Genomic DNA, 56135 nt, shown 5'->3' with positions numbered 1-56135 from the left:
GCTCGGTGTGCATCATCGCTTCAAACGCATTGTGTTGAATCGTCACGCGTGTATCGAGAGGGAGTGGTTCGATGGAGAGGATATAATGATTCTCCCAAGGGATGGCATGTACGCGCATCGTCGGCAGTTCATACATCCATGGAAGTCCCTGCTCCATTCGGCGAGATAATTCCATCGTAAGCGGAGACTGGTTGACCATGTGAAAGAGGTTCGTACGAGTCTGTAGATTCTCTGGAAACTTTTCTAGGAACGGCCGGTTTGCTTGAACGATTGTTCCATCTTTTTCTATTAAAGCAACCCCGTAAGGTAATGCATGTAATAACTCACTTTGGAGATTGGTGCGATTCTCCATGAACGATCATCCCTCCTTCGTGGTGTCAGACGAGCATATCTTCTATAACATTCGACAGATCCCCCTTTCATTTCCTGCCCTCGAAACGGTAAAGTGGGAGAGAGGACGTGGAAAGGAAAGATGGGGATGATTGGATTACTTATTAGTATGGTCGGTGCCGTTAGTCTATGGTGGTTCGGAGCACCGCTTTGGAGCAGTATCTTACTACTCCTGTTTGGGATCGTGTGGTTCATCTGGAGAGCCCGGCTGTCGACAATCGACCGAATCGATCGAATGGATGGCCGAGAATTCGAACTGTTCTTAGAGGATGTGTTTACGGCGCTCGGATACACGGTCACCGTGACACCAGCCTCGCGTGACTTCGGGGCAGACTTGTTACTTGAGACACCCGATGGATGGTCGATTGCGGTACAAGCAAAACGGTATGAAAAGGTAGTCGGTCTTGAAGCGGTTCAACAAATCGCGGCTGCTGTTCCGTATTATCAGGCACATGAAGGATGGGTCGTGACGAACTCGACATTTACGGACAGTGCGTATGAATTGGCAGCGCCAAATCAAGTTCGTCTGATTGCAAGAATAGAGCTTGAAGAACTCTTAAAAGAAGCGGGATATAAGCGATAAGAATAGGCATGTTCACAAGTTCGACAGAATCCAAAATGATGTCGAAAAAAAGGGCTTGTCTTTTTCTTTAATCGATGCAATAATCATCTTCGTCATATGAAATATGTAGTAGTTGAAACGAGATAAAAACTACACAGAGAAACGATTGGGGTTTCAAGAAATGCCCGACCGTACACATACAAACAATCACGGTTGGAACGTGCTAGGAGGAAAAAGCGGTGCGCAAATTAATTTATGTAAAAGGTTGCGTCTTTACGCAAGGCGAGGCGACCATTTATGATGAGACAAATGATGCGATCGGATCTGTTCACCGCGACGCGGAAGGCAGTGTCCAAGTGCACAATTTGTCTGGACGACAGATCGCTCACGGGAAGTATATCCCGAACTGCCAAAAATGGGTCGTGATGAACCATGACGGACAGGCGATTGGTCAATTGAAAGACAAGTTCTCGTTATTCGGGAAAAAGTGTGAGTACAACGTCTATGAACGCGGACTCTTCACGATTCAATACGATGTGGAACGTCATAAGTTCAGCGTCCGTGATAAAGCAGGAAAACTTGTCGCGGAGCTACGGAAACAAGAGGACGACACGTTCTGCTTAACGAAGGAAGCAGATCAGCTATCGATGTTCGAACTCCTTTCTGTCTTAAAAACGTTAACGGTTAAATCGCGGATGCCGCTCGCTGCATCTGTCTCATAACGATGACGAGCACCGGTCCTTGACCGGTGTTTTTTGATGCAAAAAAAACCGTTCCATCAAATGAAACGGTTCAAATAGTGTTTGGCCTCGAGCTCGAGTGTCGTCACACGGTGTGCGTACAAACAGAGCTTTAAGACATGAATGATATTCGGATGTGTGTATTTCGTTTTTTCGAGAGAACGCTTGGCACGAGTATCGAGTAAATCAATCGGACTCGTCGACTTGGCGTACTCCGCATACAGGCGATAAAAATCAATCGGAGTGATGAAGTCGTCTTCGTCCCGGTCAGGGTTGTTGAAGATAAGTGCCAATAAGGAACTTGTCTCTTCAAGTGAGAAAAGGTGTTTCAAGTCATCAAGAAGGTAGATGATGGCTGCTTGATGCAAGGAATACTTTTTACCGATTCGTGGGACTCCGATGATTTTACGGACTTCACGCTTCGTCCAGTTTTGAATCGTCGTCGCCGAGAGATGTTCTCCGGTCAATGCGTTCGCAAGGGCAACGATTTGATTGATGGACAAGCCGTTCTTTTCAATATGAAACAAGTGGATTTTTCGAAGCTCTTTTGGAAAATGTTCACGCACGTCTTCAGGGAAGAGGGCGATGGCTCGCTCGATTTCTCCGACCTGCATGAAGTGAAGGCAATCTGCCAAAGTTTGAATTGAAGTTGCGTCGCGCATACGGCCACCCTTTCTATCACCAACATCGTACGTTGGCTATACAGTCATTTGACCTCATTCTACCAAATGTTTGAAAAGTAAGCTAGGATGGGCACTGATTAAGGTATAATGACGGTATTATACACATCCTATACATAGAGGTGGTCAAGCAATGAATGAATGGATTAGTTCGATTCTTTCCATCGTGATTGTCCTTGTATTTCTCGTCGGTCTCGAACAAGTTGGAAAGCGTCTTGGGTGGACAGACGAAACGATTCGAAAAAGTGTACATATCGCAGTCGGACATTGGGCGCTACTAGCGGTCTGGTTAATGGATTCCTGGTACGTCGCGGCAGTTCCGCTCATCTTCTTCACGTTTGCGAACGCGGTCTTATTATATAAAAGTCCATCACCGGTACATCAGACGGAACGAAAGTCTTTCGGAACGGTCTATTATCCAATCGCTTTACTCATCATTTTATACTTCTTCTTTGAGTCAGAACCGATTGCATTTTTAGCGGGATCACTCGTCCTCGCCTGGGGGGATGGAATGGCTGCATTGATTGGACGGAAGTATGGGACAATCATCTATGATTTGTACGGTCAAAAGCGTTCCTTCCAAGGAAGCGTCGCCATGTTCTTAAGCTCGTATGCGGTCTTATTTTTATTGTTTTTGTGGAATGATGTCGTCATGTGGCAAGTGGTAACATATGGATTTATCATTTCCATCATCGCCACACTAACTGAAGCGATTTCATACCGAGATTGGGATAACTTTACAATTCCGATTGTAGTGGCTGTAGCGACATCGCTATTGTTATAAACTAATCATGACATTGTAAGAAAAACGTTGCTTGTCACGTCCGGCAATCATTTGTATACTGTGTTTCGTACTGAAACGATTCAGTGACGTGCTCGGTACGAAGAAGATGTGACCGAGACACTTAAATAGAACGTAAAGGATTGAGTGAACGCATGAGCTTTTTACAGCAACTCCAGAGTATTATTCCGGCCGAGCGCGTCCTTCAAGACGAGCCGCTGTCGGCACACACGTATACAAAACTAGGCGGGAAAGCAGATTACTTCGTAGCCCCACACACGTACGAAGAAGTCCAAGCCGTCTTAGAACTAGCCCATCAGGAAGCAATGCCGTTCATGATCCTTGGGTTCGGTTCAAACTTGATTGTTCGCGACGGGGGAATTCGCGGAGTCGTTTTAAACTTGAATGAACTGAATACGATTCGTCGTGAAGAGAACCAACTCGTAGCGCAGGCTGGGGCAGCGATTATCGATGTCTCACGTCAAGCACTTGCGGAAGGCTTATCCGGTCTTGAGTTCGCTTGTGGTATCCCTGGAACGGTCGGTGGCGCCGTCTATATGAACGCGGGTGCATATGGGGGAGAAACGAAAGACGTTATCACGTCTGCGACAGTATTGACGTCGGACGGACAAGTACTTCATTTGTCAAAAGACGAATTAGAACTCGACTATCGCACGAGCCGTGTATCAAAAGAAGGGTTCATCGTGTTAGAAGCGACGTTCGAGCTCGAACCGAAAAACTACGAATTGATCAAAGAAGTCATGGACGATTTGACGTATAAACGTGAGTCGAAGCAACCGCTCGAATATCCTTCGTGCGGAAGTGTCTTCAAACGTCCTCCAGGCTACTTTGCCGGCAAGTTGATTCAAGACTCTGGTCTTCAGGGCAAACGAATCGGAGGAGCTGAAGTATCGCTCAAGCATGCCGGATTCATCGTCAACATCGCGGAGGCGACAGCGACAGAATACATTTCGCTGATCCGTCACGTGCAAGCGACCGTTAAAGAGAAGTTCGAAGTGGAATTAGAACCAGAAGTGAAAATCATCGGGGAAGATATCGCTGTCGAAAACGCATAATGAGAAGAAGGGACTGAGCGATTATGTTCAGTCCCTTCTTTTTTGTACGAAAAAGACGACGAGAACGGGCATCTCGTCGTCTTTCACTCACGCTTGTGTTTGTTTTGAAACTGCCTCATAGGCAGGGACGAACGGATACTCTAAATCACGAGCGACCGCTTCGTATGTGACCGTCCCGTTGACGACGTTTAAGCCTTTAAGAAGGGCATCATTTCCGAGGAGTGCCGGGAATACACCTTTTTGTGCACATTCGATAATGTATGGCATCGTTGCGTTCGTAAGCCCCATTGTCGACGTGCGTGGCACGGCACCTGGCATGTTGGCGACGGCGTAATGTTGCACACCGTAACGTTCATACGTTGGTGCATCATGCGTTGTGATATGATCGATTGTCTCACAAATTCCACCTTGGTCAATGGCGACGTCAACGATGACCGATCCTGGGGACATGCGTTGTACCATTTCTTCAGTGACAAGTTTCGGTGCTTTTGCCCCAGGAATCAAAACGGCACCGATGACGAGATCACTCTCAGCTACTTGTTTGGCGATGTTGTATTTGTTCGAGATTAACGTGTTGATTGTGTTTCCGAACAAGTCGTCGATTTGACGAAGACGAGCCGGGCTAATGTCCATCAAGGTAACACTCGCACCGAGACCAATGGCGATACGCGCTGCATTCGTTCCGACGACACCGCCTCCGATGACCGTGACGTTCGCACGAGGTACGCCTGGGAGACCTGACATGAGGATTCCTTTTCCACCGTGCGGTTTTTCGAGAATCTGTGCCCCGATTTGAGCAGCCATCCGACCTGCGACTTCACTCATCGGTGTGAGAAGCGGTAACGTCCGGTCGACTTCTACCGTCTCATACGCGATGGCAGTGATACCTGAATCGACGAGTGCTTTCGTTAATTCTGGTTCTGCCGCTAAGTGTAAATATGTGAAGAGCGTCAAATCAGGACGGAAGTATTGATATTCAGACGGTTGAGGCTCTTTTACTTTGAGCGCAAGCTCGACGCCTTCCCATACTTCTTTCGCCGTTTCAACGATTGTTGCACCGGCATCGATATATTCCATATTCGTGAAACCACTGCCGAGACCGGCATTCGTTTCGACGAAGACGTCATGTCCGAGTTCCGTTAACATAAATGCACCCATTGGTGTCAAAGCCACCCGATTTTCATTGTTTTTAATCTCTTTTAATACCCCGATTTTCATGGAACATTCCCCTTTCATTCCGTTGACACAAATTGTTCACACCCCTAGTATAGACCCATTCGAAAACGCTGTCTTTATCATGGATTCTAAAAACGAAGACGCTCACTTTGTGAAAAAACACAAAGCGAACGTCTAGTCTTCTAATCGATATTGACCGGCTTTAATCGCCAAATAAATCATGGACCGTTCTGGTAAGGAAACTTGCGTGATATTCGTCAACTCTTCGATGCGTCGAATCCGATACAAGACGGTATTTGGATGGATATGAAGGTGGGCGGCGACCCGCTTTACGTTCCCATCGAAATAAAAATACCATTCGAGCGTCTTCACGAGTTCGGTCTGATGGGATGAGTCATAGTGTTGCAACCGTTCGACGGTCGGATGGGTTTCCAGTCGAAGTCCGATGCGACGTGCCAGTTCAGGGACGAGTTGATAAATCCCGATCTGTTCGAAGGCGCGAGAAGTCGCGAGCTCAAGAGGGAACTTACGACGAAGTGTTGTGACACGTCGTGCCTCTTCCGCTGCGGCGTACAGCATGTCACTTTCGAAAAAACGCCGACTGATTCCGAGTCGTGGCTCAGATTCAGTGAACTTGTCTTGAAGCAACTGTTCGAATCGTTCCGCCCAAGCGAGCAATTCCACTTCTTCATCGGAAAGTTCGGATTTCATGTAATGCCAGACGAGTAATTGCTGTCCATCGATGGCATGTAAGACCACTTCGATCGCTTCTTGGGTCGCGAGCACATAATGCAGACGTTCAGCGAGTTGTGGGGTGATCGGTTGAGCGCATTCAATAATCGTCAATCGACTGGCGACGGCGATAGGCGCGAGTTCGTTCAATCGTTCGCGATTGGCATCAGAGAGCGTAGAGGAAGCGAGGACATCTAACAAGAAACGTTCAAGTTCCGCGCTAATGCGTCGTTCGTGCATCGCGATGGTCATGAGCAACTTCTTGGCAATGGTCGCTCCTTCTTGCAAGATGGTTAATTCTTGATTGGTAAACGGATTCGTTCGAGCCAAGCTCCAAATATAACCGAGTACTTCGTCATGTTGTTTAATCACGATGGCCGCACGTTCACCAAGCCCGACAGCGAGCCGTGCCGGAATGACGACAGGCTCATCTTGGTCGATGACTTCTCGTAAAATCCCACTTTCCCATAAATCTTCAATAACGGCTTCTGGAACACGACGACCGATGATTGTAGCGATCCTGGCCGGGTCGGTCGAATCGGGATGGGTGCTATACGCCAGTAACTGGTGGTGGCGATTTTCAATCGTAATGGGTGCTCGAATCGCTTGACCGATTGCTTCGGCGAGTGTATCGAGAGACTCATAAGATTTCTGCAAAAAAGGCATGTCGATTCCTCCTCTCTCTGAGTATAACTTCTTCTTTGTGAAACTTCACAAAAAGAATCGAGAGTGTGAGAAATGACATACCTTTAGTGGATTACATCGGGAAAAACAATCCGACAACGAGACCGAGAAGCGCCCCGACGATGACTTGGAACGGCGTGTGCCCGACAAGTTCATTCAAAAGTGGAGTCTCGTGTTTGATCCCTTTGAAATAATCGTTCAATAGTCGGGCCTGAAAACCGACTGCTTGACGGACGCCGGTCGCATCGTACATGACAATCGTGGCGAAGACGACAGCGAGGGCAAACATACTCGAGTCGATGCCTTCCATCCGTCCGATTGCCGTAGCGAGTGCGACGACCGTGGACGAGTGTGAACTCGGCATACCGCCTGAAGCGAACATGATTTCAATTTCAAAATCCCTTGTTTTAATAAGTTCGGTAACGAGCTTGGCTGCTTGGGCGATAAACCAAGCAAGAATCGCAGCGAGTAAAGGTTCGTTAAACATGCATCTATTCACTTCCTGTCTGACATAGTAACTTCACTATACCCGAAAGAGACGCTGGCTAGACGTTAAGATTTCGTCAAAAAAAGGTGTCACGGACGGCTTGTCCATGACACCTTTTGGTCGATTTTTGTTACCCGACTACTCCTTCAGTTTCCTGAAGTTTCTCTGCAATGTTGTCGATGATATAACGGTTGCGTGGGTGTTCTTGACACTCTTTCGAGCATGAACGCATTTGTTTCGGTTCACACTCTTCACAACAGAAATGTTGCACATTGCACTCCGGGTTTGCACAATTAACGTAACGAACCGTCTCGGTTCCACAGTGCATGCAGTGTGAAACAACAGTCGGGTTCACAGAGTTAACAGGGACGTTGATGCGCTCGTCAAAGACGTAAAGCTCACCATCCCAGTTTTCACCTTTCGTCGCTTCGTCTTTTCCATACATTGCGACGCCACCTTTTAAGTGGAAGATGTTGTCGTGACCTTGGTCACGCATATATGCTGTAAATTTCTCGCAACGGACGCCACCAGTACAGTACGTGAGAAGTGTTTTCCCTTCGTAGAGGTCTTTGTTCTCTTCGAGCCATTCTGGCATGTAACGTGAAGCCTCTACATCGATTTTGATCGCGTTTTTAAAGTGACCAAGTTCGTACTCGTAGTTGTTACGAACATCGAGGATGACGACATCATCACGATTCATCATCTCTTTCCATTCTGCTGGTTCGAGATAAGCACCGTGTTGTTTCGGTACATCAAACTCACCATCAAAGCGCCACGTCACGAGCTCTTTCTTGTGACGGACAAAAATTTTCTTGAACGCATGCTCTTCGACTTCATCGATTTTGAACTCGATATCGCTGAAGAGTGGGTTTGCCTTCAAGTCGTTCATGTATTGCTCAGTTTGTTCCCAAGTACCAGAGCACGTCCCGTTGATTCCTTCGGAGGAAATCAAGATGCGTCCTTTGATGCCGAGGTCTTTACAATACTTCAAATGTTCTTGCGTGAGTGTTTCTGGGTCTTCGATGTTGACGTACTTATAGTACAGCAAGACCCGCATTGGTTTTGTTTCCATGTTGTGTTGCTCCCCTGTGTTCAGTTTTTTGCAGGAAAACGAACGTTGGGTTGTGTCGTTCGACGAATAGACTTGCCTGCAACCACAAGTCCATTATTATATGATAAATATCACGACGAATTTTCGCAAATGGTTTTTAATTTTTTTTGACGAATGCAGGGAGATGCGTCTTGCAAATCGAATTCGGGTAATAGAGTAGTAGTAACGAAAGTTGAAGGTGGAACGACTATGCTCACTTCTCTCCAACAGTACATCATCCAATTAATCGAATGGCTTCAAAGTTTGCCTGGCGATCCTTGGGCCGGACTCGGCGCTCCATTTTTAGAAGCGATCTTTCCGTTTTTGCCACTCGTTTTAATCATTTCAGCGAATGCGGCAACATATGGTTTTTTGTTAGGGGTCCTTTTATCATGGATCGGGAACTTACTCGGAACGATTGTCGTCTTCGCGGCGGTCCGATATGTGTTTCGTAAACCGATGACGCGTTGGCTCGAAAAACATAAAGCGGCTGTCTATTGGTTAGAACGAATCAACCATATGAGTCCGATCTCACTCGGGTTCTTGTATTCACTCCCGTTCATCCCGGTCAGTTTGATCACTTATTTGCTGGCGCTCATTCAGATGCCGCTCCGTACGTTCATTTTGGCGGCGGGATTCGGGAAACTACTCGTCGTCGTCATTTTCTCGGTCATCGGGGATCAATGGGAAGAATTTATCCAAAGCCCGTTTCGTTTATCGATGCTCGGTCTGCTTTTGGTCGCGTTGTGGGCCATCAGTCGAGGACTAGAAGAAGTGCTCAAACGACGTGCTTTCAAAAAACGCAACGAGCAATTGAAACAAGAGATGGTCACTAAACGACAAACACCCCTTTGAATAAAGGGGTGTTTTCGCTTAAGACTGCTTTTTAAAACGCGGGAAATTGAATGCGATGGCAATCCCTCCACAAATAAAGAGGAGGAACGGATAAAACATGAACGGGACGAGGTCCGGCGAAGCGGTCTTCGTCAACTCTGCGGCGATGAGAAGTTGCGCTCCGTATGGGAGAATCCCTTGTACACCACATGAGAAGATATCGAGCACACTCGCTGATTTTTTTCGTTCGATGTCATATTCATCCGCAATGTTCGCGGCGAGTGGTCCGGCTACGAGAATGGAAATCGTATTGTTCGCCGTCGCCACGTTCGTCGCACTGACGAGACCAGCGATACTCCACTCGGCACCGGCACGTTTTTGAATCCGTGACGTCAGCGCATCACGCAAATACGTGAGTCCACCGTTGTGCGAAATGAGTCCGACGAGGCCGCCCATGAGTAACGTCAAGAACGAGATTTCGGCCATACCGACCATGCCATCGGCGATAGCGGTCACAAATGCTGTGACGGATAAGCTTCCGTCGAGAAGACCGATGATTCCGGTTAGCGTGATTCCGCCCAACAGGACGAGAATGACGTTCAGTCCCGTTAACGCCAGTCCGATGACCGCGAGATAAGGAATCAGTTTATACCATTCGAATGCGGCGACATCGACCGTCGATTCACCGTTCGACAAGACCGCGAGTAAAATCGTCGTGATGATGGCAGCTGGTAGCACGATCCAGAAGTTCGTTCGGAACTTATCGCGCATGTTCGTCCGTTGTGTCCTGACGGCAGCAATGGTCGTGTCCGAGATGAATGAGAGATTGTCTCCGAACATGGCTCCGCCGACAACTGCCGCGGCAGCGATCGCGACGTTCACACCACTCTCTTCATGGATACCGAGGGCAATCGGCGCAAGTGCCGCAATCGTTCCGGTCGATGTACCCATTGCCATTGAAATAAAAGCAGCGATGACGAATAGTCCACTTAAGAGAAGCGATGGGGGTAAGAGCGTCAACGCGGCGTTAACCGTCGCGTCGATGGCACCGATTGATTCAGCTACCGTTGAAAAGGCACCAGCCAGTAAGAAAATAAAAATCATAATGATGATTCCCGGATTTCCGGCACCTTGTGCGATGCGTTCCACGGTTTGTGTGGCGCTTCCTTTTGTCATGAACGCTGCAACCATCAATGCGATCATGGCTGCGACGAGGACTGGAAACTTATAAAAGTCCCCATAGTAGACACCCGCCCCGATGAAAAAGAGCAAGAAGACGAGTAACGGCAGAAGTGCCCACTTGTTTGCTGTTGGTTGTTCCAAAATAATCACCTCACTAAAAAATAAAAAGGACCTTTTTCTTGAGAAAAAGGTCCTTCGTGTGAAATACCCTTTTCATCTTTCGGACGTATGTCCGCTGGATTTGGCACAGGTTCCCCGCTGCCGAGACTTCATAGGGCCAGTCCCTCCGTCTCTCTCGATAAAAAGTTAAGTTATCCTATTATCAAACACGTTCCCTAACGTACCTGTTTCAAATCTAGTTGTCAACTTAAAAACTCCCCAATTCGATGTGAGAAAGGGGAGTTTACGTCGTTAAATTGTTGAAGTGCGCCACGCGGTTACGTCCTGCATATTTTCCACCAACATACAGGGCACGGTCCGCATTTCGAATCGTATCATCGAGACGCTTGTTCCCGAACGCTTCGATTGTGTCGACCCCGATGGACGCGGTGACAGAAATCTCATGGTGGTCGACATGAAACGGTTTCGCTTCGATTTGATGGCGAATCCGCTCCGTGATTTCGATCGCTTGGTTCATGTCACAATGATTGAGCAACAAAATAAATTCTTCGCCGCCATAACGTGCAGCAAAGTCATCGGGACGAAGTACCTGACGGATTCGTCGTCCGAACTCTTGTAACACATGGTCTCCGACCTGATGACCGTACGTATCGTTGATCTTTTTGAAAAAATCAATATCGAGCATAGCGACCGATATCGGATATACCGACATATCGGATATTTGTTGAATGCCATATTCATAAAATGCACGCGCATTGGCGAGAAGCGTTAAACTGTCCGTCCGACTCTCGGTATAGAGGCGGTCCCGTTCGTGACAACGGCTAATGGTCCGGTTGAACGATTTTAACAATTTGATGATCTCGTGCTGAATAATCTTCGGATAACCGTATACAGGTTCTCCTGTCATGACAATCCAGGTACGAATCTCTTCGATTTCCTCCGAACGAACAGAAACGAAGCTGTGGTAATCGTCATGGAAAGCATCGGAAAGAGAAGTATCCCATTCAAAGCGCATTTCATAGTCGAGGACTTGCTCGATTGGCTGACTCATGTCAAGCAAGGTGAAGACGATGGGGCGATCGATGGGTTGTCGCGTCTTCAAATCAAAGTAGAGGGTGCGTTCAAACAATTTAAACTCGACATACCCTTCATCATAATGATTCAGCTGTTCGCATTGACTTAAAAACACTTCGATGGCCTGCGCCTCGCTCTGTGACAAGGACACGGCCTCTTTCGCTTCATCGTATTGCTCAATCAAGGATTTAAATGCATCTTGTCGCTCTTTTTGAATAAGAAGCCGCTTGATGAAGAATGTTAACGCAGCGGCGATGCTACTGACGACGAGTAAGTTGGTCTCTCGGAAAAACGCTGCCGCTAATATGAAAATCAAACTGACGACGTACGTGTAGAAGGCGATTTTCATAAAATCGCTCAATGCGATGTCGACGCGGAACCACCATCTCACCTGATATTTTTGGAACACCGTGTTTAAGAAGATGGCAAGGAATAATCCAGCAAGCGGCACGAACGAATCTTGCGAATAAAAGTCGAGACCGGTCTCCCCACCTAGGGCGAGATAGACAGCTGCCGGTATGACGATTTCTAAGTACGCCGTAATAGCATTCCACGGATACGTGAAGCGAAAGCGACGGATGGCGACTTTCGGTTTCAAGTTGGCGAATTGAAAGACGAACAACCCGATTTGGTTGACGATGAGTGCTGTTTCAAATCCAAAGAATAAAAATAAGATTAAAACGATACTTTCAGAAAATGTGAAGTACACACCTTTGACTTCGATCGAGTCGAGTTGAAAAATGATGACAAGCAACGAAATTAAAATAAACGACAACGAATCGATTGTTGGGGCGTGTAGGATATCCAATGCAAATAATGCGATGGTGAAGATGAACAGGGCACTCCATATACTCCAACCGAGCACGGACATCTTACGAAAGTGGTTCATGTGTTCCCTCCTAGCATGGGACATTTCAAGATCTAATAGTAAAGATTCGTCACGATTTCGTGTGAGTCCTGCTTCTGTTCCATGATGCTTGAATTCTAGCATTGAGTATACACGGAATATCCTCTATAATGAAATTGCTTTTCAACCGCATAGACGAATGTCGATGAAAAAGAGAGTAACGATGGTTTAGTCAACAAAGCGACCTGGGGATTGGTGAGAGCCCAGGCTGACAAACGTCGCGAAACGCACTTTTGAGATGCTATCCGAAACGAGAGTAGGCATAGCCGGAGGGAACCGTTATCACCATAAAGCGGTCTGCGTCATGCAGGCAAGAAGAGTGGTACCGCGGGAATTCCCGTCTCTTTGCATCTATGCAAAGGGCGTTTTTTTTATGAGTTGTGATACGAAGAAGGAGGACATACAAATGAGTTATGAACGCAAGTACGCAGAAGCGTTGTCACGTGTCATCGGAGACGAGCTCACGATTGACCAGATTGAAGCATTGATTGAGAAGCCAAAACACGAGGCACATGGTGACCTCGCGTTCCCATGTTTCCAATTGGCGAAAGCTTACCGTAAAGCACCTGTCATGATCGCGACAGATATCGCGAATGACTTGAATGATGAATTGTTCACAAAAGTCGAGGCAGCGGGACCTTACGTCAACGTCTTCTTGAGCCGTGGCGTCGTGTCAAAAGAAATCATCAACACGGTGCTCGAGGAGAAGTCAGAGTACGCGACACATGCAACACGCAATGAAACGATTGTGACGGACTTCTCGTCACCAAACATTGCGAAGCCGTTCTCGATGGGTCACTTACGTTCGACGGTGATTGGGAATGCGATCAACCAAATCGCACGTAAAAACGGATATGACGTCGTTGGCGTCAACCACCTCGGTGACTGGGGCACTCAGTTTGGGAAATTGATGGTCGCCTACAAGAAGTGGGGCGATGAGGAAGCGGTACGCGCCAATCCAATCGCAGAACTTTTAAAATTATACGTCCATTTCCACGAAGAAGCGAAGACACAACCAGAACTCGAAGACGAAGGTCGTGCTTGGTTCAAAAAGCTTGAAGATGGTGATGCGGAAGCGACAGAGCTTTGGCAATGGTTCCGTGACGAGTCACTCAAGGAGTTCCAAAAAGTATACGACCTCCTCGGTGTGAAATTCGAGAGCTTCAACGGTGAGGCGTTCTACAATGATAAGATGGGACGCGTCGTCGAGATGCTCGAAGAAAAAAATCTCTTAGTCGAAAGTGAAGGCGCGATGGTCGTCTCGCTCGAAGAAGAGAATCTGCCACCATGCTTAATCAAGAAGAAAGATGGCGCGACATTGTACGCGACACGCGACTTGGCAGCAGCGATCTATCGCTACGAGACATACAACTTCGTGCAAGCGAACTATGTCGTCGGTGGTGAACAGGCGCTTCACTTCAAACAACTCTTCTCGGTTCTTCGTAAGCTCGGCTACGACTTCGTCGATGGCATGCATCACGTACCGTTCGGCTTGATCTTGCAAGAAGGGAAGAAGATGTCGACACGTAAAGGGCGCATCGTTCTTCTTGAGGAAGTGTTGAAAGAAGCAATCGAAAAAGCACAAGCAAACATCGAACAGAAGAATCCGGACCTTGCGAACGCAAAAGACGTTGCACGCATGGTTGGTGTCGGAGCGGTCGTCTTCCACGACTTGAAGAACGAACGCATCAACAACATCGAATTCGATCTCGACAGCATGCTCAAGTTTGAAGGGGAGACAGGACCTTACGTTCAATACACGAATGCCCGTGCGAACTCACTCCTCCGTAAAGGAAACTATGATGGCTCACCGTTCACTGGTGCAGATGATGACTACTCATGGGGTGTCGTCACGATGCTCAACGCGTTCCCACACGTCATCACGCGTGCACATGAACGTCGCGAACCATCAATCATCAGCCGCTACGTACTTGACCTCGCGCAAGCGTTCAACAAGTATTACGGTCATGTCCGCGTTTTAGAAGAAGATGCAGGCAAACAATCGCGTCTCGCGCTCGTGAAGGCAGTGACGCTCGTATTGACGGAAGGACTACGCTTACTCGGTGTCGAAGCTCCGGAAGAAATGTAAGACAGACGAAAGGACCTCAACGATGTTGAGGTCCTTTTCTTATGCTCACACTTTCATCCGCGTCACCGTTCGGGCTTCCGTGTCATAGAGACACCATTCCCGGTCGAAGATGACGGCACCGACGTTGATGACATATCGTTTCTTCTTCAAATGGAACGGTATCCCGATTTCCCACGGCAAGGATTTTCCTTTCCGGTAAATCCCGGGAATGTGACTATGTCCGATGAAGACGAGCGGATATTTCCCTTTTTCGACAACCGGTTCCCAATCTTCGTTCCACTTGACTTGATGTCCATGTAAAAAGCGTGCTTCGCCAAGAGTCGTCTGTTCGGGCAATAAGGAAATCCGTGTTTTCACGGGATGGTCGATGACGAGCACCTCGTCGATTCGCTCCTCCTGATTACCACGTAGACTCGGGAACGTCAGTAGCGCTTCATAGTTCGGGTCATATGTCACGACGTCTTCCACATGATGAAAGCGCTCGTGACGTCGTTTTTTCCCGATATGGCATTCATATAGGTCGCCGAGGCAGAGAATATGCTCTGTTTCCCGCCGGACATCATCGAGAACCGCCTTCAAATCATCAAACGAACCGTGTGGGTCACTGATGATCGCGAGTTTCATCGGAAGTTCGTGAATTGGGCGTCGACGGACAACTCGAGCTCACGAACGAGCTGCATGACAGCTTGAAGATCGTCACGTGATTTCCCCGTCACTCGGATTTGATCGTCTTGAATTTGCGATTTGACTTTAAGTTTTGATTCCTTGATGGCGTTGTTGATTTTCTTCGCGTCATCTTTGTCGATCCCGCTCTTCAATTTCACACGTTGGCGAACCGTGCCGCCGAGTGCGTTCTCTACTTTTTGATAGTCGAGGTTTTTTGTCGGGACGCCGCGCTTGATCAACTTCGTGATTAAGACGCCTTTCAATTGCTCGAGTTTGTAGTCGTCATCCGAGATGAGGACGAGGTCGCCGTTGTCGAGCGACATCTCACTTTTTGATCCTTTAAAGTCGTAACGGTTCAAAATTTCCTTCTCCGCGATTTGAATCGCGTTCTTCACTTCTTCAAGATTCATTTCGGACACGATATCGAAAGAATTGTCTTTTGCCATGTTTCATCCATCCTTTGTGTGGTTTTGTTATAATGATAGCAGATTTGAAGCAGTGAAGGAGTGAAGAGATGGAACGTACAATGGATCAATACACACAAGCAGACTTAGATCACGTTGCCTATCACGGGAAAGACCTTGGGGTGACGTTTAAAGGGGAACAGATTCGACTACGTGTCTGGTCTCCGGTAGCGGAACAGATGTCGGTCAAGTTATATCGCACAGCCCGTGCCCGCAAGTTTGATCGACTCGAACTCGAATCGGCTGAGAAGGGGACGTGGGTCATTGAACTCGACCGCGCTTTGTTCGAAGGTCAATTTTATGTATTTGAAGCAATGATTGATGGGAAGAAAGTGGAATCACTCGATCCTTATGCAAAAGTCGTCGGAGTGAATGGGAAGCGTGGATGTCTGCTTGACCCGGCATCCTTGAACCCGGACCATTGGATTAAAGAACGTCCGCTATTCAATTCTTCACAAGAAGCGGTCATTTACGAAGCGCACGTACGTGATTTGACGAGTCATCCGGAGAGCGGGGCCACACATCGTGGGAAGTTCTTGGGGATGACCGAGACGGGAACGACGACCACGAGCGGTTACCCGACTGGACTCGATTACATCACATCGCTCGGTATCACACATCTTCAATTGATGCCATTCTTTGACTACGGGTCGGTGAATGAGTCACGTGAAGGGGAAGATAACTATAACTGGGGATATGACCCGGTGCATTACTTTGCGGTCGAAGGGTCATACGCCTCGTCAGCAGACGATCCGGCGACACGAATCATTGAACTAAAAGCGATGATTCAAGCCCTCCACGATCGGGGCATCCGTGTCATCATGGACGTCGTCTTCAACCATACGTACGATGCGTTGACGACACCGCTCGGTCAATTCGTCCCGGATTATTACTATCGACTAAATGAGGACGGAACACTCGCAGACGGTTCGGCATGTGGGAATGACACGGCATCTGAACGCGCGATGATGCGTAAGCTCATGGTCGAGTGTGTCACATATTGGGCGAAGGAATTCATGATTGACGGATTCCGTTTCGACTTGATGGGATTACATGATGTGAAGACGATGAATCAAATTCGGAAGGCGCTTGATCGCGTCGACCCGTCCATTCTGGTCATCGGAGAAGGTTGGGATTTAGATACGCCACTCCCGGTCCGTAAAAAAGCGAATCAACACAATGCGCATAAGATGCCACGAATCGCGCAATTTAATGATGGGATTCGAGATGGTGTTCGTGGAGACGTGTTCATCGAGGACTTACCAGGTTGGGTGAGCGGCAACACAGACATGACGGCTGACGTGAAACGAGGAATCGCTGGCGGGATTACGAGCCAAAGTTTTGCCGATGAACCGAACCAGGTCGTCAACTATGTCGAATGTCACGATAACTTGACGCTTTGGGACAAGTTGTCCGTGACGAATCCGGAAGATGATGAGACGACACGCCGTCGCCGTCATCGTTTGGCGACATCCATCGTACTTCTCGGACAAGGGATTCCGTTCCTCCATAGTGGGCAAGAGTTCTTCCGGACAAAGGATGGAGACGAGAACAGCTTTAACTCAGGTGAGGTCGTCAACCGTGTCGACTGGACACGTGCAGAACAAGAAGCGCCGAGTGTGGAGTATGTGAAAGGTCTCTTGCGCCTGCGGAAACAGTATCCGCTCTTCCGACTCGAGAACACGGAACAGATTCGAAAACACTTACGCTTCTTCGATGAAGAAGAAGGCGTGATCGCATTCGAGTTGAGCCGCCACGTCGAAGGGTATGTAGAACGACATGTCGTGTATCATAACGCGTTAGAGGAAGCGGTCGAGATTAAACTTCCGTCCGGTAAGTTTGAAGTAAACGTGGAAGACCATACCGTCAATCTGACGGCGCCGCGTCAAATCGAGGACCGTCATCTGACAGTCGCGCCACTATCGACACTCGTGGTGACGGAGCGTCGTCCGGACTACAGCAAATACGCTGTTGCCGGAGGTGCCGCACTCGCTGTGCTCGGTGGTCTCTGGTACGTATCGAAAAAACGAAAACGTAAAGAACAGTAATCAAAAAAGGAGACGTTAATCCGTCTCCTTTGGTGTGTCTTCCTCTGTTTGAGATGCCTCGAGTTGCATCATTTTTTGAACGAGAATATGCTTCGGCATATGCATCAATTCTTCGAGCGGGACGTTCAACTTTTTCGCAAGCTCAACCGCGGTCTCTGGTGATAATTGTAATGGGCGCATCGGTATACTCCTTTCTGAACCATTCATCTATACCGACAGTATACAGGAAAATCGAAAATGTGTTGAACGAACACATTCAAAATCGAATTTCGCTTCGGTCGTTGCTAAGCTGAAATTAGGAAGTGATCAAATGTACAAACAAACAGCAGACTTTCAATTTCATCAAACGATCGAATGGTTAGAACGTGTCGGTGAAGGTTGGATGTTGTACTTGGCGCAAACCGGATTTTTGTTCTTTGACGAGTCGTCCCAAATTCGCTGGGAGATTGACTGGGCTTGGACACCGTGCGCCCTATATGTGGAACCGAATGCGACGCGTGCCGTGGCATGGTTCCGAGAAAAAGGACTTTACGGAGTCATTGATTTACAAAAAGGACAGATGGAGACGCATGCGATTCCACAACGTTTTAACGGTGACTGGTTTAGCAATTTGCACTATTGGCAAGGCGATGACATCTTCTTATATTCAGCCGAATCGGATGTCGTGGCTTTGAATCTCCACGATCATACGTTTCGATATAGTCGCTACGAAGAAGTTCCGCTCTTTGGGAACATCATTGAGCTGGCATATCAAGGGACGTATGATTTTGAACGATTCACACCTGAAACATGTGTGACCTTATTTGATGAAAACACGCATCACTTTTTAGTGGAGAATGTGAAAACGAATGAGAACTGGCGTATTCCGTATAAAGGGGACCGTGATACGGTCATCCTCGATCAAGTCGGCGAAACGACGGCAATCACTTCGACCGAAGCGTTCCAACTGTTTCGTCGAGAAGAAGAACTGTTTTGTTCGACTGTGTGTGCGGACAATCAATTGCTGAAGGTCATGCTGTTAGATGACCGAGGAGACCGACTCGTCGTCTTATCCGCACCACCACGATTTTGCCATAGTTGGCTTCAAGTCTTTGAACGACAAGAATCCTGAACCGAAACAGGTTCAGGAATTTTTTGTGAAGTGATGATGAATGAAGAGAGAAACGGGAAGTAGATGGTTAGACAGGGAGGAGTGACAAAGATGGAATGGTTAGGTAGACAGTTGGTTCGCTTTCGATATGGAGTACTACTCATTTGGACGATTTTACTCGCAGGGTCGGTCTATTTTGGGCTGCAGCTCCCGGGTGAGTTGAGAGGAAACGGCTTCGCGATTCAAGACGGGCGATTCCAACAAGTAGAAGATACGTTGAATGAACGGTTCGACCGTGCCGGTGCCTCGATGATCGTCTTGTTTGAAGGCGGAGAAATAGATACGGTCATGGACGAACAACAGCAACGGTTCGAGGCAATTCGGTCGATTGATGGTGTCATTACGCCGTCAGAGAATCCAGATGCTCGTTCAGGCGACGTCTCGTACTTTGTGCTTGAATTTGAAGACTATGAAGCAGCCGAATCTTCGATTGAGGCGGTTCGTGACGCCCTGATCACAGACACAGATACAGAAGTGCGGTTGACTGGGGAACCGGTATTTGCAGACGACTTGAACGAGGCATCGAAAAATGACTTGATTCGAGCAGAGTTGATCGGGATTCCGGTTGCTCTCGTCGTATTGTTACTTGTTTTCGGAACGCCGCTCGCGGCACTCATGCCGTTGCTCGTCGGACTCATCACGTTCATCGTAGCGGCAGGGTCTCTATTCTTTTTTGCGCAAAACATGGAATTATCCATATTCGTCTTGAACGCCGTGGCGATGGTTGCCATTGCGCTCGGGATTGATTTCTCATTGCTCCTCGTCAATCGGTATCGTGAAGAGTTGACGCGTGGACAATCGAGAGAAGAAGCCATCGTCCGGACGGTGGCGACGGCAGGACGCTCGATTCTCTTTTCTGGACTATGTGTCTTTGTCGGATTGGCCGGTCTACTCTTTATCCAGGTCGATGTCTTCCAGGCAGTCGCGCTCGGTGCGCTCATTGCCGTCGCGGGGGCTGTTTTGTCCGCACTGACACTCTTGCCGTCATCTCTTTACTTAGTAGGGGACGCTTTGAATAAAGGGCGGATCATCAAGTCTGACGAAACGAAGTCAGAAAAACGCTGGCAAAAGCTTGCCCGCTTCGTCATGAAGCGGCCTGTAACGATGACGCTCGTTGCGTTATTGTTACTGTTACCGAGTCTTTGGTTCGTTCGTGACTTAGAGCTGAATATTCCGGACGCAGATGCGCTCCCGACTTCGTATGAATCACGAGCGGCACTTGAACGATTTGACGATGTGTTCGGGGAAAACTCAACCGATGCGGTCATTTTGTTCGAAGCGAATGATTTGACGGACCCGATGATTTTAGAAGAACTGACAACGCTCACAGACGAGTTAAACGAAGTAGGGATTGTCGATAATGTCTCGACCTTTTTGACGACGTCCGGTTTGACGCCTGAAGCGTTCACGCAACTCGTGGAAGCGGCCCCGGAACAACTCGCTCCGCTTGAACGGCTCGTCACGCTTGATGGAAATACGGATCTTGCCCTCGTCAACGTGAGTTTCGATGTACCACCGAGTGACAAGGAAGCACAGGCATTTGTCCGCGATTGGCGAGATCAAGGATTTGAGGTCGGTGGACCGGCTGCTTTTAACGAAGAGATTTATGATGAGATTTACGACAGCATCCCATATGCAGTGATCACCGTCATTTTGGCGACGTTCTTCATCCTCATGTGGGCATTCCGATCCATCTTGATTCCAATCAAAGCCATTCTCATGAATGTACTCGGTCTCGGAGCAACGTTCGGCTTGCTCGTCATCATCTTCGAATCCGGTTATGTATATGACGCGGAGACCATCAGTATTTTGACACCGGTCTTCATCTTCTCACTCGTCTTCGGATTGTCGATGGACTATGAGGTGTTTCTCGTTTCACGAATCGAGGAATACTATCGGGAGACAGGTGACAACGACTATGCGACAGAGATGGGACTGGCGAAAACGAGTAAAATCATTACCTCGGCTGCCATCATCATGATTGTCGTGACCGGTGCGTTTGCCTTCACGGGTGTCAGCCCGATTAAACAGCTCGGTGTCGGGATCGCCCTCGCCATCTTTATTGATGCGACGATCATCCGAATCCTGCTCGTTCCATCTCTTATGAAACTGTTTGGGGATTGGAACTGGTGGTGGTTTGGTAAGAAAGATTTACCGAAACGTAACATGCACTAAAGGTAAAATTCATGAACTGAATCAAAATGTATGGTAAACTACGTACAAGATTACGCGCAATTTGAGAAAGGAAGGTCTTTATGGATACCGAGAGGACGTGGCCTCTGTTCCAACTTCCGGACTTCTAGCGTTGAATGATCACCATGACGTGTATCAATCAACAAACGGAAGATCGGAGATGGAACAGATGGAACCGCAGCTACGACTGAGGATCCTCCTCTCCGTCAAGAACGGGGAGGACAATCGGAATGAAACGAGTTGCTACCATAGTGCTCGGAACGCTGATCATGGCGTTCGGTTATTATTATTTGAATGAACAGTTTGGTTTGGCGGAAGGTGGATTCGTCGGGTTATCGCTACTCGGTCGCTATTTATTTGATATCGACCCGGCGATCTCGATGATCGTGCTCGACATCCCATTTTTTATCATTGCATTGTGGTGGAAAGGATGGCGTTTTGTCGGGCAGGCGGTACTAGCCGCTTCGTCCCTTTCGCTCAGTTATGCGATGTGGGACCGTCTCGATTTGCTCACGTTTGATATTCAAGTATGGCCAGCGACGCTATTCGCTGCCATCGCAAGTGGGATTGTGACCGGATATGGTCTCGGTCTCGTCTTGAAGTCAGGCGGAGCGACCGGTGGCGACGACTTATTCGCCCTCGGATTATCGAAATGGACAGGCGTGTCGGTCGGTACGATTTTAATTATCTTTGATGTGATCGTCCTTGGGATTTCACTCATTTATTTACCATTATCGAACGCATTGTATACGCTCGTCGCGGTGTCAATCGCCGGACGGGTCGTCACCAAGATGCTTGTCGTCGATGAGCCGAAAGCGACACCTGTCGTACCAAATTGGACACCAAAAAACGATCTCGCGTGAGATCGTTTTTTTTAGTTCATCGAAGCCGCGACGTCAAACAAATCCTGCTTCGAAAGTTGATGTCCGCGGTAGTCGATTGCGTATTCGACGCCATCTCGTTGCCAGCTGAGAATAGTGAGTTCATCGGACTCATTGAGGTAGACAGGCGAACCTTGAACGGTTTGTGCGTACCGTTCCCACTCTTCGACATGGTGCCATCCGAGTTCCGTAGTCGACCATATGCTCATAGACTCCTCTTCATTTTCATAGACGAGTTCGACCCGCCCTAGGCTGACCAGATGTGCATATTCGGTCTCAGCGACAAAAGGGAGGTGCGTAGGAGTGTGAATCTCGAATGGAACAAAAGAAGTTGTTGCGTGAATCGGTAGAGGGACTTCGCTTCGACCGATGAAGAGCAGAATGAAACTCATGCCAAGGATGCCTTTAAAAATGAATCGGCCTTTTCGGTCTTGTGGTAGTAAAGACATGATCAACGTTCACCTCACTGAACAATTTGTAAACTTAGTATAAATGATAGATTTGGTTAAAACATACAAAAAATAACTTTTTGTTCACTGGAGATGATATCATAAAGGATGATTAGAAATGAGAGGTGCATCTTATGAAAAATCGAAATCTCGTAAACTTTAGTATTCTCGTGTTGCTGATGGCAGTGATGGTGATAAATAACATTGAAGGATTGTATACGTTCAAGACGTTAATGAATAGTTTTGCAATCTTAACGTTATCTGTCATTGGCGTTGTGTACGCGACAAACTATGTGAAACGTAAGAAACAGGCAATGTGATGAAATAGGTGGCTGAGGCTACCTATTTTTCTTTTTTATTATCTGTGGCAAATCTCACAGCGTATGCTATCACCATCCATTACACTGATGAATGAAGGAGTGAAGTGTGATGAAATGGATGATTCCAACACAACATGGAGCATGGTCGATGCTCATTTTACCGTTCGTTCTTGGAGGAACGGCTGGAGGATGGAGGTGGACACATATACCTTTTGCAATCGCGTGGCTATTTGTCTATATGGGTACTTTTTTTTATTCCAATACATCAAACAGCGAAAGAAATCGCGTGAGCTTTTACGCACAGTGATGATTTATCTGATGATTGCTACCTTAGCTATCATTCCTGTTTTATGGGTGCAAACGCGTCTCATCTGGTTCGCTTTCGCGATGATTCCATTCGGTCTCGTGAACGCCTACTTTGCCAAAATCAAAGATGAGCGGAACGTGTGGAACGACGTCAGTGCCGTCACGTCATTCTGTATCGGAGGAATGGCGAGTTATTACCACGGGGCACACATCTTTGATGAAACGATTGTATGGGTATTCGTTTTACCATACCTCTATTTCCTTGGAAGCATCTTTTTCGTCAAGACGATGATTCGGGAAAAGAAGAGCATCATGTACCGAAATCTTTCTTGGGGATATCATATGTTACTAATCATCGTGTTTATTGCACTCGGATATCCTCTCCTCGCATTGGCTTATGCACCGAGCCTGATACGCGCTGTTTGGTTTTACGGCAAAAAGATCCCAATCATGAAGATTGGAATCTTGGAAATTGCGAACTCTATATTCGTACTGACGTGTCTTACGACCTATCTTCTGATTTAGTTCGTAGACGAAGAAGTACTGGCAATGACGGCGGCAGTTGTAGCAGCGGTCATTGCTTGTTGCATCGCTAGCAAATGAGCGAAGGTCCCGTGTAGCAACAAATCATTCGCTTCTCCCGTGATGTGGTCGGCAGCTACGAGTTGAAGCGCGACAAGCACGCTATGCGTGTTGAACCAGCGCTGTTTGTCTTTTTCGGCATTCACGATCTCTTGAATGGCGTGTACGCCATCCGTATTCGGTTCCGCGACAATGCTCAGCAAAGCGAGCGCCGGTAACTGCTCACGGCGAATGGATATTTGTACGTCGTCTAACTGCGATTTCCATGCCAGCAGTCGAGAGACCGCTTCTTCTGGTGCAGACTCGCGGAATGTCAAAAGATGTGAGACGAGTTGCAGTTCGTTTGACTTCGATAGCCGATCTTTCAATAAGGTATAATGCTGCTCAATCCGTTCGTTTAAATCGATGACGTCGTCAAACGCTTGAACGAGCACGAGTGCCGACAATAAGTCTTCCTCGCTCGTCAACCAGGGATGGTGTTGTTTGAACGTTTGATATAAGTCAGTCGCCTCATCGAGTCGTTTCTCAGGTTCATCTACATTGATCAGTTGATTCGCTAAAAAAGGTCGTAATGAACTGAAGCGGAAATGCTTTCGATCGAGTAACGTATCGAGTCGAAGGGCCTCGTCGATTGCGGTCCCGATGTCCTCATATTTAGCATCGAGAAATGAGAGCCAGACGAGGTTTTGACTGCCCCTAAACTTTGAAAACATCTTCGTTTTTTGTTTCAATGTATCGCGTGCGTTCGAAAATCGAGATGCCTCGAATGGGGTGTCGTGAATCGCATAATGAATGGCCATCAAGCGTCGGAAGTCATCCGTCAGTTCCCACTTCGTCGCTTCCTTGATGGAGTCTAACGCCTCTACATATCGTTCATAACGTGTCATATCGAATCGCCTCCTTGGTCAACATTACGAGCTGGAGTAAAAGATGTTTCAAAAAAGCCGCCAGGAAATGTTCCGGGCGGCTTTTCATTATTGTACTTGTGTGTACAGCTTTTGCATGTACTCGTTCACTTCGTCTGCCGCTTGGAACATCATGAATGAATGTTGCAAGATGATTTCTGGTGAGAAACCGAGATCGAGGTCGAGTGTTGATGCGAGCGTGACATCACGATCGCTGTCGAGTACGCAACGGAAGTATTTGAACTCCTGGTTGAACTCATTCAAGGCATTTAGAATCGGTAAATCTTCTACGTAGTCTGGAACGTGCGTGACGGTCGCAGCGTATAACTCAGCGTCTGTCGTCTTTTTGTTAAAAGCGATAATCATAACGGGCTGAGCCCCGGATTTTGTTGTTTCACGCGTCAAAAACGTGACGTGCGTTTCAGTGTCGCTCTCTTTGAACGTCATGTTGCGTTCAGCGGCGAGCGCTCTAAATGATTCTACTTTTTCTTCGAAGTTCACAAGGAAATCCCCCTTAGTAAGTCGTTACTCTAACTTTCCCCCATTTGGACGGGGAAAGCAAGGGGAACTAGCGTTTCATCAACATTTTAATGGCTTCTTCGACCGTTTCTGACGTATCTTCGCCATCCGCTTGCGCTGTGATGATGCACTGTTCTAAGTTCTTGGCCACGATAATCGTCGAGGCGCGGTCGAGTGCAGAACGTGCGGCACTTAATTGCGTCACCACATCACGACACTCTTTACCTTCTTCCATCATGCGGATGATGGCGCGAATTTGTCCTTCTACCCGTTTCATACGATTCAATACTTTCGGGTCGTATTGATACTGTTCCATGTCCTTCACCTCTATAGTAAAAATTGTTCAGTTACCCAACTATTTCTTGTGTAGGCTCATCTTAATACATGGGGGAGTATGTGTCGAGCATCAACTACTTTATGAAGGGGTGATGAAAAATTCTACATTTCGTCAAACTTATTTCTTGCATTTGAATACCTAAGGGGGTATATTAGTGACGTGGAAGCGAAATGTTCAATAAATCACAAACTTTATTGAGCGCCAGCTACCAAGCCGAATGGTATAGATGGAATCGAAAATAGAAAGGTAGATTAATGATGAAAGCATCTGCTTTAAAACGTCAAATGGACTTTGAAGTGCCAGTAAACATTGTCGACGTTCGTGAACGCGACGAGTTTCAAGAAGCGCATATCGAAGGTGCCAAAAACTATCCGTTATCAGAAATGACAACATGGATCGACACACTCGACCCTGCTGAAGAATATGTCGTCCTTTGCCGCTCTGGTGCACGTAGCACGCAAGCAACTTGGCAAATGGAGGCAAAAGGCTATAAAGTGGTCAATATAGAAGATGGCTTGATGAGTTGGCCAGGAGAAGTCGTCAGAGGAGGAAATGGACAATGAGTAAAAAAATCGTAATCGTCGGTGGAGTAGCGGGTGGTGCGTCTGCAGCAGCGCGTCTTCGTCGCTTAAATGAGGAAAATCAAATCGTCATGTTCGACCGTGGGGAATACATCTCATTCGCTAACTGTGGTCTTCCATATTACATCGGGGACGTCATTCAAGATCGTCAAAAATTGCTCGTCCAGACGGTTGAAGGGATGAACAAACGTTTCCAACTCGATATCCGTAACTTGACGGAAGTGGTTCAAATTAACCGTGACGAGAAAACAGTGACGGTGAAGCATGTTCAAACAGGCGAAACGTACGATGAGTCATACGATGTCCTCATCCTTTCACCGGGAGCGAAGCCGATTCGTCCGAACATCCCTGGAATCGACGAGGCGGAAGACATCTTCACGCTTCGCAACATTCCAGACACAGATAAAATCCGTGGCTATGTCGATGACAAAGCACCAAAACACGCGACTGTAATTGGTGGGGGCTTCATCGGGATTGAGATGGCAGAGAACTTACGTGAGCGTGGGGTTGATGTGACGCTCGTCGAGATGGCGGACCAAGTCATGACGCCACTCGACCGTGAGATGGTCGCGCCGATTCATGAACATTTACGTCTTCATGGTGTCGAGCTTCAATTGTCTGATGGCGTTTCTTCATTCTCTGAAAAAGGGAAGAAAGTTCATTTGTCGAGCGGTCGCGTCATCGATACAGACATGGTGATCATGTCGATCGGGGTCACACCGGAGTCAACGATTGCCCGTGAAGCGGGACTTGAAACAGGTACGCGCGGTGCGATTCGTGTTAATGAAAAAATGATGACATCTGATCCATCGATTTACGCGATTGGGGATGCAGTCGAAGTGCTCGACTATGTCTTCCAAGAGCCAACTGTCGTCCCACTCGCATGGCCAGCGAACCGTCAAGGTCGTCTCGTTGCCGACATCATTAACGGTCGTGACGTGAAATATAACGGAACAATGGGAACAGGAATTGCGAAAGTGTTTGATATGACGGTCGCATCGACTGGTTGGAACGAGAAACGTTTGAAAGCAGCCGGTAAGACGTATGAAGCTGTTCACGTACACCCGGGTTCGCACGCCGGATACTATCCAGGATCGACACCGGTGTCACTCAAACTCTTATTCCACCCAACAACGGGTGAGATTTACGGTGCACAAGGTGTCGGGATCAACGGAGTCGACAAGCGAATCGACGTCATTGCGACAGCGATGAAAGGCGGTTTGACGGTCCTCGACCTGCCTGACCTCGAACTTAGTTACGCACCACCGTTCAGCTCGGCGAAAGATCCCGTCAACATGATTGGGTATGTCGCTTCTAACGTCGTACTCGGTGATAACGAAGTCGTGCATTGGGATGAAATCGATGAGCTCGTGAAGAACGGAGCGACGTTACTTGACGTCCGTGACGAATCAGAACATGAACTTGGGAAGATTCCAGGATCGATCAACGTTCCACTTAACTCATTACGTGAAAACTTAGACAACTATGACCGAAGCGAAACGATTTATGTGACGTGCCAAGTCGGTCTTCGTGGATATCTCGCATCACGCATCTTGCGTCAAAACGGCTTCAAGGTGAAAAACTTGAGCGGTGGCTATAAAACATGGTCACAAATCAATCGTGATTTCGAGGCGCTTGAAGAAGCGAACACATCAAATGAAACAGCGGCTACCGTTGTAGAAGAGGAGCCAACACAAATGACGAACGCACCAATCGGTGAAGCGGTCATCTTAGACACATGTGGTCTACAATGCCCGGGACCAATTTTAGAAGTAAATAAGAAAGTTGCAGAACTCGGAGAAGGCGAAACACTGCGTGTCCTCGCAAGTGACCCAGGGTTCTTCGCAGATATCGAAGCATGGGCGAAGAAGACAGGTAACAAACTTGTCTCGAAACAATTCGTCAACGGACGCGTCGAAGCCATCCTTCAAAAAGGACAAGGTCCGGTTGCGCCGCAAGCGGGCGCTCCAGCAGGAGACGGCGCGTCAATGGTCGTCTTCAGCGGTGACCTCGACCGTGCGCTCGCATCTCTCATCATTGCGCAAGGTGCTGCAGCGATGGGGAAAGAAGTAACAATGTTCTTCACATTCTGGGGACTCAATGTCATCCGCAAACCGGACGCGCCGGAAGTGAAGAAACAAGGTCTTGAGAAAATGTTCGGCATGATGATGCCAGGACATGCCGGTGAACTTCCACTCTCGAACATGAACTTCGGTGGTGTCGGTCAAAAAATGATGAAGAAAGTCATGAGCGACAAGAACGTCCCTTCTGTCGAAGAGATGATCAAGTCAGCTCAAGAGGCAGGCGTGAAGATGGTAGCCTGCACGATGTCAATGGACGTCATGGGGATCAAAGAAGAAGAGTTGATTGATGGGGTCGACCTCGGTGGTGTTGCGGCGTATCTCGGTGCAGCAGAGGGCGGAAACTTAAACCTCTTCATCTAAATGAACTGTATAACGAATCGGGTTGCGATGGGCAATCCGATTCGTTTTTTGTTGGTGAGATACGATTTGAAGGAAGTTCATATATACGAGAAAACGAATTAATATTGCAATTTTCGTATAATTTACCTATAATTCTAGTCATGTTAAAAAAGTTAACATGACTTTTTCTGTTGAGATTTTTAGAATGATGGAGGATTAGTATGGAGAAATTTGTAGAGAATCTCGTTTCACAGGCGAACGATTTGTTATGGTCGCAAGTGCTCATCGTTGTTCTTGTCGCATTGGGTATTTATTTCACGATTCGTATGGGCTTTGTTCAGTTCCGCATGATTCCTGAGATGTTCCGCCTTTTGTTCAAAGAAGGGACAGCTCGTGAGAAAGGCCAAGTGTCTTCGTTCCAAGCGTTCGCGATCGGGACGGCAGCACGTGTCGGCACAGGGAACATTGCCGGTGTGGCGACAGCGATTGCGCTAGGTGGCCCAGGGGCAGTCTTTTGGATGTGGCTCATCGCTTTGATTGGAGCAGCTTCTGCATTTGTCGAAAGTACATTGGCACAAGTGTATAAGATTCGTGACGGGCGCACATGGCGCGGAGGTCCGGCTTACTATATGGAGCGTGCGCTCGGTCAACGTTGGCTCGGTGTCTTGTTCGCGATTTTAATCACGTTCTCATTCGGATTCGCGTTCAACTCTGTTCAGTCGAACACGATTTCACTTTCTGTGAGTAATCAATTCGGCATCAGCACGACAGTCGTCGGGGTTGTCCTCGCGATCATTACGGCAGTTGTCGTATTCGGTGGGATTCAATCGATTGCGCTCTTGTCGAGTATTATCGTTCCAGTCATGGCGGGTGGCTATATTTTACTCGCGATTTGGATCATGGTGACAAACGTATCCCTCTTACCAGACGTCTTCAGCCTCATCTTCTCAGAAGGAGTTCTTGGAATCGAGCAACTCTTCGGTGGTGCAATCGGTGCGATGGTACTCCAAGGGATTCGTCGTGGTCTCTTCTCGAACGAAGCAGGTATGGGTTCTGCGCCGAACGCCGCTGCGACAGCGGAAGTATCACACCCTGTTAAACAAGGGTTGATTCAATCGTTCAGCGTATTCGTGGATACATTGCTCGTTTGTACGTCGACAGCGATGATCATCTTGATTTCAGGAGTTGCCGGTTCAGAATCGTTTGCAGGTGTCGAATTGACGCAAGCGGCATTGACAGCAGAAGTCGGTTCGGTCGCGACATCGTTCTTGACGATTGCGATCTTCTTGTTCGCTTTCAGCTCGATTCTTGGTAACTACTACTATGGCGAGACGAACATTCAGTTCATCTCGGACAAAAAAATCTATGTCACGCTCTATCGCATCGGTGTTGTCGGAATGGTCTTGTTTGGTGCGGTCCGCTCTGCAGGGCTCGTCTGGTCGATCGCCGATGTGTTCATGGGCCTCATGGCACTCGTCAACTTGTACGCAATCTTCCGCTTGGCGAAAGTGGCTCGAGCCGTTCTTGACGACTACTTGTCACAGCGTCGAGCAGGACAAGATCCGGTCTTCTATGTCGACTCGGTAGAAAACCTTCCAGGTCGTGAGTATGTAGAAGCTTGGGAAAGCGAAACAGAAGAACAAAAAACAGGAACAAGTCGTTCTTGATGAATGGAACCGTCTACGAATTCACGTAGGCGGTTTTTTTACGTATACAAGACGGGTAATGTCATAAAAAGGGGGCGTTCATGTATGGAGACGACGCATTATGTACGTGTTTCCCCAGAAGTTTGGGTGTCATTTAATCAAGATCCGGAGATGATTTTAGACTGGTTGATTCATATGCATGAGCAATACCGTAATCGGGACGACACGTTAACGCTCCCAAATGTCGAATCGTTTCAACGCGTGCTCAGTCAAATCGAGGTGTATATCGATGGGGCTGACACATACAATATGGAAATGGCGCTCGTTGGCGAGGAGTTGATTGTGAATGAAGCACAGGCGGTCGTGGTCGGAATCTTGACCCCACAGCTACTTCACATCGTCAAAGACACGTTGCATGCGTTCGGACGGGATGATGTGAAAGACATGGCACTCGTACCGAAAGAGGAGTTCGAGACGATTTGGGAAGATTGGACAAAGTTGCAACAGTTTTGTGAGACGGCCGCGTCCCAAGAAGAACTCGTCCTCATTTATTATGAGTAAAGATGAATCCACCATGGTATAATGTAAAAAAATGGATAAAGGGGATTCGATCATGGACGTGTTCGGCACACTCATCTGGCTTGGCATTTTAATCAATCCATTTCTCGCCTATCAAACGAAACGCGTGTCGCTTTATCGCATCACACTCATCTTATTCATCGTATTCTTGGTGACGTGGGGGTATGCTGTAGCGGGCGGATCAGTACCGACCCTATTTGACACAGCGTGGAGTTTGCTGTTCATCGCTTATGTTAGTCTTTTGGTGTTGAATAGTTACTTCGTCAGCAAACGGTTCGTTCCAAATATGACATGGTTTCGTTTTAGTGTGATGGGCCTAAGCGGAGTCGTCATCAGTCAAGTGTGGTTCGGACTGAGCACGGACAACTGGGAGTGGTCATCCTTCATGAATGGGGACGTATGGATGATGAGTGTGACCGTATCACTCCTGCTCCTTCTTTTCGTCACGATGAAAACGCTGGACCGCCGGATCGAAGTATAAAAAATCCCGAAACGAATCCATTCGTTTCGGGATTTTGATTATTTCAAGGCTGTCTCGAGTGCCTTGACGTTTTCACGCATCAAGTCAAAATAGCTCTTGTCCATCTGTTCTTTTGTGACAGATTCCAAGTTATAGATCGTTACGCTTTCTGCGCCGATTTCTTGCTTCACGACCTCAGCCACTTTTGGTGTGACCGTATCTTCGAAAGCAATATAGTTCAAATCGTGGAGACGCGCCTCTTCGATGATTCGTTTGAGGGCTTGTTGTGAAGGTTCTTCAGAAGGTGTGAGTCCGGCGATTGGCAACTGATCGAAACCATATCGTTCAGCCAAATAGCCGTATGCTGCGTGTGTGACGAGTAACTCCGACTTCGAACCATTCTCAACTGCTGCTTTCAATTCTGCATCGAGGGTATTCGCTTCGTCTTTAAATGCACTCAACCGTTCTGAGAACTCGTCTTTATAGTCTGGTGCCTCTTCGCTGAAAGCAGCTTCAACAGCTTCTGCCATTGAAACGGCATTCATCGGGTCGAGCCAGACGTGTGGATCGTATTGTCCATGATCATGCTCATCTTCGTTATGCGCTTCTTCTTCATTGGCATGCTCGTCTTCAGAATGTCCTTCTTCTTCGTGAGCATGTTCATCTTCGGAATGACCGTCTTCTTCATGAACATGAACGGTATCGGCTGCATCAAGCAACGTCACGTCCTCTGCCGTTTTGACGAAAGCGACGTTTTGTCCTTCCAAGCTCTTCTCCATGGACTCGACGTAAGGTTCGAGGTCATGGCCGATTGTCAAAAAGAGGTCCGCATCTGCAATTTGAGTCATCTGCTTTGAAGTGGGCTCATATGTGTGTGGGTCTGCTCCAGGTGGAATGACCATTTCCACGTTGACACGGTCACCACCGATTTCCTCTGCCATTGACTTCAAAGCAAAAGTCGAAGCGTAAACCGTTAGTTTCTGATCTGTCGATTCGGATACGTTGTCTCCTTCGGTATTCCCACACGCGCCAAGCAAAAGCGTGCCGGCCGCGACAGCGCCTAGCCAAGTCTTCTTCATCTTTCGTCGTCCACCTTTCAAATTATCTGAATATTAAATCGTAACTGTTACGTTTTATGACTGCGAGTAATATTATAGTGTGACCTTCGGAGCACGTCAAGTCCGACTTCTGATGGATAGATTTTTGAAAAAAGCGGGAATATGATTAAAAAAAGGAACGAGGAGTGGATTGTATGAGAAAGGAGACCGCCTGGTTTGTCGGGGGCGCGGCACTGGCCGCGGCGACGGCAGCCGGGGCCAGTGTGTGGAGTCAGTATGGGTCACTTGTCAGATGGCAAGAGCCCGAATTGCCGATTCGACCGACAACACGCCGGCGCCACACGTATACGTATAAGATTGTCAATGATCGTCCGCTCCAATTTGATTTGTATCTCCCACCAGGGGAGGGACCGTTCCCGGTAGCGGTCTATGCACATGGGGGAGCATTTGTGAGAGGGAGCCGTAGCATGGTCACGCTGTTCCATCCGTTACTCGATCACTTTTTGGGGAAAGGGATCGCCGTCGTCAGTATCGATTACCGTCTATTTGAAGACGGAGTATATTTCCCTGACAATATCATCGATGTTTCGGACGCGCTTAGCTATTTAAAGCAGCATGAATCATTGCTCACCCTCGATACAAGTCAGTTACTCGTGTGGGGCGACTCTGCTGGAGCAGCTTTAATGCTCGCTACTGCGCTTGATCGTCACAAACAATTTGTAGGGGAACTCGGGGATGACCTTCCGACAATCAAAGGAGTTATCGCCTTATATCCGCCGACAAACTTCTTGTTGTTCAAATTCATTCAAACATGGCTAGCTCATTTGAAGTTTTACGAGGGAAGCCGTGAAGAATGGCGTGAACTGATGGTGAAATGCTCACCAGTCTCCCATTTATATGCCGATGCCCCACCTATTTTACTGTTACACGGAAAGAAAGACCCAATTGTGCCGTTCGGTCAAGCGCTTCACTTCGTCGAACATGCGAGTGATGTCGGCGCGAACGTTCAGCTTATCTCGTTTCCGAATGGGACACATTCGCTGGCGAGTTTCCTACAATCGGACAACCCGATCAAAGAAGAGCAGTTGATGGCACGGATCAATCGTTTCATTGACGAATGCCTTGTCTGAAGTTGCGATTTTTAGGGAAGATGGTACGATGGGGGATGATTGAAAGAGTAAGGAGTGGAAGCAGTGACAGAGTTATGTTTAGTGAGACACGGTCAGACCGATTGGAATCGTTTAGAAATTATTCAAGGTCGTGAAGACAATCCGTTGAATGCACTCGGACGCCAACAGGCAGAAGAGAGTGCAGCTTTTTTGGGTCAAGAAACATGGGATCTCATCGTTTCTAGTCCATTAACGCGGGCGGTCCATACGGCACAAGCGATTGCGACAGCCTGTGGGATTGAGCATGATGCGATTCGATTGGACGAGCGATTTATTGAACGCGAGTTTGGTGCAGCGTCCGGACAACCCGTGAAGGGCATTTATGAAGCGGTGCAGGCCGATGACGAGCGTCGCGTTCCGGGTCTCGAATCAGAGGATGAGATGCGTGCTCGCGTCCTAGAAGGAATGGAACATTTGGTAGAGATGTATCCCGGGAAACGGATCATTGTCGTCTGCCATTCGCATGCGATTAAAGCGGCGCTCTCGGCGATCGATGACACGTATACGTTCCGTCATGCGATGCGAAACGCCTGCTCGAACTATATCATCCATCAACATGGCCAGTTTGAGGTGAAGGCGATTAATGTTGCTGATCATATCACCGATCCGGCCATCATGAAATGAGGAGAATATCATGACGACCTTACTATGGGTATTCATCATCGCATCATTTGTGGTTGCTTTTGCAGGACTCATTTACCCGGTCATTCCAAGCGTTCTGTTCTTATTTATCGGATACATGATTTACGGATTTGGTTTTTCATTTGAACCGTTGACCTGGACATTCTGGGTGTGGCAATCGGTCTTCCTCATCTTCTTGTTTGTGGTAGACTATGTTGTCACCAGAGCAACAGTGGATAAACGTGGGGGGTCAGAACGGGCGAAATGGGGCGCAACCATTGGCTTGATTGCTGGACCGTTCATCTTCCCTCTCGTCGGGGTCCTCATCTTCCCATTTGTCTTCGCATTTTTAGCGGAGTTGACACTCGGAAAGACGACACGTGAAGCATGGAGTATCGGTGTCGGAACGGTTCTCGCGTTTCTCGGCAGCACGCTTTTAAAAGTGATTGGAATGACGATGATGGTCATCTTGTTCTTTATCTATGTGTGAGGCGGGGGTCCTTTCTCCGTCTTTTTTGTTTGAGAGGGGAATCATTTTGGGGAAAGAAAAAACAAGGCCATTCGATTACTCGAATGACCCGGTTTTGACCAATTGATTGAAGGCAGAGCGACTGAACGATTGTTGGATCTCCACTTTCTTCTCGAAGAAGGCGGGTTTCAAATTCGACGTGGCGACCCCTTCTTGAATGAGAGAGTCGAGCACTTGTTTCGTCGCATCTTGTTTTGGATTCAACATGAGTCCTTCGGCGACGAACGTATGATGATCGTTCAAGGCTCGTTCGCTCGTGAACGTCAAAGCGAGTGCAGCAGGTGCATTCGTCGGTGATGTAATGACAGCTTCAGCGAGAATGAGGATTCGCTTGTTTAAGTAATGGTGGAGCGTGACGGCCGATTCAGTCGGAACGAGCATCTCGAGCAACCATTCTGAATCATGTTCTTTCGAGATGATCAACCCGTCGAGCAAATCGATTGGTAAATTGAGTTCATTGCCGTACTCGTCTTGAACGAGACGGACTTGGACGAGGCGAAACGTTTTCATAGGATCGTTCCTTTCCGCGTTTTCTTTAGACCATCTTAACATAGTCTGACGAATAGAATGTGTTAAGATAACGGGGAAGAAACAGAAAATAGAGAGTGAGGGAGGCATCAAGATGAGTTGGGTTGTTGGCGTAATCGGGTATGTGACGATTCTCGCGATCGTCTACTATGGTGTCCTTTTCTTCAAAGTGAAACGGGAGCGGAGTCGGGCCGGCTATCGAATCTTTCTTTTGCTTGCCGGACTATTTTTAGTCAGTGGGAGCGATTATATCATTGCACTGTTCCAAGGGGACACCGAAGCGACGTTTTGGCAACGAACCGTCTATTTTGTCTTGATATTGCTCTCTTTGTCGATGGCGCTTTACTTTCGGAGAAAAGAAGATCAAAGCCAAGCAGGCGAGATGACGATGGTATAAGCAAACGGTTGTGGGACATATGCCCACAACCGTTTTTTTTATTTCGGTACTCGCGTTTTGCGAATCATATCGAGTTTTAAATCCCAAAGTGGTTTACTGAACGTCACCGAGTATACTTCCGGCAAACGGAGGCGCTTATACTCTTCCCAGAGTCCGTTCATCTGTTCATGATGGTAAGCGCGAATCTCGGTAGTGCTTGGAAGGTCGTATACACGTTTTCCGTCGAGGAAAATTGGTTGTAACAACCGTTTGACGTTAAAGTTGCGTGTCTTGATTTTGAAGGCAGGGTCGCGGACGTCAATCAAGTCGATTTCGCTATATGAGTCGACGGGTTCGTCGGCAAGGGCGATATAGTCCCCTTTGAACTTTTTCGTTTCCTTGTCGATGATGCGGTACAACTCCTTTTTATGAGGGGTTGTCGTCTTCACTTTAGAAGAGGACACTTTGATGACCGGTTTTAATTCTCCAAATTCATCCTCACGAGCGACCAATTTATAGACCATGCCAAGCGCAGGTTGTTCGTAAGCCGTGATTCCGCGCGTCCCGACGAGGAATGTATCGGCTTCTGCACCTTGCATGCGTAAGTCTTGAATGACGTATTCATCTAAATCACCAGATACGACGATTTTGACATAGTCGAGACCGGCTTCGTTCAACGCTTTCCGAGCGCGTTTTGACAGATAAGCGAGGTCACCCGAATCGAGTCGTACAGACTTGAGGCGGTGTCCTTTCGCCTCGAGTTCTTTTGCGACCGTAATCGCGTTCGGAAGACCGGATTTGAGTGTGTCATACGTATCAATCAGGAGACTTGTGTTGTCTGGATACATCTCTGCAAACGAACGGAATGCACTCAACTCATCATCATGGAACTGAATGTCCGCATGTTCCATCGTCCCTCCTGTCGGCACGTCGAAATCACGTCCGGCAGAAACAAGGCTCGTCACGTCGAAACCGGCGATATAAGCGGCGCGGGTCCCGTAATAGGCGGCATCGACGCCTTGTGCGCGACGTGCTCCACCTTCGAGCAGTGTCTCGTTCGGAGCGGCCTGACGAATTCGGGCATACTTCGTCGCGATGAGTGATTCGTGGTTCGCGATATTGAGTAGCGCTGTTTGGAATAGTTTTGCTTCAAAGATGGTCGACTCGATTCGGACGACTTGTTCGTGTGGGAAGATGACTTCTCCTTCACGGACACTATATAGTGAACCAGTGAACTTAAAGTTTCGTAACACATCTTCAAATTCATCTTCGAAACCGAGCTGCGCTTTTAAATAAGCGATGTCTTCTTCTGTGAACGAGACGTTATCCAAGTAGTGGACAATGTTTTCGAGTCCGGCGAAGACGACATAGCCACCGCTGAACGGATTCGAGCGGTAATACAGGTCAAAGACGACCTTTTCGTTATGGCGACCTTGCTTCCAGTAGATATACATCCAGCGTGGGAGATAGAGGTCTGTGTGAAGTGCTAAATTGCGATGTAACATATGTTTTCCTTTCTGTTTTACGTCACTTTCCGACAACGGTCGCACCGAGAGTCGTGACGAAATGTTCGAGCGCCCATTCATGACCGACCGGGTTGAAGCTTTGGACGGCATCGGCGTGGACGACGATTTGATAACCGAGGTTGTAGGCATCTACGGCTGTATGGAGCACACAAATGTCTGTGCAGACGCCGACAAGATGAACTTCTGTAATCCCACGTTCCCGAAGACGAAGGTCAAGGTCTGTTCCGGCAAACGCACTGTACCGTGTCTTGTCGATCCAATGGTCGGCTGTTTTGGATGCTTCTTTCACTGCACCATACAATTCACGACCTTCCGTCCCGCGAATATTGTGAGGTGGGAACAACGTCGTTTCAGGATGGAACGTGTCGCCTGCATCATGGACATCGTTCGCGATGACGACATAATCCTCGGTCGAGAACGTTTTGATTAACTCGACAATCCGTTCTTCAATCTCTTGCCCGGGTTTCCCACAAGTCAAACGACCACTGTCTGCGATAAAATCAAATGTATAATCAATAACAATCAATGCGCGCATGGGAGATGCTCCTCTCTCGTAATCAAAATGATGGCTATCCATCTCATTCTAAATCATTATACATCATGCGCGGAAGATTATTTTTCTCCGGTTTGGGTAGATTAAGACAGTAGACTGTATAGGGAAAGGGGATTGTGACGATGGTATTATCACAAAGTGAATTGACAGATGAACTGTCACGGTTAAACGGTTGGGAAGAAGTGAACGGGGAGATTCAGAAGACATATCGGCTTGAGACGTTCCCGGAAGCCATCCAGTTCGTCCATCTCGTAGCGGATTTGGCTGAATCGCTCGATCATCATCCGAATATCTTAATCGAGTATCGGAACGTAACATTGACCGTATCGACCCATGACGAAGGGGGCATCACGGAGAAAGACATCACACTCGCGAAAGGGTGTGAGGAGCTTGTCTAAACTGTATATGACCTTCGCGTCAGGTAGTGTGGCCGAGCGTCTCCGGAAAGAGCCGGGCGTGGTCGCAGCAAATGGACATGAAACGATTCTGCTTGCAGAAGGAGAAAAATCTCCGTTCAAGAGTGGAAAAGTGTTTGAGATTGAAGAGGCATCTGGCGAATTCGTCAAAAAAGGAAATATTTTATATGCGAATGTGCCGACGGATGAAAATGCCCGTTCGCTCCTGTTTCATCAATTGTTGACGGAAAAGGCGCCGCTCGGGGTTGGACATGATGGATTTTCGGCATACCGTCTAGGTGTCGACCCAGACGACAATCATGCGGTCTTGTTTATTCAATTCACGTCTGGTGGGAAACACTTCCGAGATACAGCGGACTATGCGGTACTTGAAGACCGCCTGAAACGGGCGGTCGAACAACGAGGTGCAGGTCCTGTCATAAAACACTATGTCGTCACCGAGTCAGATAATCTATAATAAAAGATAACGTCATGTTAGGGGAGGATTTTTATGAACAAGAATTATTTCTGGTTGGGGATGGCTGCGGGTGCAGTAATCGGCGCAGCGGCATCACTTCTCCATAGCGAAACACGCGATCAACAAGTGAGACAATTGAAAGGCATGAAGTCGAAGTTGAAGTCATCTAATACATCGACAGAAGCACACGCGGTCGGTCTTCAAGCGTCATCGAAAGGCAACTTGAAAGACCGAGTCATGGAATGGAAATCGCTCTACGAAGAAAACCAAGATACAATTCAAAACCTCGTCGAAGACGTGAAAGACTTAGTCGATGCGCTTCAAGAGGCTCGTCATAAAAATCAAATCTAATCACAGGTCCGGTGCATATGCATCGGACTTTTTTTATGCTCCAAAGCCTTACTACACAAGCAATCATAAAAGTTCGCTGTTTTATATGAATAAAAATACAATTGACAGAATAAATATACATATGGTTCAATCATTTTATTCTTTAGAGGAGGTAGAGAGATGATCACGTGTAGCATCGTCGGCGTAACAGGTTATGCCGGGTTGGAATTGTTGAAGCTGATCGAACAACATCCGACTATCCATTTAGAAAAAGCAATCAGCGATTCGTGCGCCGGGATGACCTTATCGGAACTGTATCCGTGGTTACGAGCAGGTGCACAAAAACTCGAACCGTTTCAAGTGGAGGCCTTAGCAGGAATCGATGTGTTGTTCCTTGCGACACCGAGTGGCGTATCCGCTGACTATATACGACAGTTGGAATCTTTTGATGGGGTGGTCATCGATTTGAGTGGGGACTTGCGATTACCGTCCAACTTGTATGAAACATGGTACGGGAAGCCACCTGTCAACGAAATCATTCAAGCAGAGGCTGTTTACGGATTGACCGAGTGGAATCGAGACAAGCTCTCGACCGCGAAATGGATTTCAAATCCTGGTTGTTATGCGACAGCCGTCTCGCTCGCCTTGTTACCGTTTGTTCATAATGATTGGATTGATCCATTGCATATCATCGTCTCTGCTTGTTCAGGAATCACAGGTGCGGGCAAGGGATTGAGTGAGAAGACGCATCACGCCAAATCGAATGAGAACGTGCAATTGTATAAAATTCACTCCCATCAGCACATTCCTGAAATTGAGCAGACGCTGAATACATGGAGTGAGAAGAAAACAACTGTCTCGATGTCGACGCATTTATTGCCAATCAATCGAGGTATCATGGCGACGATCACAGCTCAGCCGAACGATGACGTTTCAGAAGATGAGTGGGTACGCCGACTGCAGAGCGCGTATGAACACGAACCATTCATCCGAGTGCAGCAAGGTGAACCTGAAATCAAGTCGGTCGTCGGTTCGAATTACTGCGATCTCTGGGTGTACAAAGAAGAACGGACGAATCGACTGACCATCGTGTCGGTCATCGACAATATGCAAAAAGGGGCGGCCGGGCAAGCACTGCAAAATGCGAACGCTCGATTCGGATTCGAAGAAACGTTAGGACTGTTGAGTCAACCACAATACATTTAGGAGGATGAAGCATGATCGACATCATGGCGACGAAAAAGCCGGGCATCGTATCACCGAAAGGATTTCAAGCGTGTGGCATCCATGCGGGACTAAAGCGAAAACGTAAAGACTTGGCGTTACTCGTTTGTGAACGACCAGCGAGTGCGGCAGCGGTCTATACGACAAATCACTTTCAAGCGGCACCGATTCAAGTGACGAAAGCATCACTGGCCGAATCAAATGGGTACCTTCGGGCAGTATTGATCAATAGTGGTAATGCGAACGCGTGTACAGGAGAACAAGGATTGACAGACGCCTATACGATGCGTGACGTGACAGCGACACAACTAGGAGTGAAGCCGGAAGAGGTGGCGGTCGCTTCAACAGGTGTCATCGGTCAGCCGCTTCCGATGACACCACTCGTTAATGGAATCGGTCATCTGCAACCGACAGACGCGTGGGAAGGTGGACAAGCATTCGCTGAAGCCATTTTGACGACTGATACCGGGACGAAACAGACGAGCGTCCAGTACGAAGAGGGAGAAGTGACCGTGACCATCGCGGGGGTCGCCAAAGGATCGGGGATGATTCATCCAAACATGGCGACGATGCTCGGATTCGTCACGACGGATGCCGTCATCTCACCAGAGCTTTTGCAACAAACGTTAATGAAAAGTGTCGACGCCTCGTTCAACAACATTACGGTAGACGGGGATAGTTCGACGAACGATATGGTACTCGTCATGGCGAGCGGAGCACTCGAAATGGAGGAAATCAAAGAGGGAACTTCAGCACATGAGGCGTTCCAACAGGCGTTGACAGAGGTGTGTCTAGACCTTGCCAAAGCGATTGCGAAAGATGGGGAAGGTGCGACAAAACTCATTGAAGTCAATGTCAGTGGAGCCATATCCGACCAAGAGGCTAGAACAATCGCTAAGCAAATCGTCGGATCTTCCCTCGTGAAGACAGCGGTGTACGGTCAAGATGCCAACTGGGGAAGAATTATTGCCGCCATCGGTGCCGTTCCGTTCCCGGTGAACGTCGGAGCAATCGATCTTCACATCGGTAGTCAACTCGTCCTTCAGAACAGTACCCCTGTCTGGTTCGATGAGACGTATGCGACAGAAGAGATGAGTCGGGATGTCGTCACCATCACGGTCGACTTGAATGACGGGGAAGGAAACGGTCAGGCATACGGGTGTGACTTGACATATGACTACGTCAAAATCAATGCGAGTTATCGGACATGAAGAAGCGGAAAGTCATCAAACTGGGCGGTAGCGTTTGGGACTCGATTGCACCTGAGTACTTTGAGGAGTGGCGTGACTGGATTGAAGCGGGTAATGAACTGCTCATCGTTCACGGGGGTGGACCAAAACTATCGGCGTACTGCACGTCTCAACAGATTGAACCGTTCTTTTTAGACGGACGTCGCGTGACGACAGACGAAGTATTGATTGGGGCTTGGCGAGTATTGGCTGGGGAAATGCAGACAGATGTCGTGTCGACGCTGACACAACATGACATCGATGCGTTTGGCTTATCAGGTGTCGACGGGAATGCGATTGTTGGTCACCGACTCACCGGCCTCGGGAAAGTTGGTGAGGTGGTAGCGATTCGAAATGACGTATTCGAACAATTAATGGATTCTGGTCATGTGCCGGTCGTGACATCGGTGATTGCGAGCGCGGACGGACCGCTGAACTGTAACGGCGATGATTGTGCGGTGGCACTTGCTGTTTCGTTACAAGCGGACGAATTCGAACTTCTGACAGATGTAAATGGCATTCGTATTCATGGTGAATTCCAAACAACGTTACATGAGCGTGACGTGCAAGAAGCGATGGCGAATGGAGAAATCTATGGCGGGATGGTACCGAAAGTAGAGGCATTACTAGCAGCAGTGGCAGGTGGGGTCAAAAGTGCCCGTATCCGAGATGGCAGTGACGCAACACTGGAAGGGACAAGATTATGGGAGGGGAACTATGAATTCGCTTTTACCGACATACGGACCACGAACGATTGAGATCGCGAAAGCGAGCGGATCGTACGTGACGGATGTATCAGGAAACACGTACTTAGACTTTGTGATGGGGATTGCCGTGTGTGGGACAGGACATCGTCATCCATACGTGCAGCAAAAGATTGAAGAGCAATTGAATCAGGTGTGGCATACATCAAACTTATATGTGATATCCGGTCAGCAGCAGGTTGCAGAGAAATTGATGGAAGGAACACATCTCACGCAAGCCTTCTTTTGTAACAGCGGAACAGAAGCGAATGAGGCGGCCTTCAAGTTGGTACGCAAGTGGACGAAGAAGACGAAAATCATCACCTTCACTCAGTCGTTCCATGGACGCACGTTCGCGATGCTCGGGGCGACCGGGCAAGATAAAGTGAAACAAGGATTTGGACCGATGGTGGACGATTTCATTCATGCGCCATTCAACGATATGCATGCACTAGACTTAATCGATGAAGAAACTTCCGCTGTTTGGCTCGAGATCGTGCAAGGCGAAGGGGGTGTCGTCGTGGCGGATCAATCGTGGTTACAGGCGTTGCAAGAAATGACTGACAAGTATGACGTGAAAATCGTCGTCGATGAAGTGCAGACCGGTATCGCTCGTACCGGAACACGTTTCGCCTTCGAACAAACACCGCTTCAACCTCATATTGTCACGTTGGCGAAAGGGTTAGGGAGCGGCATCCCGGTTGGGGCGATGTTGACGACCGAAGAAGCGACGGTGGTCTTTGGACCCGGGAGTCACGGTTCGACTTTCGGTGGAAATCCGTTGGCGATGGCAGCGGCAGAAGCGACGCTCGATGTTCTCTTCACACAAACGTCCCTTCAACATGTCAAAGACATGGGGGATTACTTGAAGGAAGGACTCGCGCGATTCGTGGACGGAGAACGCTTCGTAGAAGTGAGAGGACTTGGACTGATGGTTGGACTGGTTTCGACAGAGCCGGTAGCCGAGTGGGTCACGCAATTGGCCGAGGTAGGGTTATTGGTCGTCATGGCGGGTCCCCATGTCATTCGTTTCCTCCCCTCACTCCTTGTCACGAAATCCGAAATCGACGAGGCATTGACGAAACTTGAACACATCTTACAGAAGGAGGGCGTCGTATGAACGGAAGCATCAGTCTATTGAACGGGATGCAATTTACAGGAACTTGGGAGACGAGTGCACGACACGCAAGTGGCGAAGTCGTATTCTTCACCGGGATGACGGGCTATCAAGAAGTGTTGACCGATCCGTCATACGCAGGACAAATCATCGCGTTCACTTACCCGCTGATCGGACAATATGGACTGGAATCAGACGGGAACGAAAGTGCTCGCATTCAAGCGGCTGGCGTCCTCGTTCAGACACTGGCAGACCACGGGGATCGCCCTGCATTGAAGGAGTGGTTTGAAAAGGAAGGGATTCCGGTACTTTCACAAGTCGATGTACGTGCCCTCGTCCATGTGTTACGCGAAGAAGGGGATCAATTCGGAGTCATGTCATCAAACCCAGATGTGCACATCGATATTCAACCTGTCAATCATCTGACAGCGCGTGTCACGACGACTTCTCAGGTTCTAGAAGGCAATGGTGAGAAAGGACATGTCGTCTGTCTCGACTTCGGAGTGAAGGCATCAATGGTTGGAGAAATCGTGAAGCGTGGTTATCGCGTGACGACTGTTCCATATGATACGACGAAAGATGTCATTACGTCGTTACGACCGGATGCGATTTTAGTATCGAATGGCCCTGGGGACCCGCGAGACCATCTCGGACGGATTGAAGTCATTCGCGAATTGGCATTAACGTATCCGACACTCGGGATTTGCATGGGACATCAGCTACTCGCCCTCGCGTTCGGTTGCAAAATTGAGAAACAAACATATGGTCATCGGGGCTCGAATCATCCGGTTCGAAACGTTAAGACGAACGAAGTGTGGATGACGTCACAAAACCACGGCTATGTGGTCGAGCGTATGAGTATCGAACAAAGCCCGCTCGAACTGCTCTATGAGAACGTGAATGATCATTCGGTTGAAGGGCTTGTTCATCCGAATGGGCGCTTGTTCACGACGCAGTTCCATCCAGAAGCGAGTCCGGGGCCAATCGATGCGCAATCCGTATTCGACCGTTTCGATGAAATGATTCAGCAAGGAGTGAACGTGTATGCATAAAAAAGTACTCGTCATTGGTTCAGGACCAATCGTGATCGGGCAGGCCGCAGAGTTTGATTATTCCGGAACACAAGCATGCCAAGCGCTTCGTGAAGCCGGTTGTGAAGTTGTCTTATTGAACTCCAATCCTGCGACAATCATGACGGACCCTGGGATGGCAGATGCGACATATATCGAAGCAATGACCGTACAAAAAGCGACCGCGATCATCGAGAAAGAACGTCCGACTCATGTACTCGCGACAGTCGGTGGACAGACGGCATTGAACTTGGCGCTCGATCTCGAGGAAGCCGGAGTATTGGCGCAATATGAAGTCGAACTACTCGGGACGTCACTTGAAACGATTCGTGATGGAGAAGACCGTGAACGATTCAAACAAAAGATGGAGCTGTTACATGAACCGATTCCGACGTCGACGACGATTGAATCGATTGAAGAATTGACAGCTTTCATCAAGACGACGGGTGTCCCGCTTATCGTTCGCCCAGCTTTCACGCTCGGTGGAACAGGTGGAGGCATCGCGACGACGGAAGAAGAAGCATATACGATGGCGCGTCGTGGTCTTGAAGCGAGTCCGATTTCACAATGTTTAGTCGAGAAGAGTATCGCCGGCTATAAAGAGTTTGAATATGAAGTGATGCGCGATGCGTTCGGAACGTGCATTATCGTCTGCAACATGGAAAACATTGACCCGGTCGGTGTGCATACGGGGGACTCCGTCGTATTTGCACCGGCACAAACGTTATCGGATCAGATGCATCAAACGTTGCGGAGTGCTTCGTTCCGAATCGTATCCGAATTAGGTGTGATTGGTGGCTGTAACATTCAGTTCGCCGTTCATCCGACGAAGTCAGAGTACTACGTGATCGAAGTGAATCCTCGTGTCTCGCGGAGCTCAGCGCTCGCGTCAAAAGCGACCGGATATCCGATTGCGAAGATTGCGACACGTCTCGCTCTTGGGGAACCTTTAGACCGTTGCATCAATCCGGTCACAACCAATACGATGGCAAGTTTTGAACCGGCACTCGATTACGTTACGGCGAAAGTGCCCTGCTTCCCATTCGATTTGTTCGCCGAGACAGACCGTGCGCTCGGTCCACAAATGAAAGCGACCGGAGAGAGTATGGCAATGGGGAAAACGTTAGAAGAGGCATTGCAAAAAGCATGGCGTGGCGCCGGGATTGAACAGGCACCGCTTTATCCGAAATGGATGCAGGACGCTACCGTCGAAGGATTGATGAACGAAGTCGAGGCACCGACGGATCGTCGTCTGCATGCTTGTCTTGCCTTACTCGACCGTGAACTCGTGTCTGGGGACGCGTTACAGCGAATCACGGGCATCACCCCACATTTCATTCAGATGTTGAAGCGGATCATCCACATGACGAAGCAAGATTTGATGGAACCGAGTCAGCTGTTACAGGCGAAGCGACTCGGATTCACGGACACGCAGATTGCCGAGATTATGAATGTACACGTCGCGGACGTCAAGGCGCTTCGGGAAGCGGCTTCGATTCACCCGATATACCAAATGGTTGACACGTGTGCGGCCGAGTTTGAAAGCCAGACGCCATATTTTTATGGCTCATGGCACGGGACGACTGAAGTAAAACCGAGTGACAAGACGAAAGTTGCCATCATCGGTGCAGGACCGATTCGAATCGGGCAAGGCATTGAGTTCGACTACAGTTCAGTTCACGCGGTATGGGCGCTTCAAAAGCTCGGTGTGGAAACGATTATGATCAACAACAACCCAGAGACCGTGTCGACCGACTTCTCGATTGCGGACAAACTCTATGTGGAGCCATTGACGAGTGAGGATGTCATGCATGTGTTAGAAGCGGAAGGATGTCACGATGTGTTGATTCAGTTCGGAGGACAGACGGGGATTTCGCTCGCCCATGAATTAGAAGCGGCGGGGTATCACTTGCTCGGTGCGTCTGCACAAACCATCGATCAAATGGAAGATCGGGAACGTTTCTATCAGTTCCTTGATTCGATTGAAGTCGAACACATCCCGGGAGAAGAGGTGTCTTCCCAACAAGAATTGAATGAGGCGGTACAACAACTTGGCTATCCATGTATCCTTCGCCCGTCTTACGTGATCGGCGAGAAAGGGATGCTGCTCATTCGTTCAGAGGAACAGTTAGCAGAGGCGTTACCGAGTCTTGCCTATCCAATCCTTGTCGATCAGTATGTGGCAGGGCGTGAGCTCGAAGTGGATTGTGTGACAGACGGGGAAACGGTGTATGTGCCAGTCATCCTCGAACAAATCGAAGCGGCGGGCGTTCATTCAGGCGACTCGACGATGGTTTTGCCGCCTGTCGAGACGAGTGAATCGATTCAAGGGAAAGTCGAATCGATCGCCAAACGAATCGGACGGGCACTCGATTATAAGGGAGCCTTGAACATTCAGTTTGTGTTGAAGGAAGAAACAATCTATGTCCTTGAAATCAATCCGCGTGCATCTCGGACCGTACCGATTGTCAGTAAAGTGACGGGCGAACCGTTAATCGAATGGGCGACATACGCGGCTTACGGCTTGCCGTTAGCCGATCACGTTCCGAAAGTCCTTGCACATTGACGAACTATGCGGTGAAGACACCGATTTTCTCGAACGTCAAATTGCCGGGCGTCGACCCGATGACTGGTCCAGTGATGCGTTCGACAGGTGAGACACTCCAGTTCAGTTCACACCCGTATGTGCCAGAACGGTTTACGTATGATGCGTTAACGACACGGGTGATGAACCGTCCGCAGAGTGCATGTGGGAAAGGGTTTGAACAGTTCGGAAATACACCACTTGCAAACGTCACGGATTTCCAACAAGTCGCCATACTATTCTCGGACGCGACCGACGAGCGGGAAGTACGTGAAATCGCCGTCCGAAATGGTGTTCATATCATCTCGTCACGACAGTTGGCTCAGTATTATCAAATGAGTCAGTCACTGACCGACAATCCGGTTCAATCCTTACAATCCATTCAAATGAGAGAGGGAGTAGCTAAATGACAGTAAAGACGATGAAACACTTTTTGACGATGGAAGAACTGACACCGGACACGCTCGATGCGTTGCTTCAGTTGGCACGCGACGTCAAACAGTCGCCTCAATCTTTTGCGACCGCACTGACAGGTAAGAAAGTTGCGTTATTGTTTGAGAAGGCATCGACGCGTACGCGCATGTCATTTGAAGTGGGTGTCGTCGAACTAGGCGGATACCCGCTCTTCCTCAGTGGTCAAGATTTGCAAATCGGACGCGGGGAACCGTTGACGGACACGATTCAAGTGATGAGTCGGTATGTGGACGCATTGATGATTCGGACGTTTGCCCATGAAACAGTCGAGACGTTGGCGCAACACGGATCGATTCCGATTATGAACGGATTGACAGACTTGCATCACCCATGCCAAGTGCTCGCAGATTTGTTGACGATTGAAGAACAATTCGGCAGTCGTTCGGGAAGAGTGTTGACGTATATCGGAGATGGGAACAACATGGCACATTCGCTCATGATCGGCGGTGCGCTGAGTGGGATGCATATCCGCATCGCTTCGCCGAGCGGATACACTGTCGATCAAGCGATTTATGAGAATGCACAGAAGTTGGCTCAGACGACTGGGGGCAGTATTACGTTGTTTGATGACCCGACGCTTGCTGTGAACGAGGCGGATATTGTCTACACGGACGTCTTTGCGAGTATGGGACAAGAACAGGAAGCCGATGAACGACTGTTGAAATTCGAAGGATTCCAAGTGAACGGTCACTTGATGGCACTTGCGAAAACAGATGCGATTTTCCTTCATTGTTTACCGGCGCATCGCGGGGAAGAAGTGACGGCTGATGTGATTGATGGACCACAGTCATGGGTGTTCAATCAAGCCGAGAATCGCTTACACGCACAGAAGGCTTTGATGCTGACATTATTGACGTAACGACAAAGGGTGACACGCCGTGTGTCACCCTTTTGTTATAGGAACTGTGCCAATAAACCGAAAACTGCCAGTCCGATGATGATGTAGAAGAACCATTTTCCGTCCCCGGAATGAATAATTGGGGGCGCGTACGAACGTTGCTTATACTTCCCGTAGCGCATCGGGCGTGTATACGGAACGGCATACCGGGAGAGTGGAATGGCAAGTAAAAATCCTGCCAAAAAGCCATACACGTGGCCCCAAAGCGAAACGTTCGAACCGATGAGTGTAAAGACGGCACTGATGGCGACGAAGATATAGACCAAGCGGGCATCTTGGCTAAGCATCAACGTGCGGCGGAAGCGGCCGATGTACACATAGAATCCGAGAATGGCCAAGATGGCACCTGACGCACCAGCTTGTAGATAAAACAAGTTACTGACGGTGAAGTAGGTGAACAAGTTGGCAAGTGCCCCGGCGAATACATAAAATAGAGCAAACTTCACATGCCCGACCATACGTTCCATCGCTGGTCCGAAGATGATCAGCGCAAACGAATTAAATAGTAAGTGGCCGAGACTCAAATGAATAAAGTTGGCCGTCACTAAGCGATACCATTGTCCGTCGGCGAGTGCCAAATGAAACGACCCTCCTGTTGACACGATTCGTAAACCAGGAGCGAAAGAATCGATGACAAACACAAGGAGTTGGATTACAATGAACAGCGTTACGAGTGGATATGCCCGTACAAACGTTTGTACATTTTCCGTACGACTAAACATAACATCACCTCTTTCTCCAATTGTATAGGGAAACGGGGAAAAAAGGAAAGGAGCGAGTGTCCTGTGATTGTAGGAATCGGAGTCGATATCGTCGAGCTTGATCGGATGGCTCGCTCGATGAAACAACCGCGTTTTTTAAAGCGCCTGCTCACCGATGCAGAGTATGAGCTTATTCAACAATACCCACTGCCGCGTCAAATCGAGTTTGTTTCGGGTCGGTTTGCCGCAAAAGAAGCTTATGCCAAGGCAATCGGCACCGGAATCGCGCACGGTCTATCGTGGCGCCATATTGAAATTTTACCAGATGAGACAGGTCGACCTGTCATGACTGCGCCGTTTTCGGGACGAATTCATGTCAGCATCAGTCATAGCAGTGCATATGCCGTCGCACAAGTCATCTTAGAAGAGGAGGGGCAACATGTTTCGTCCTAGTCGAATCGAGATTGATCGGGCGGCCATCGCCCATAACATACAAGAGTTAACACAACGTATCCCGCAAGACATCATGGCGGTCGTCAAAGCGAATGCCTACGGTCATGGGGCTGTTGAAGTAGCGAATATCGCCCTTCAGAACGGGGCGACGATGCTTGGGGTCGCTTTATTAGAAGAAGCAATCGAACTTCGGGATGCAGGGATCGAGGCACCGATTTTAGTCATGGAGGCGCAATTCCCCCAATATGCAGGGATTGCAGCAGAACGAGATGTCACGTTGTCCGTTTTTTCTGCCAAATGGTTAAAAGAGGCTGCTGCTTATATAGAAGAAAAACCGTTGACGGTTCATATTAAAGTCGACACAGGAATGGGACGTCTTGGTCTTCGTACGCGAGAGCAGCTTGATGCGTTGCTTGAAGAAGCGAACGATTCATTTGTCATTGAAGGCATCTACACCCATTTTGCGACAGCGGATGAACTTGATAGCGACTTGTACTATACACAACAAGAACGTTTCGAACGCTTGATGGATGGTTTACATGAGCGGTTCCGCTATATTCATACGTCCAATTCAGCAGGGGCCATCCGAATGGCAGGACAAGATGTTCCTTATAATCTGGTCCGTGTCGGGATTGCACTCTATGGTTTATATCCGTCACATGAGATGGAAACATTCTATTCGTTCCTCCGCCCTGCCTTTACGTTGAAGAGCCAGCTGATGCAGGTGAAGCGTCTCGAGGCAGGTCAAACGATCAGTTACGGAGCGACCTATACGACATCGACCGATGAATGGATTGGTACCGTCCCAGTCGGATATGCGGACGGCTGGTTACGGAAGGCGAGCGGATTTGAAGTTGAGGTAAATGGTGTTCGTTGTCCGATTGTGGGACGCGTCTGCATGGATCGCTTCATGATCCGACTTCCAAAAGAGTTTCCGGTCGGTACGGATGTGACACTTGTCGGTGGAAACGTCGCCATTGATGAACTTGCGTCATATCTAGGGACGATTAACTATGAGATTGTTTGCCAGTTCACGAGTCGATTACCGCGTCACTATGTGTGAATCACAAATCGTGTGAAATTATCTGAATTCTTTCTCGATTTCTCTATATTTTCCTATTCCCGCGTGTTATATTGATAAAGAACGCGGGAGATTTTCCGCCAGTCCATGAAACGATTCTGGAGGTGTAAGATGTTGAAGCAGCGAACTGCGGGTGCGCTAGCGTCCGTCCCAGATCGGTTCTCGCAACAAGGGGGTCCGATTTCGATGAAAGACCGTGAAACACTGTCCTTGAACGATGTAGTGACATACTTGTCTAAAGAAATTGCTGATCGACAACAAACACTGCGTGAAGAATTGGCGAAAGGCTATCAAGAGATGGCCGCGTTTAACTTGAATATGGCAGAAGAGATGCTAACGATTGAAGCCGAAGCCGAACACGCTCTCTTACGTCAAGTAAGTGGGGTGTGAGCAGAGTGATCGTAAAGCGTGGTGACGTATTTTATGCGAATCTGTCGCCCGTAGTCGGCTCAGAGCAAGGTGGCGTTCGACCCGTTCTCATCGTACAGAACGACATCGGCAATCGCTTTAGCCCGACCGTCATTGTCGCTGCGATTACAGCTCAGATTCAAAAAGCAAAACTGCCGACTCATGTGGAAGTATATCAAGAGAAGCATGGACTCGAGAGAGACTCTGTGATTTTACTTGAGCAGATTCGAACGATTGATAAGCGTCGTCTGACGGATAAAGTCACTCATCTCGATGATGAGACGATGCATAAAGTTGACCGAGCGCTAGAGATTAGTATGGGATTGATCCCTCTCTAGCCTTACATAGATCAAGACTGGTACATAGGTATCGGTCTTTTTTTAAACATTTTTAAAAAAAGTGGTTTAAGATTTTGATAGTGGGGAATTAAAGTAAATCGTACTCAATTTATCTGTACGGACATTTAGGAGGGAATAGACGATGGATTTATCGATTCGTGAGCAAGTCATTGGAGAACAATTACACCTTTACGTATCCGGGGAAGTGGATACATATACTGCACCAAAATTGAAAGAAGTATTGCATCCGGCCATCAGTGAGCAAGATGTGGTCGTTCATTTAGACGAAGTGGAGTATATGGATTCGACAGGTCTCGGTGTGTTCGTCGGCGCATTGAAAATTGCCACGCGTAACGAAAAAGAGTTGTCACTTGTCGGGGTCACGGAGCGAGTCAATCGTTTGTTCGAATTGACGGGTCTCCATAAACTTCTTTCAATTAATTCGAACGTAAGAGGTGGCACGCAATGAACAATGTTGAACAGACGGTCATGACGTTCCCGGCCAAACCAGAATATGTCGGTGTGGTTCGATTAGTCGTTTCAGGAATCGCTAACCGTATGGGATATACGTACGACGAGATCGAGGATATTAAAATCGCGGTCTCGGAAGCATGCGGCAACGCAGTCCAGCATGCGTATGAAGAGCATCAAGATGGAGAAGTCAAACTCGCTTGTGGCGTATATGCAGATCGTCTTGAAATCACAATTCAAGATTCAGGCAAGACGTTCGCAGACGATGTGAAGCGTCAGGCGGCTCCGGTCGAAGAGACGACAGAAATTGAATCGCTTCACGAAGGAGGACTTGGTCTCTTCCTTATCGAAGCGTTAATGGACGATGTCTCGATCAATAAAGACAATGGTGTCAAAGTGACGATGACAAAACTCCTCAACAGGGACGAGGTGGATCAGAGTGCCAGCAAAATCTCAACAACGCCATCACAGTGATGACGAGGTACTAGAGTGGATTGAACGCTACCAACAAGACGATCAAAACGAAGAAGTGCAAATGCTACTCATCAATCGCTATTCGGACCTCGTCGAAGCACTCGCCCGTAAATTTTCGCGTGGACGAGCGATTCACGATGATCTCGTGCAAGTTGGGATGATTGGGTTGTTGGCGGCACTTCGTCGATTTGACCCAGAATTTGGTCGTAGCTTCGAATCGTTTGCCGTCCCAACCATCATCGGTGAAATCAAGCGATTCATCCGCGATAAAACATGGAGTGTCCATGTTCCACGTCGGATTAAAGAGCTCGGACCGAAAATTAAGAAGACGGTCGAAGAGTTGACGACTGAATTGCAACGCTCGCCGCGAATCGATGAGATTGCCGATCATCTTGGCGTATCAGACGAAGAAATTCTTGAAACGCTTGAGATGGGCAAGAGTTATCAAGCGCTGTCGGTCGATAGTTCAATTGAGGCGGATAACGAAGGCAGTACGGTCACGTTACTCGACTTGGTCGGTAGCCAAGAGCGTGGATATGAATCGGTCGACCAACGTCTCATTCTAGAGAAAGCGTTCAACGTCCTAAATGAACGGGAACGCGCCATCTTAGAATGCGCCTACTATAAGAATATGAGTCAAAAAGAGACTGGAGAACTTCTTGGGATCTCGCAGATGCATGTCTCCCGTTTGCAACGGCGAGCACTCGAAAAACTGCGTGAAGCCATCAAAGTCCCACTCAATGAAGTATTCTCAAGCGATGACTAATCGAGTCATCGCTTTTTTGTTTGAATGTTTGCTACACTTTGGAAGAGATCATAAAAGGAAGTGATTCAAGTGATTACGAAAGTGGCTAAGGCGTTAAACTTGAAAGTGAACCAAGTAGAGACGGTTCAACAGCTCGCATCTGAAGGGGCGACGATTCCGTTCATGGCTCGTTACCGGAAAGAAATGACGGGGAACCTGGATGAAGTCGAAATCAAAGCAATCTTGGACGCCCTTCAATATGAAGAAAGTCTGCAAAAACGGAAAACGGATGTTCTTGCTAAGTTAGAAGAGCTGGAAAAGAATACACCTGAACTAACGAAGGCGTTAGAGGCAGCGACAACCCTTCAGCAAGTGGAAGATATCTACTTACCATATCGTCCGAAACGGCGGACGAAAGCGGAACAAGGACGTGAGAAAGGGTTGCAGCCACTTGCGGACTGGTTCCGAGACAAGTCTCCATACTCAACAGATGTGGTTGAAGAGCTCTCGAAGGGTGTAGCGCTAGAAGAAGCTCTTCCGCTCGTACATGCCATCATCGGGGAAGAATGGGGGGAAGAAGCAAAATTAAGACAGATGCTTCGTGACCGTGTTCGCAAAGAAGGATTGTTGCGTTCGAAGAAGAAAAAACAAGCGGAAGACGAAAAAGAGATCTTTGCGCAGTATTATGAATATGAAGAGAAAATTGCGGGGATTGTCCCACACCGTGTACTCGCCTTGAACCGTGGGGAGCGCACTGATGTCCTTCAAGTGAAAGTCATTTTTGACGAGACACGTTTCATGGATCAAGCGCTTCGTACATATGAGCGACTTCCGAAAGAGAAACGTGAAGTTGTCGAAGCAGCTGTGACAGAGGCTTATAAAAAATCTGTCTTCCCAGTCATTGAACGAGAGATTCGTGGTGAATTGACCGACAAGGCAGAGGAGCAGGCAATCGATGTGTTCTCGAAAAACTTAAAGCAACTCTACATGCAACCGCCTCTTCGCGAGGTCGTCGTTTTAGGGATCGATCCGGCTTATCGCACAGGATGTAAATGGGCGGTCGTCAATGAAATCGGAAAAGTCGAAGAGGTCGGTGTCTTCTATCCGACGGCTCCGAAGCACGATATCGATGGAGCGGAGAAAGTGTTAACGAGACTCGCGAAAAAGTACCCAATTTCCGTTATTGTCGTCGGAAACGGTACGGCATCAAGGGAGACCGAACAATTCGTTGCGGATTGGTTAAAGAAAGCAGAGCGTGAGATTGCTTACGCGATTGTGAACGAAGCGGGAGCGAGTGTCTATTCTGCATCGGAAGTCGCACGTAGTGAATTTCCGGACTTAAAAGTAGAGGAACGGTCAGCCGTCTCGATTGCACGCCGAATCCAGGATGCGATGGCAGAACTCGTCAAAGTCGACCCGCAGTCGGTTGGTGTCGGGCAATATCAGCATGATGTGAGTCAGAATAAACTGAAGGCATCTTTAGAATTCGTCGTGGAGAGCGTGGTTAACATGGTCGGAATCGATGTGAACCGTGCCTCGGAGTCTTTATTGACTTACGTATCGGGACTGAACAAAACGACTGCTAAAAATATTGTGGTATATCGTGAAGAGAATGGACGCTTTGAAACGAGAAAGGAAATTAAGAAAGTGCCAAGACTTGGAGCGAAGGCATTCGAGCAGGCGGCTGGATTCTTGCGAATTATGAATGGGAAGGACGTTCTCGACCAGACGGAGATTCACCCAGAGAGTTATTCCCTCGCATTATCAATCTTAAAAGAAATCGGATCCTCGAAAGCTGAGGTCGGAACAGCTGCATTGCGTGAACGGTTACAACAAGTTGATGCGAATGTATTGAGTGAGCGATTAGATGCGGGACTTCCAACTGTCGAGGATATCTTGAAGTCGTTAGCGAAACCAGGACGTGACCCACGGGAAGATATTCAAAAGCCGTTACTGCGCACGGACGTCATGAGTCTTGAAGACCTTCAAGTCGGAATGGAATTCCAAGGGACCGTTCGAAACGTCATTGATTTTGGTGCGTTTGTGGATATTGGTGTAAAACAGGACGGGCTCGTCCATATTTCGAAATTATCGAATCGCTACGTGAAGCATCCGTTAGATGTCGTGGCGGTCGGTGATATCGTTACGGTATGGATCGAACAGGTCGATGTGAACCGGGGACGAATTAGTTTGACGATGCTTGAACCGAGCACTTAATAAGAAGAAACTCGAATCAGGTAAAATGTTTTTCATTTTACCTGATTTTTTTTTAGAAAAAGTGTTGACGGTCTTTTTGTACCGTGATATCTTATAGAAGTCGCCGAGAGACGGCATGCGAAATAAAAGTTTTTCTAAGAAAGTGATTGACAGGTTTCTGGTTTGCGGTTACAATATAAATCGTTACTTCGATAATTTCAAGCAACGTTCCGCAATAGCTCAGTGGTAGAGCAACCGGCTGTTAACCGGTAGGTCGTAGGTTCAAATCCTACTTGCGGAGCCATTTTATTTTGGAGACGTACCCAAGAGGCTATAAGGGGCTCCCCTGCTAAGGGAGTAGGCTGGGAAACCGGTGCGAGGGTTCGAATCCCTCCGTCTCCGCCACTTAAAATTACTTAGAAGACACATACACTGGCCCGTTGGTCAAGCGGTTAAGACACCGCCCTTTCACGGCGGTAACACGGGTTCGAATCCCGTACGGGTCACCATATATGGAGGATTAGCTCAGCTGGGAGAGCACCTGCCTTACAAGCAGGGGGTCGGCGGTTCGATCCCGTCATCCTCCACCATTTCAAATAAAAACGTAATCTGGTCTTGTGGTGTAGGGGTTAACATGCCTGCCTGTCACGCAGGAGATCGCGGGTTCGAATCCCGTCAAGACCGCCATTTACGTTGGGCTGTAGCCAAGTGGTAAGGCATCGGATTTTGATTCCGACATGCGAAGGTTCGATCCCTTCCAGCCCAGCTTTTATTTGAGTCATTAGCTCAGTTGGTAGAGCATCTGACTTTTAATCAGAGGGTCGCAGGTTCGAGCCCTGCATGACTCACCATTTTAATTTCATACGCTGCGGTCGTGGCGGAATCGGTAGACGCGCTAGGTTGAGGGCCTAGTGGTGGTTAACACCGTGGAGGTTCAAGTCCTCTCGACCGCACCATATGCGCACCCTTAGCTCAGCTGGATAGAGCGTTAGACTACGAATCTAAAGGCCGGGAGTTCGAATCTCTCAGGGTGCACCATTCTTTTTTATGGGCCTATAGCTCAGCCGGTTAGAGCGCACGCCTGATAAGCGTGAGGTCGGTGGTTCGAGTCCACTTAGGCCCACCATTTAAACTGACGAACTTTGAAAACTGAACGATGAGGCAAAAATAAGTTTTACAATTTTTGAATGAAGCGCAAGCTTCGTCAATTTAAGAGCTATATCAAATTCTTTGGAGAGTTTGATCCTGGCTCA

61 protein-coding genes, 10 tRNA genes, 1 riboswitch and 1 other annotated feature (1 of these 73 running past the window's edge) are annotated in these 56135 nt (G+C 48.2%); of the genes, 51 read left to right on the top strand and 20 right to left on the bottom strand.

What is annotated here, in order from left to right; genetic code table 11:
• A protein-coding gene (locus LCM29_RS11255) for an ATP-binding protein (protein ID WP_224862897.1) crosses the window boundary here: on the bottom strand, positions 1 to 352 show its beginning. The gene continues 1823 nt to the left of window position 1, outside the view; only the first 352 of its 2175 coding nucleotides appear in the window; it begins with the start codon at positions 350 to 352; its stop codon lies beyond the left edge, outside the window.
• A 126-nt stretch (positions 353 to 478) separates the two neighbouring features.
• On the opposite strand from LCM29_RS11255, the gene LCM29_RS11250 reads away from it, so the two are divergent.
• Together LCM29_RS11250 and LCM29_RS11245 are read left to right on the top strand one after the other, a co-directional pair.
• Positions 479 to 973, top strand: coding sequence for a restriction endonuclease (locus LCM29_RS11250; protein WP_224862895.1), 495 nt, complete (start codon positions 479 to 481; stop codon positions 971 to 973).
• 218 nt (positions 974 to 1191) lie between these two features.
• A complete protein-coding gene (locus tag LCM29_RS11245; protein ID WP_015880506.1) occupies positions 1192 to 1674 on the top strand; it encodes a hypothetical protein in 483 nt (160 codons plus the stop codon).
• Positions 1675 to 1730: 56 nt separating this feature from the next.
• Here LCM29_RS11245 and LCM29_RS11240 read toward each other — a convergent pair whose 3' ends face one another.
• Entirely contained in the window at positions 1731 to 2354 is a 624-nt protein-coding gene (locus tag LCM29_RS11240) for a DUF1836 domain-containing protein (RefSeq protein WP_214747004.1), read from the bottom strand.
• A 151-nt stretch (positions 2355 to 2505) separates the two neighbouring features.
• Here LCM29_RS11240 and LCM29_RS11235 point away from each other — a divergent pair, with 151 nt between their 5' ends.
• Together LCM29_RS11235 and murB are read left to right on the top strand one after the other, a co-directional pair.
• On the top strand, positions 2506 to 3156 hold the full coding sequence (locus tag LCM29_RS11235) for a diacylglycerol/polyprenol kinase family protein (protein ID WP_224862893.1): 651 nt from the start codon (positions 2506 to 2508) through the stop codon (positions 3154 to 3156).
• Between the two features lie 152 nt (positions 3157 to 3308).
• Complete coding sequence (murB, locus tag LCM29_RS11230) at positions 3309 to 4229, top strand: UDP-N-acetylmuramate dehydrogenase (RefSeq protein ID WP_214747007.1); 921 nt, start codon at positions 3309 to 3311, stop codon at positions 4227 to 4229.
• An 87-nt stretch (positions 4230 to 4316) separates the two neighbouring features.
• Here murB and ald read toward each other — a convergent pair whose 3' ends face one another.
• From ald to LCM29_RS11210, 4 genes are all read right to left on the bottom strand, one after another.
• Positions 4317 to 5447 carry an alanine dehydrogenase gene (ald, locus tag LCM29_RS11225; RefSeq protein ID WP_224862891.1) on the bottom strand — a complete coding sequence of 377 codons (1131 nt, stop codon included), beginning with the start codon at positions 5445 to 5447 and terminating at the stop codon, positions 4317 to 4319.
• Between the two features lie 132 nt (positions 5448 to 5579).
• A complete protein-coding gene (locus LCM29_RS11220) occupies positions 5580 to 6803 on the bottom strand; it encodes a PucR family transcriptional regulator (RefSeq protein WP_224862889.1) in 1224 nt (407 codons plus the stop codon).
• A gap of 91 nt (positions 6804 to 6894) precedes the next feature.
• Positions 6895 to 7320, bottom strand: coding sequence for a divergent PAP2 family protein (locus LCM29_RS11215; RefSeq protein WP_214695945.1), 426 nt, complete (start codon positions 7318 to 7320; stop codon positions 6895 to 6897).
• 118 nt (positions 7321 to 7438) lie between these two features.
• Positions 7439 to 8380, bottom strand: coding sequence for a rhodanese-related sulfurtransferase (locus tag LCM29_RS11210; RefSeq protein ID WP_214695947.1), 942 nt, complete (start codon positions 8378 to 8380; stop codon positions 7439 to 7441).
• 228 nt (positions 8381 to 8608) lie between these two features.
• Here LCM29_RS11210 and LCM29_RS11205 point away from each other — a divergent pair, with 228 nt between their 5' ends.
• The gene (locus LCM29_RS11205) at positions 8609 to 9253 is read left to right on the top strand and encodes a TVP38/TMEM64 family protein (RefSeq protein WP_224862887.1); all 645 of its coding nucleotides are present in this window, start codon (positions 8609 to 8611) and stop codon (positions 9251 to 9253) included.
• 18 nt (positions 9254 to 9271) lie between these two features.
• Here the strand turns inward: LCM29_RS11205 and LCM29_RS11200 are convergent, their stop codons facing one another.
• Together LCM29_RS11200 and LCM29_RS11195 are read right to left on the bottom strand one after the other, a co-directional pair.
• Positions 9272 to 10555, bottom strand: coding sequence for a Na+/H+ antiporter NhaC family protein (locus tag LCM29_RS11200; protein ID WP_214785618.1), 1284 nt, complete (start codon positions 10553 to 10555; stop codon positions 9272 to 9274).
• 69 nt (positions 10556 to 10624) lie between these two features.
• Positions 10625 to 10719, bottom strand: a riboswitch (SAM riboswitch).
• A 98-nt stretch (positions 10720 to 10817) separates the two neighbouring features.
• A complete protein-coding gene (locus tag LCM29_RS11195) occupies positions 10818 to 12497 on the bottom strand; it encodes a GGDEF domain-containing protein (RefSeq protein WP_224862885.1) in 1680 nt (559 codons plus the stop codon).
• A 154-nt stretch (positions 12498 to 12651) separates the two neighbouring features.
• Positions 12652 to 12863, top strand: a binding site (T-box leader).
• 58 nt (positions 12864 to 12921) lie between these two features.
• Between LCM29_RS11195 and argS the strand changes: the two genes are divergently transcribed.
• A complete protein-coding gene (gene argS, locus LCM29_RS11190; RefSeq protein WP_224862883.1) occupies positions 12922 to 14604 on the top strand; it encodes an arginine--tRNA ligase in 1683 nt (560 codons plus the stop codon).
• Positions 14605 to 14649: 45 nt separating this feature from the next.
• Here argS and LCM29_RS11185 read toward each other — a convergent pair whose 3' ends face one another.
• Together LCM29_RS11185 and LCM29_RS11180 are read right to left on the bottom strand one after the other, a co-directional pair.
• Positions 14650 to 15228 (bottom strand): metallophosphoesterase family protein, encoded by a 579-nt coding sequence (locus LCM29_RS11185; protein ID WP_224862881.1) that lies wholly within the window; start codon positions 15226 to 15228, stop codon positions 14650 to 14652.
• Positions 15225 to 15716 (bottom strand): YajQ family cyclic di-GMP-binding protein, encoded by a 492-nt coding sequence (locus LCM29_RS11180; protein WP_224862879.1) that lies wholly within the window; start codon positions 15714 to 15716, stop codon positions 15225 to 15227. Before LCM29_RS11180 ends, LCM29_RS11185 begins: the two co-directional genes overlap by 4 nt.
• Positions 15717 to 15784: 68 nt before the next feature.
• On the opposite strand from LCM29_RS11180, the gene pulA reads away from it, so the two are divergent.
• Positions 15785 to 17782, top strand: a complete 1998-nt coding sequence (pulA, locus tag LCM29_RS11175) for a type I pullulanase (protein WP_224862877.1) — start codon at positions 15785 to 15787, stop codon at positions 17780 to 17782.
• A gap of 15 nt (positions 17783 to 17797) precedes the next feature.
• Here the strand turns inward: pulA and LCM29_RS11170 are convergent, their stop codons facing one another.
• Positions 17798 to 17962 carry a YycC family protein gene (locus LCM29_RS11170; RefSeq protein WP_074034904.1) on the bottom strand — a complete coding sequence of 55 codons (165 nt, stop codon included), beginning with the start codon at positions 17960 to 17962 and terminating at the stop codon, positions 17798 to 17800.
• 130 nt (positions 17963 to 18092) lie between these two features.
• Between LCM29_RS11170 and LCM29_RS11165 the strand changes: the two genes are divergently transcribed.
• The 3 genes from LCM29_RS11165 to LCM29_RS11155 all read left to right on the top strand — a co-directional run bounded on the left by LCM29_RS11165 (position 18093) and on the right by LCM29_RS11155 (position 21988).
• A complete protein-coding gene (locus tag LCM29_RS11165) occupies positions 18093 to 18893 on the top strand; it encodes a hypothetical protein (protein ID WP_224862875.1) in 801 nt (266 codons plus the stop codon).
• A 90-nt stretch (positions 18894 to 18983) separates the two neighbouring features.
• A complete protein-coding gene (locus LCM29_RS11160) occupies positions 18984 to 21107 on the top strand; it encodes an MMPL family transporter (RefSeq protein WP_224862873.1) in 2124 nt (707 codons plus the stop codon).
• 248 nt (positions 21108 to 21355) lie between these two features.
• Positions 21356 to 21988, top strand: a complete 633-nt coding sequence (locus tag LCM29_RS11155) for a YitT family protein (RefSeq protein WP_214747032.1) — start codon at positions 21356 to 21358, stop codon at positions 21986 to 21988.
• 11 nt (positions 21989 to 21999) lie between these two features.
• On the opposite strand, the gene LCM29_RS11150 is transcribed toward LCM29_RS11155, so the two are convergent.
• Entirely contained in the window at positions 22000 to 22455 is a 456-nt protein-coding gene (locus LCM29_RS11150) for a hypothetical protein (protein ID WP_214785625.1), read from the bottom strand.
• A 134-nt stretch (positions 22456 to 22589) separates the two neighbouring features.
• On the opposite strand from LCM29_RS11150, the gene LCM29_RS11145 reads away from it, so the two are divergent.
• From LCM29_RS11145 to LCM29_RS11140, 3 genes are all read left to right on the top strand, one after another.
• Positions 22590 to 22775: a hypothetical protein gene (locus tag LCM29_RS11145; protein WP_224862871.1), complete on the top strand. Its 186-nt coding sequence runs from the start codon at positions 22590 to 22592 to the stop codon at positions 22773 to 22775.
• A 109-nt stretch (positions 22776 to 22884) separates the two neighbouring features.
• Entirely contained in the window at positions 22885 to 23082 is a 198-nt protein-coding gene (locus LCM29_RS15270) for a YwiC-like family protein (protein ID WP_318247828.1), read from the top strand.
• Between the two features lie 11 nt (positions 23083 to 23093).
• Positions 23094 to 23606 carry a YwiC-like family protein gene (locus LCM29_RS11140; RefSeq protein ID WP_412093987.1) on the top strand — a complete coding sequence of 171 codons (513 nt, stop codon included), beginning with the start codon at positions 23094 to 23096 and terminating at the stop codon, positions 23604 to 23606.
• Here LCM29_RS11140 and LCM29_RS11135 read toward each other — a convergent pair.
• From LCM29_RS11135 to LCM29_RS11125, 3 genes are all read right to left on the bottom strand, one after another.
• Positions 23603 to 24550 (bottom strand): DUF4003 family protein, encoded by a 948-nt coding sequence (locus tag LCM29_RS11135; RefSeq protein ID WP_224862869.1) that lies wholly within the window; start codon positions 24548 to 24550, stop codon positions 23603 to 23605. The two genes, LCM29_RS11140 and LCM29_RS11135, sit on opposite strands and share 4 nt — an antisense overlap.
• An 87-nt stretch (positions 24551 to 24637) precedes the next feature.
• Entirely contained in the window at positions 24638 to 25069 is a 432-nt protein-coding gene (locus LCM29_RS11130) for a YbjN domain-containing protein (RefSeq protein ID WP_015880528.1), read from the bottom strand.
• Positions 25070 to 25136: 67 nt separating this feature from the next.
• Positions 25137 to 25403: a metal-sensitive transcriptional regulator gene (locus tag LCM29_RS11125; RefSeq protein ID WP_214695974.1), complete on the bottom strand. Its 267-nt coding sequence runs from the start codon at positions 25401 to 25403 to the stop codon at positions 25137 to 25139.
• Between the two features lie 278 nt (positions 25404 to 25681).
• Here LCM29_RS11125 and LCM29_RS11120 point away from each other — a divergent pair, with 278 nt between their 5' ends.
• The 5 genes from LCM29_RS11120 (at position 25682) to LCM29_RS11100 (ending at position 31134) form a co-directional block, all read left to right on the top strand.
• Positions 25682 to 25987, top strand: coding sequence for a rhodanese-like domain-containing protein (locus LCM29_RS11120; RefSeq protein ID WP_214695982.1), 306 nt, complete (start codon positions 25682 to 25684; stop codon positions 25985 to 25987).
• Positions 25984 to 28449 (top strand): CoA-disulfide reductase, encoded by a 2466-nt coding sequence (locus LCM29_RS11115; protein ID WP_224862866.1) that lies wholly within the window; start codon positions 25984 to 25986, stop codon positions 28447 to 28449. The genes LCM29_RS11120 and LCM29_RS11115 overlap by 4 nt, the downstream gene beginning before the upstream one ends.
• A gap of 200 nt (positions 28450 to 28649) precedes the next feature.
• Positions 28650 to 30095 (top strand): alanine/glycine:cation symporter family protein, encoded by a 1446-nt coding sequence (locus LCM29_RS11110; protein ID WP_224862864.1) that lies wholly within the window; start codon positions 28650 to 28652, stop codon positions 30093 to 30095.
• 84 nt (positions 30096 to 30179) lie between these two features.
• Positions 30180 to 30635, top strand: coding sequence for a hypothetical protein (locus LCM29_RS11105; RefSeq protein WP_214760799.1), 456 nt, complete (start codon positions 30180 to 30182; stop codon positions 30633 to 30635).
• Positions 30636 to 30687: 52 nt separating this feature from the next.
• Positions 30688 to 31134, top strand: a complete 447-nt coding sequence (locus LCM29_RS11100; RefSeq protein WP_224862862.1) for a hypothetical protein — start codon at positions 30688 to 30690, stop codon at positions 31132 to 31134.
• Between the two features lie 38 nt (positions 31135 to 31172).
• Here the strand turns inward: LCM29_RS11100 and LCM29_RS11095 are convergent, their stop codons facing one another.
• Positions 31173 to 32192 (bottom strand): metal ABC transporter solute-binding protein, Zn/Mn family, encoded by a 1020-nt coding sequence (locus LCM29_RS11095; RefSeq protein ID WP_224862860.1) that lies wholly within the window; start codon positions 32190 to 32192, stop codon positions 31173 to 31175.
• Positions 32193 to 32365: 173 nt separating this feature from the next.
• On the opposite strand from LCM29_RS11095, the gene LCM29_RS11090 reads away from it, so the two are divergent.
• The 3 genes from LCM29_RS11090 to LCM29_RS11080 all read left to right on the top strand — a co-directional run bounded on the left by LCM29_RS11090 (position 32366) and on the right by LCM29_RS11080 (position 34451).
• A complete protein-coding gene (locus LCM29_RS11090; protein ID WP_074034302.1) occupies positions 32366 to 33301 on the top strand; it encodes an alpha/beta hydrolase in 936 nt (311 codons plus the stop codon).
• A gap of 63 nt (positions 33302 to 33364) precedes the next feature.
• Complete coding sequence (locus tag LCM29_RS11085; RefSeq protein ID WP_214785633.1) at positions 33365 to 33964, top strand: histidine phosphatase family protein; 600 nt, start codon at positions 33365 to 33367, stop codon at positions 33962 to 33964.
• A 10-nt stretch (positions 33965 to 33974) separates the two neighbouring features.
• Complete coding sequence (locus LCM29_RS11080) at positions 33975 to 34451, top strand: DUF456 domain-containing protein (RefSeq protein WP_214696004.1); 477 nt, start codon at positions 33975 to 33977, stop codon at positions 34449 to 34451.
• A 75-nt stretch (positions 34452 to 34526) separates the two neighbouring features.
• Here LCM29_RS11080 and LCM29_RS11075 read toward each other — a convergent pair whose 3' ends face one another.
• Positions 34527 to 35000: a YwpF-like family protein gene (locus LCM29_RS11075; RefSeq protein ID WP_224862858.1), complete on the bottom strand. Its 474-nt coding sequence runs from the start codon at positions 34998 to 35000 to the stop codon at positions 34527 to 34529.
• 112 nt (positions 35001 to 35112) lie between these two features.
• On the opposite strand from LCM29_RS11075, the gene LCM29_RS11070 reads away from it, so the two are divergent.
• Positions 35113 to 35415 carry a 7TM diverse intracellular signaling domain-containing protein gene (locus LCM29_RS11070; protein WP_031424443.1) on the top strand — a complete coding sequence of 101 codons (303 nt, stop codon included), beginning with the start codon at positions 35113 to 35115 and terminating at the stop codon, positions 35413 to 35415.
• A gap of 38 nt (positions 35416 to 35453) precedes the next feature.
• Here LCM29_RS11070 and LCM29_RS11065 read toward each other — a convergent pair whose 3' ends face one another.
• Both LCM29_RS11065 and LCM29_RS11060 read right to left on the bottom strand, forming a co-directional pair.
• A complete protein-coding gene (locus tag LCM29_RS11065) occupies positions 35454 to 36899 on the bottom strand; it encodes a nicotinate phosphoribosyltransferase (protein WP_224862856.1) in 1446 nt (481 codons plus the stop codon).
• A gap of 22 nt (positions 36900 to 36921) precedes the next feature.
• Positions 36922 to 37455, bottom strand: coding sequence for a cysteine hydrolase family protein (locus LCM29_RS11060; protein WP_074034315.1), 534 nt, complete (start codon positions 37453 to 37455; stop codon positions 36922 to 36924).
• Between the two features lie 140 nt (positions 37456 to 37595).
• On the opposite strand from LCM29_RS11060, the gene LCM29_RS11055 reads away from it, so the two are divergent.
• From LCM29_RS11055 to argF, 11 genes are all read left to right on the top strand, one after another.
• Positions 37596 to 37871 carry a 4a-hydroxytetrahydrobiopterin dehydratase gene (locus LCM29_RS11055; protein WP_015880543.1) on the top strand — a complete coding sequence of 92 codons (276 nt, stop codon included), beginning with the start codon at positions 37596 to 37598 and terminating at the stop codon, positions 37869 to 37871.
• Positions 37864 to 38346 carry a type III secretion system chaperone gene (locus tag LCM29_RS11050; RefSeq protein ID WP_224862854.1) on the top strand — a complete coding sequence of 161 codons (483 nt, stop codon included), beginning with the start codon at positions 37864 to 37866 and terminating at the stop codon, positions 38344 to 38346. The genes LCM29_RS11055 and LCM29_RS11050 overlap by 8 nt, the downstream gene beginning before the upstream one ends.
• Before the next feature lie 33 nt (positions 38347 to 38379).
• Positions 38380 to 38697: a hypothetical protein gene (locus LCM29_RS11045; protein WP_214696016.1), complete on the top strand. Its 318-nt coding sequence runs from the start codon at positions 38380 to 38382 to the stop codon at positions 38695 to 38697.
• Between the two features lie 159 nt (positions 38698 to 38856).
• Positions 38857 to 39882: an N-acetyl-gamma-glutamyl-phosphate reductase gene (gene argC / locus LCM29_RS11040; RefSeq protein ID WP_224862852.1), complete on the top strand. Its 1026-nt coding sequence runs from the start codon at positions 38857 to 38859 to the stop codon at positions 39880 to 39882.
• Between the two features lie 11 nt (positions 39883 to 39893).
• Positions 39894 to 41111: a bifunctional glutamate N-acetyltransferase/amino-acid acetyltransferase ArgJ gene (argJ, locus tag LCM29_RS11035; protein ID WP_224862850.1), complete on the top strand. Its 1218-nt coding sequence runs from the start codon at positions 39894 to 39896 to the stop codon at positions 41109 to 41111.
• On the top strand, positions 41108 to 41887 hold the full coding sequence (gene argB, locus LCM29_RS11030) for an acetylglutamate kinase (RefSeq protein WP_224862848.1): 780 nt from the start codon (positions 41108 to 41110) through the stop codon (positions 41885 to 41887). Before argJ ends, argB begins: the two co-directional genes overlap by 4 nt.
• Positions 41847 to 42992, top strand: coding sequence for an acetylornithine transaminase (locus LCM29_RS11025; protein WP_224862846.1), 1146 nt, complete (start codon positions 41847 to 41849; stop codon positions 42990 to 42992). The genes argB and LCM29_RS11025 overlap by 41 nt, the downstream gene beginning before the upstream one ends.
• Positions 42989 to 44041 carry a carbamoyl phosphate synthase small subunit gene (locus LCM29_RS11020; RefSeq protein WP_224862844.1) on the top strand — a complete coding sequence of 351 codons (1053 nt, stop codon included), beginning with the start codon at positions 42989 to 42991 and terminating at the stop codon, positions 44039 to 44041. Before LCM29_RS11025 ends, LCM29_RS11020 begins: the two co-directional genes overlap by 4 nt.
• A complete protein-coding gene (gene carB, locus LCM29_RS11015) occupies positions 44034 to 46625 on the top strand; it encodes a carbamoyl-phosphate synthase (glutamine-hydrolyzing) large subunit (protein ID WP_224862842.1) in 2592 nt (863 codons plus the stop codon). Before LCM29_RS11020 ends, carB begins: the two co-directional genes overlap by 8 nt.
• Positions 46622 to 47053 (top strand): hypothetical protein, encoded by a 432-nt coding sequence (locus LCM29_RS11010; protein ID WP_224862840.1) that lies wholly within the window; start codon positions 46622 to 46624, stop codon positions 47051 to 47053. The genes carB and LCM29_RS11010 overlap by 4 nt, the downstream gene beginning before the upstream one ends.
• Positions 47050 to 47976, top strand: coding sequence for an ornithine carbamoyltransferase (gene argF / locus LCM29_RS11005; RefSeq protein WP_224862838.1), 927 nt, complete (start codon positions 47050 to 47052; stop codon positions 47974 to 47976). Before LCM29_RS11010 ends, argF begins: the two co-directional genes overlap by 4 nt.
• Before the next feature lie 35 nt (positions 47977 to 48011).
• On the opposite strand, the gene LCM29_RS11000 is transcribed toward argF, so the two are convergent.
• Positions 48012 to 48737 (bottom strand): rhomboid family intramembrane serine protease, encoded by a 726-nt coding sequence (locus tag LCM29_RS11000; RefSeq protein WP_224862836.1) that lies wholly within the window; start codon positions 48735 to 48737, stop codon positions 48012 to 48014.
• Positions 48738 to 48800: 63 nt separating this feature from the next.
• Between LCM29_RS11000 and acpS the strand changes: the two genes are divergently transcribed.
• The 18 genes from acpS (at position 48801) to LCM29_RS10910 (ending at position 56008) form a co-directional block, all read left to right on the top strand.
• Positions 48801 to 49169 carry a holo-ACP synthase gene (acpS, locus tag LCM29_RS10995; protein ID WP_224862834.1) on the top strand — a complete coding sequence of 123 codons (369 nt, stop codon included), beginning with the start codon at positions 48801 to 48803 and terminating at the stop codon, positions 49167 to 49169.
• Positions 49156 to 50232 carry an alanine racemase gene (gene alr / locus LCM29_RS10990; protein WP_224862832.1) on the top strand — a complete coding sequence of 359 codons (1077 nt, stop codon included), beginning with the start codon at positions 49156 to 49158 and terminating at the stop codon, positions 50230 to 50232. Before acpS ends, alr begins: the two co-directional genes overlap by 14 nt.
• A 129-nt stretch (positions 50233 to 50361) precedes the next feature.
• The gene (locus LCM29_RS10985) at positions 50362 to 50640 is read left to right on the top strand and encodes a hypothetical protein (protein WP_026824473.1); all 279 of its coding nucleotides are present in this window, start codon (positions 50362 to 50364) and stop codon (positions 50638 to 50640) included.
• A gap of 5 nt (positions 50641 to 50645) precedes the next feature.
• Positions 50646 to 50996, top strand: coding sequence for a type II toxin-antitoxin system PemK/MazF family toxin (locus LCM29_RS10980; protein WP_026824472.1), 351 nt, complete (start codon positions 50646 to 50648; stop codon positions 50994 to 50996).
• 142 nt (positions 50997 to 51138) lie between these two features.
• Complete coding sequence (locus LCM29_RS10975; protein ID WP_214696023.1) at positions 51139 to 51465, top strand: STAS domain-containing protein; 327 nt, start codon at positions 51139 to 51141, stop codon at positions 51463 to 51465.
• On the top strand, positions 51462 to 51941 hold the full coding sequence (rsbW, locus tag LCM29_RS10970; RefSeq protein WP_224862830.1) for an anti-sigma B factor RsbW: 480 nt from the start codon (positions 51462 to 51464) through the stop codon (positions 51939 to 51941). The genes LCM29_RS10975 and rsbW overlap by 4 nt, the downstream gene beginning before the upstream one ends.
• Positions 51907 to 52707, top strand: coding sequence for an RNA polymerase sigma factor SigB (gene sigB / locus LCM29_RS10965; RefSeq protein WP_015880560.1), 801 nt, complete (start codon positions 51907 to 51909; stop codon positions 52705 to 52707). Before rsbW ends, sigB begins: the two co-directional genes overlap by 35 nt.
• 69 nt (positions 52708 to 52776) lie before the next feature.
• Positions 52777 to 54903 (top strand): Tex family protein, encoded by a 2127-nt coding sequence (locus LCM29_RS10960; RefSeq protein ID WP_224862828.1) that lies wholly within the window; start codon positions 52777 to 52779, stop codon positions 54901 to 54903.
• A 208-nt stretch (positions 54904 to 55111) separates the two neighbouring features.
• A tRNA-Asn gene (locus LCM29_RS10955) sits at positions 55112 to 55186 on the top strand.
• A gap of 9 nt (positions 55187 to 55195) precedes the next feature.
• Positions 55196 to 55287, top strand: a tRNA-Ser gene (locus LCM29_RS10950).
• A 29-nt stretch (positions 55288 to 55316) separates the two neighbouring features.
• A tRNA-Glu gene (locus tag LCM29_RS10945) sits at positions 55317 to 55391 on the top strand.
• Between the two features lie 5 nt (positions 55392 to 55396).
• Positions 55397 to 55472, top strand: a tRNA-Val gene (locus tag LCM29_RS10940).
• A 21-nt stretch (positions 55473 to 55493) separates the two neighbouring features.
• A tRNA-Asp gene (locus LCM29_RS10935) sits at positions 55494 to 55569 on the top strand.
• Between the two features lie 7 nt (positions 55570 to 55576).
• Positions 55577 to 55648, top strand: a tRNA-Gln gene (locus LCM29_RS10930).
• A gap of 9 nt (positions 55649 to 55657) precedes the next feature.
• Positions 55658 to 55733 (top strand) — tRNA-Lys (locus LCM29_RS10925).
• Between the two features lie 17 nt (positions 55734 to 55750).
• Positions 55751 to 55838 (top strand) — tRNA-Leu (locus tag LCM29_RS10920).
• Between the two features lie 5 nt (positions 55839 to 55843).
• Positions 55844 to 55920 (top strand) — tRNA-Arg (locus LCM29_RS10915).
• 11 nt (positions 55921 to 55931) lie between these two features.
• Positions 55932 to 56008 (top strand) — tRNA-Ile (locus tag LCM29_RS10910).
• Positions 56009 to 56135: the final 127 nt, after the last annotated feature.

Source organism: Exiguobacterium aestuarii, from assembly GCF_020171655.1.
GTDB lineage: Bacteria > Bacillota > Bacilli > Exiguobacteriales > Exiguobacteriaceae > Exiguobacterium > Exiguobacterium aestuarii_A.
Note: the sequence above shows the minus strand (reverse complement) of the source record. Positions and strands in the feature narration are given on the sequence as shown.

Coding starts and splice junctions, on each gene's coding strand:
- LCM29_RS11205 (WP_224862887.1), top strand. CDS start 8,609: ATGCTCACTTCTCTCCAACAGTACATCATCCAATTAATCGAATGGCTT.
- LCM29_RS11075 (WP_224862858.1), bottom strand. CDS start 35,000: ATGAAAACGTTTCGCCTCGTCCAAGTCCGTCTCGTTCAAGACGAGTAC.
- argB (WP_224862848.1), top strand. CDS start 41,108: ATGAAGAAGCGGAAAGTCATCAAACTGGGCGGTAGCGTTTGGGACTCG.
- LCM29_RS11120 (WP_214695982.1), top strand. CDS start 25,682: ATGAAAGCATCTGCTTTAAAACGTCAAATGGACTTTGAAGTGCCAGTA.
- ald (WP_224862891.1), bottom strand. CDS start 5,447: ATGAAAATCGGGGTATTAAAAGAGATTAAAAACAATGAAAATCGGGTG.
- LCM29_RS11090 (WP_074034302.1), top strand. CDS start 32,366: ATGAGAAAGGAGACCGCCTGGTTTGTCGGGGGCGCGGCACTGGCCGCG.
- LCM29_RS11060 (WP_074034315.1), bottom strand. CDS start 37,455: ATGCGCGCATTGATTGTTATTGATTATACATTTGATTTTATCGCAGAC.
- LCM29_RS11160 (WP_224862873.1), top strand. CDS start 18,984: ATGGAATGGTTAGGTAGACAGTTGGTTCGCTTTCGATATGGAGTACTA.
- alr (WP_224862832.1), top strand. CDS start 49,156: ATGTTTCGTCCTAGTCGAATCGAGATTGATCGGGCGGCCATCGCCCAT.
- LCM29_RS11170 (WP_074034904.1), bottom strand. CDS start 17,962: ATGCGCCCATTACAATTATCACCAGAGACCGCGGTTGAGCTTGCGAAA.
- LCM29_RS10985 (WP_026824473.1), top strand. CDS start 50,362: ATGTTGAAGCAGCGAACTGCGGGTGCGCTAGCGTCCGTCCCAGATCGG.
- LCM29_RS11140 (WP_412093987.1), top strand. CDS start 23,094: ATGATTGCTACCTTAGCTATCATTCCTGTTTTATGGGTGCAAACGCGT.
- LCM29_RS11150 (WP_214785625.1), bottom strand. CDS start 22,455: ATGTCTTTACTACCACAAGACCGAAAAGGCCGATTCATTTTTAAAGGC.
- LCM29_RS11110 (WP_224862864.1), top strand. CDS start 28,650: ATGGAGAAATTTGTAGAGAATCTCGTTTCACAGGCGAACGATTTGTTA.
- argC (WP_224862852.1), top strand. CDS start 38,857: ATGATCACGTGTAGCATCGTCGGCGTAACAGGTTATGCCGGGTTGGAA.
- LCM29_RS11080 (WP_214696004.1), top strand. CDS start 33,975: ATGACGACCTTACTATGGGTATTCATCATCGCATCATTTGTGGTTGCT.
- LCM29_RS11020 (WP_224862844.1), top strand. CDS start 42,989: ATGAACGGAAGCATCAGTCTATTGAACGGGATGCAATTTACAGGAACT.
- argJ (WP_224862850.1), top strand. CDS start 39,894: ATGATCGACATCATGGCGACGAAAAAGCCGGGCATCGTATCACCGAAA.
- rsbW (WP_224862830.1), top strand. CDS start 51,462: ATGAACAATGTTGAACAGACGGTCATGACGTTCCCGGCCAAACCAGAA.
- LCM29_RS11135 (WP_224862869.1), bottom strand. CDS start 24,550: ATGACACGTTATGAACGATATGTAGAGGCGTTAGACTCCATCAAGGAA.
- LCM29_RS11235 (WP_224862893.1), top strand. CDS start 2,506: ATGAATGAATGGATTAGTTCGATTCTTTCCATCGTGATTGTCCTTGTA.
- LCM29_RS11155 (WP_214747032.1), top strand. CDS start 21,356: ATGAAACGAGTTGCTACCATAGTGCTCGGAACGCTGATCATGGCGTTC.
- LCM29_RS11195 (WP_224862885.1), bottom strand. CDS start 12,497: ATGAACCACTTTCGTAAGATGTCCGTGCTCGGTTGGAGTATATGGAGT.
- LCM29_RS11115 (WP_224862866.1), top strand. CDS start 25,984: ATGAGTAAAAAAATCGTAATCGTCGGTGGAGTAGCGGGTGGTGCGTCT.
- LCM29_RS11180 (WP_224862879.1), bottom strand. CDS start 15,716: ATGGCAAAAGACAATTCTTTCGATATCGTGTCCGAAATGAATCTTGAA.
- LCM29_RS11000 (WP_224862836.1), bottom strand. CDS start 48,737: ATGTTTAGTCGTACGGAAAATGTACAAACGTTTGTACGGGCATATCCA.
- pulA (WP_224862877.1), top strand. CDS start 15,785: ATGGAACGTACAATGGATCAATACACACAAGCAGACTTAGATCACGTT.
- LCM29_RS11055 (WP_015880543.1), top strand. CDS start 37,596: ATGGTATTATCACAAAGTGAATTGACAGATGAACTGTCACGGTTAAAC.
- LCM29_RS11145 (WP_224862871.1), top strand. CDS start 22,590: ATGAAAAATCGAAATCTCGTAAACTTTAGTATTCTCGTGTTGCTGATG.
- LCM29_RS11095 (WP_224862860.1), bottom strand. CDS start 32,192: ATGAAGAAGACTTGGCTAGGCGCTGTCGCGGCCGGCACGCTTTTGCTT.
- LCM29_RS11100 (WP_224862862.1), top strand. CDS start 30,688: ATGGACGTGTTCGGCACACTCATCTGGCTTGGCATTTTAATCAATCCA.
- LCM29_RS11250 (WP_224862895.1), top strand. CDS start 479: ATGATTGGATTACTTATTAGTATGGTCGGTGCCGTTAGTCTATGGTGG.
- argS (WP_224862883.1), top strand. CDS start 12,922: ATGAGTTATGAACGCAAGTACGCAGAAGCGTTGTCACGTGTCATCGGA.
- LCM29_RS11185 (WP_224862881.1), bottom strand. CDS start 15,228: ATGAAACTCGCGATCATCAGTGACCCACACGGTTCGTTTGATGATTTG.
- LCM29_RS11125 (WP_214695974.1), bottom strand. CDS start 25,403: ATGGAACAGTATCAATACGACCCGAAAGTATTGAATCGTATGAAACGG.
- LCM29_RS11045 (WP_214696016.1), top strand. CDS start 38,380: ATGAACAAGAATTATTTCTGGTTGGGGATGGCTGCGGGTGCAGTAATC.
- carB (WP_224862842.1), top strand. CDS start 44,034: ATGCATAAAAAAGTACTCGTCATTGGTTCAGGACCAATCGTGATCGGG.
- LCM29_RS11165 (WP_224862875.1), top strand. CDS start 18,093: ATGTACAAACAAACAGCAGACTTTCAATTTCATCAAACGATCGAATGG.
- murB (WP_214747007.1), top strand. CDS start 3,309: ATGAGCTTTTTACAGCAACTCCAGAGTATTATTCCGGCCGAGCGCGTC.
- LCM29_RS11025 (WP_224862846.1), top strand. CDS start 41,847: ATGAATTCGCTTTTACCGACATACGGACCACGAACGATTGAGATCGCG.
- LCM29_RS11105 (WP_214760799.1), top strand. CDS start 30,180: ATGGAGACGACGCATTATGTACGTGTTTCCCCAGAAGTTTGGGTGTCA.
- LCM29_RS15270 (WP_318247828.1), top strand. CDS start 22,885: ATGAAATGGATGATTCCAACACAACATGGAGCATGGTCGATGCTCATT.
- LCM29_RS11210 (WP_214695947.1), bottom strand. CDS start 8,380: ATGGAAACAAAACCAATGCGGGTCTTGCTGTACTATAAGTACGTCAAC.
- LCM29_RS10975 (WP_214696023.1), top strand. CDS start 51,139: ATGGATTTATCGATTCGTGAGCAAGTCATTGGAGAACAATTACACCTT.
- argF (WP_224862838.1), top strand. CDS start 47,050: ATGACAGTAAAGACGATGAAACACTTTTTGACGATGGAAGAACTGACA.
- LCM29_RS11065 (WP_224862856.1), bottom strand. CDS start 36,899: ATGTTACATCGCAATTTAGCACTTCACACAGACCTCTATCTCCCACGC.
- LCM29_RS11070 (WP_031424443.1), top strand. CDS start 35,113: ATGAGTTGGGTTGTTGGCGTAATCGGGTATGTGACGATTCTCGCGATC.
- LCM29_RS11220 (WP_224862889.1), bottom strand. CDS start 6,803: ATGCCTTTTTTGCAGAAATCTTATGAGTCTCTCGATACACTCGCCGAA.
- LCM29_RS11240 (WP_214747004.1), bottom strand. CDS start 2,354: ATGCGCGACGCAACTTCAATTCAAACTTTGGCAGATTGCCTTCACTTC.